The 57,671-nt window shown below is 43.3% G+C and carries 48 protein-coding genes (1 of these 48 running past the window's edge); 18 read left to right on the top strand and 30 right to left on the bottom strand.

The window, feature by feature from the left end; translation table 11 throughout:
• Window positions 1-453: the 3' portion of an alpha/beta hydrolase gene (locus BUB30_RS09320; RefSeq protein ID WP_073133030.1), read on the top strand. Its footprint begins 366 nt before the window's first position; only the last 453 of its 819 coding nucleotides appear in the window; its start codon lies beyond the left edge, outside the window; its stop codon occupies window positions 451-453.
• A gap of 68 nt (window positions 454-521) precedes the next feature.
• On the opposite strand, the gene BUB30_RS09315 is transcribed toward BUB30_RS09320, so the two are convergent.
• Both BUB30_RS09315 and BUB30_RS09310 read right to left on the bottom strand, forming a co-directional pair.
• Complete coding sequence (locus BUB30_RS09315) at window positions 522-1,406, bottom strand: SMP-30/gluconolactonase/LRE family protein (RefSeq protein WP_073133028.1); 885 nt, start codon at window positions 1,404-1,406, stop codon at window positions 522-524.
• Window positions 1,407-1,472: 66 nt separating this feature from the next.
• Window positions 1,473-2,330, bottom strand: a complete 858-nt coding sequence (locus tag BUB30_RS09310) for an AraC family transcriptional regulator (RefSeq protein ID WP_073133026.1) — start codon at window positions 2,328-2,330, stop codon at window positions 1,473-1,475.
• Between the two features lie 224 nt (window positions 2,331-2,554).
• Here BUB30_RS09310 and BUB30_RS09305 point away from each other — a divergent pair, with 224 nt between their 5' ends.
• Entirely contained in the window at window positions 2,555-4,816 is a 2,262-nt protein-coding gene (locus BUB30_RS09305) for an ABC transporter permease (RefSeq protein ID WP_073133024.1), read from the top strand.
• Window positions 4,817-4,869: 53 nt separating this feature from the next.
• Here BUB30_RS09305 and BUB30_RS09300 read toward each other — a convergent pair whose 3' ends face one another.
• Window positions 4,870-5,556, bottom strand: coding sequence for a Type 1 glutamine amidotransferase-like domain-containing protein (locus BUB30_RS09300; RefSeq protein ID WP_073133022.1), 687 nt, complete (start codon window positions 5,554-5,556; stop codon window positions 4,870-4,872).
• Window positions 5,557-5,829: 273 nt separating this feature from the next.
• On the opposite strand from BUB30_RS09300, the gene BUB30_RS09295 reads away from it, so the two are divergent.
• Both BUB30_RS09295 and BUB30_RS09290 read left to right on the top strand, forming a co-directional pair.
• Window positions 5,830-7,617 (top strand): hypothetical protein, encoded by a 1,788-nt coding sequence (locus BUB30_RS09295; RefSeq protein ID WP_143164833.1) that lies wholly within the window; start codon window positions 5,830-5,832, stop codon window positions 7,615-7,617.
• Window positions 7,617-8,324 (top strand): hypothetical protein, encoded by a 708-nt coding sequence (locus tag BUB30_RS09290; protein ID WP_143164832.1) that lies wholly within the window; start codon window positions 7,617-7,619, stop codon window positions 8,322-8,324. Before BUB30_RS09295 ends, BUB30_RS09290 begins: the two co-directional genes overlap by 1 nt.
• Before the next feature lie 33 nt (window positions 8,325-8,357).
• On the opposite strand, the gene BUB30_RS09285 is transcribed toward BUB30_RS09290, so the two are convergent.
• A complete protein-coding gene (locus tag BUB30_RS09285) occupies window positions 8,358-10,106 on the bottom strand; it encodes a serine hydrolase domain-containing protein (protein WP_084137989.1) in 1,749 nt (582 codons plus the stop codon).
• A gap of 2,018 nt (window positions 10,107-12,124) precedes the next feature.
• Between BUB30_RS09285 and BUB30_RS09265 the strand changes: the two genes are divergently transcribed.
• On the top strand, window positions 12,125-13,069 hold the full coding sequence (locus tag BUB30_RS09265) for an HNH endonuclease (protein WP_073133009.1): 945 nt from the start codon (window positions 12,125-12,127) through the stop codon (window positions 13,067-13,069).
• A gap of 492 nt (window positions 13,070-13,561) precedes the next feature.
• Here BUB30_RS09265 and BUB30_RS09260 read toward each other — a convergent pair whose 3' ends face one another.
• The 9 genes from BUB30_RS09260 to BUB30_RS09225 all read right to left on the bottom strand — a co-directional run bounded on the left by BUB30_RS09260 (window position 13,562) and on the right by BUB30_RS09225 (window position 22,688).
• The gene (locus BUB30_RS09260) at window positions 13,562-14,911 is read right to left on the bottom strand and encodes an HsdM family class I SAM-dependent methyltransferase (protein WP_245804054.1); all 1,350 of its coding nucleotides are present in this window, start codon (window positions 14,909-14,911) and stop codon (window positions 13,562-13,564) included.
• 54 nt (window positions 14,912-14,965) lie between these two features.
• Window positions 14,966-15,547, bottom strand: a complete 582-nt coding sequence (locus BUB30_RS09255; protein WP_073133008.1) for an HNH endonuclease signature motif containing protein — start codon at window positions 15,545-15,547, stop codon at window positions 14,966-14,968.
• Window positions 15,548-15,551: 4 nt separating this feature from the next.
• Complete coding sequence (locus BUB30_RS09250; RefSeq protein WP_073133006.1) at window positions 15,552-16,199, bottom strand: hypothetical protein; 648 nt, start codon at window positions 16,197-16,199, stop codon at window positions 15,552-15,554.
• On the bottom strand, window positions 16,192-16,854 hold the full coding sequence (locus tag BUB30_RS34545) for an ATP-binding protein (protein ID WP_143164830.1): 663 nt from the start codon (window positions 16,852-16,854) through the stop codon (window positions 16,192-16,194). Before BUB30_RS34545 ends, BUB30_RS09250 begins: the two co-directional genes overlap by 8 nt.
• Window positions 16,855-16,943: 89 nt before the next feature.
• Entirely contained in the window at window positions 16,944-18,623 is a 1,680-nt protein-coding gene (locus BUB30_RS09245) for an ATP-binding protein (protein ID WP_084137986.1), read from the bottom strand.
• Between the two features lie 279 nt (window positions 18,624-18,902).
• Window positions 18,903-19,148: an RloB domain-containing protein gene (locus tag BUB30_RS35945; RefSeq protein WP_394333999.1), complete on the bottom strand. Its 246-nt coding sequence runs from the start codon at window positions 19,146-19,148 to the stop codon at window positions 18,903-18,905.
• Between the two features lie 500 nt (window positions 19,149-19,648).
• A complete protein-coding gene (locus BUB30_RS09235; RefSeq protein ID WP_143164829.1) occupies window positions 19,649-20,218 on the bottom strand; it encodes a hypothetical protein in 570 nt (189 codons plus the stop codon).
• 193 nt (window positions 20,219-20,411) lie between these two features.
• The gene (locus tag BUB30_RS09230; RefSeq protein ID WP_143164828.1) at window positions 20,412-21,146 is read right to left on the bottom strand and encodes a DUF6088 family protein; all 735 of its coding nucleotides are present in this window, start codon (window positions 21,144-21,146) and stop codon (window positions 20,412-20,414) included.
• 408 nt (window positions 21,147-21,554) lie between these two features.
• Window positions 21,555-22,688, bottom strand: a complete 1,134-nt coding sequence (locus BUB30_RS09225; RefSeq protein WP_073132998.1) for a hypothetical protein — start codon at window positions 22,686-22,688, stop codon at window positions 21,555-21,557.
• Between the two features lie 341 nt (window positions 22,689-23,029).
• Between BUB30_RS09225 and BUB30_RS34825 the strand changes: the two genes are divergently transcribed.
• Window positions 23,030-23,278: a hypothetical protein gene (locus tag BUB30_RS34825; RefSeq protein ID WP_143164827.1), complete on the top strand. Its 249-nt coding sequence runs from the start codon at window positions 23,030-23,032 to the stop codon at window positions 23,276-23,278.
• A 292-nt stretch (window positions 23,279-23,570) separates the two neighbouring features.
• Here BUB30_RS34825 and BUB30_RS09215 read toward each other — a convergent pair whose 3' ends face one another.
• Entirely contained in the window at window positions 23,571-24,986 is a 1,416-nt protein-coding gene (locus BUB30_RS09215) for a DUF1254 domain-containing protein (RefSeq protein WP_178377063.1), read from the bottom strand.
• 68 nt (window positions 24,987-25,054) lie between these two features.
• On the bottom strand, window positions 25,055-26,599 hold the full coding sequence (locus BUB30_RS09210; RefSeq protein WP_073132995.1) for an arylsulfatase: 1,545 nt from the start codon (window positions 26,597-26,599) through the stop codon (window positions 25,055-25,057).
• 1,225 nt (window positions 26,600-27,824) lie between these two features.
• Between BUB30_RS09210 and BUB30_RS09205 the strand changes: the two genes are divergently transcribed.
• From BUB30_RS09205 to BUB30_RS09195, 3 genes are all read left to right on the top strand, one after another.
• Window positions 27,825-28,379: a lipid-binding SYLF domain-containing protein gene (locus BUB30_RS09205; protein ID WP_073132993.1), complete on the top strand. Its 555-nt coding sequence runs from the start codon at window positions 27,825-27,827 to the stop codon at window positions 28,377-28,379.
• A gap of 216 nt (window positions 28,380-28,595) precedes the next feature.
• Window positions 28,596-29,096 carry an SHOCT domain-containing protein gene (locus BUB30_RS09200; RefSeq protein ID WP_073132991.1) on the top strand — a complete coding sequence of 167 codons (501 nt, stop codon included), beginning with the start codon at window positions 28,596-28,598 and terminating at the stop codon, window positions 29,094-29,096.
• A 41-nt stretch (window positions 29,097-29,137) separates the two neighbouring features.
• Complete coding sequence (locus tag BUB30_RS09195) at window positions 29,138-30,292, top strand: aminopeptidase (RefSeq protein ID WP_073132989.1); 1,155 nt, start codon at window positions 29,138-29,140, stop codon at window positions 30,290-30,292.
• Between the two features lie 601 nt (window positions 30,293-30,893).
• On the opposite strand, the gene BUB30_RS09190 is transcribed toward BUB30_RS09195, so the two are convergent.
• Complete coding sequence (locus tag BUB30_RS09190) at window positions 30,894-31,679, bottom strand: bestrophin-like domain (RefSeq protein ID WP_143164826.1); 786 nt, start codon at window positions 31,677-31,679, stop codon at window positions 30,894-30,896.
• Between the two features lie 2,514 nt (window positions 31,680-34,193).
• Between BUB30_RS09190 and BUB30_RS09180 the strand changes: the two genes are divergently transcribed.
• On the top strand, window positions 34,194-34,544 hold the full coding sequence (locus tag BUB30_RS09180; protein ID WP_073132983.1) for a tellurite resistance TerB family protein: 351 nt from the start codon (window positions 34,194-34,196) through the stop codon (window positions 34,542-34,544).
• Window positions 34,545-35,176: 632 nt separating this feature from the next.
• Here BUB30_RS09180 and BUB30_RS35940 read toward each other — a convergent pair.
• The 6 genes from BUB30_RS35940 to BUB30_RS09145 form a co-directional block, all read right to left on the bottom strand.
• Complete coding sequence (locus tag BUB30_RS35940) at window positions 35,177-35,446, bottom strand: response regulator (protein WP_178377062.1); 270 nt, start codon at window positions 35,444-35,446, stop codon at window positions 35,177-35,179.
• A complete protein-coding gene (locus BUB30_RS35115; RefSeq protein ID WP_178377061.1) occupies window positions 35,424-35,576 on the bottom strand; it encodes a response regulator in 153 nt (50 codons plus the stop codon). The genes BUB30_RS35940 and BUB30_RS35115 overlap by 23 nt, the downstream gene beginning before the upstream one ends.
• A 1,176-nt stretch (window positions 35,577-36,752) precedes the next feature.
• Window positions 36,753-36,998 carry a hypothetical protein gene (locus BUB30_RS09170; protein ID WP_073132979.1) on the bottom strand — a complete coding sequence of 82 codons (246 nt, stop codon included), beginning with the start codon at window positions 36,996-36,998 and terminating at the stop codon, window positions 36,753-36,755.
• A 335-nt stretch (window positions 36,999-37,333) separates the two neighbouring features.
• Window positions 37,334-37,732, bottom strand: a complete 399-nt coding sequence (locus BUB30_RS09165) for a cupin domain-containing protein (RefSeq protein ID WP_073132977.1) — start codon at window positions 37,730-37,732, stop codon at window positions 37,334-37,336.
• A 1,122-nt stretch (window positions 37,733-38,854) separates the two neighbouring features.
• Entirely contained in the window at window positions 38,855-39,772 is a 918-nt protein-coding gene (locus tag BUB30_RS09155; protein WP_073132973.1) for a carboxylesterase family protein, read from the bottom strand.
• 450 nt (window positions 39,773-40,222) lie between these two features.
• Window positions 40,223-40,615, bottom strand: a complete 393-nt coding sequence (locus BUB30_RS09145) for a response regulator (protein WP_073132969.1) — start codon at window positions 40,613-40,615, stop codon at window positions 40,223-40,225.
• 435 nt (window positions 40,616-41,050) lie between these two features.
• Between BUB30_RS09145 and BUB30_RS09135 the strand changes: the two genes are divergently transcribed.
• The 3 genes from BUB30_RS09135 (at window position 41,051) to BUB30_RS09125 (ending at window position 43,305) form a co-directional block, all read left to right on the top strand.
• The gene (locus BUB30_RS09135; RefSeq protein ID WP_073132966.1) at window positions 41,051-41,617 is read left to right on the top strand and encodes an RNA polymerase sigma-70 factor; all 567 of its coding nucleotides are present in this window, start codon (window positions 41,051-41,053) and stop codon (window positions 41,615-41,617) included.
• Between the two features lie 267 nt (window positions 41,618-41,884).
• Window positions 41,885-42,973: a FecR family protein gene (locus BUB30_RS09130; RefSeq protein ID WP_073132965.1), complete on the top strand. Its 1,089-nt coding sequence runs from the start codon at window positions 41,885-41,887 to the stop codon at window positions 42,971-42,973.
• 8 nt (window positions 42,974-42,981) lie between these two features.
• Window positions 42,982-43,305 (top strand): hypothetical protein, encoded by a 324-nt coding sequence (locus BUB30_RS09125; protein WP_073132963.1) that lies wholly within the window; start codon window positions 42,982-42,984, stop codon window positions 43,303-43,305.
• 264 nt (window positions 43,306-43,569) lie between these two features.
• Here BUB30_RS09125 and BUB30_RS09120 read toward each other — a convergent pair whose 3' ends face one another.
• A complete protein-coding gene (locus tag BUB30_RS09120; RefSeq protein ID WP_084137983.1) occupies window positions 43,570-43,974 on the bottom strand; it encodes a response regulator in 405 nt (134 codons plus the stop codon).
• A gap of 542 nt (window positions 43,975-44,516) precedes the next feature.
• Here BUB30_RS09120 and BUB30_RS09115 point away from each other — a divergent pair.
• Window positions 44,517-44,873, top strand: coding sequence for a hypothetical protein (locus BUB30_RS09115; RefSeq protein WP_073132962.1), 357 nt, complete (start codon window positions 44,517-44,519; stop codon window positions 44,871-44,873).
• A gap of 463 nt (window positions 44,874-45,336) precedes the next feature.
• Window positions 45,337-45,660 (top strand): hypothetical protein, encoded by a 324-nt coding sequence (locus tag BUB30_RS09110; protein WP_143164825.1) that lies wholly within the window; start codon window positions 45,337-45,339, stop codon window positions 45,658-45,660.
• A 31-nt stretch (window positions 45,661-45,691) separates the two neighbouring features.
• Here the strand turns inward: BUB30_RS09110 and BUB30_RS09105 are convergent, their stop codons facing one another.
• Complete coding sequence (locus tag BUB30_RS09105; protein WP_073132956.1) at window positions 45,692-46,837, bottom strand: sensor histidine kinase; 1,146 nt, start codon at window positions 46,835-46,837, stop codon at window positions 45,692-45,694.
• An 827-nt stretch (window positions 46,838-47,664) separates the two neighbouring features.
• Here BUB30_RS09105 and BUB30_RS09100 point away from each other — a divergent pair.
• Together BUB30_RS09100 and BUB30_RS09095 are read left to right on the top strand one after the other, a co-directional pair.
• Complete coding sequence (locus tag BUB30_RS09100; RefSeq protein WP_084137982.1) at window positions 47,665-49,131, top strand: sensor histidine kinase; 1,467 nt, start codon at window positions 47,665-47,667, stop codon at window positions 49,129-49,131.
• A gap of 687 nt (window positions 49,132-49,818) precedes the next feature.
• Window positions 49,819-52,254 carry an ABC transporter permease gene (locus BUB30_RS09095; protein ID WP_073132954.1) on the top strand — a complete coding sequence of 812 codons (2,436 nt, stop codon included), beginning with the start codon at window positions 49,819-49,821 and terminating at the stop codon, window positions 52,252-52,254.
• A gap of 307 nt (window positions 52,255-52,561) precedes the next feature.
• Here the strand turns inward: BUB30_RS09095 and BUB30_RS09090 are convergent, their stop codons facing one another.
• Window positions 52,562-52,960 carry a response regulator gene (locus BUB30_RS09090; protein WP_073132952.1) on the bottom strand — a complete coding sequence of 133 codons (399 nt, stop codon included), beginning with the start codon at window positions 52,958-52,960 and terminating at the stop codon, window positions 52,562-52,564.
• A 236-nt stretch (window positions 52,961-53,196) separates the two neighbouring features.
• Entirely contained in the window at window positions 53,197-53,625 is a 429-nt protein-coding gene (locus BUB30_RS09085; RefSeq protein ID WP_073132949.1) for a response regulator, read from the bottom strand.
• 377 nt (window positions 53,626-54,002) lie between these two features.
• Between BUB30_RS09085 and BUB30_RS09080 the strand changes: the two genes are divergently transcribed.
• Window positions 54,003-54,425 (top strand): response regulator, encoded by a 423-nt coding sequence (locus tag BUB30_RS09080; RefSeq protein ID WP_073132947.1) that lies wholly within the window; start codon window positions 54,003-54,005, stop codon window positions 54,423-54,425.
• Between the two features lie 179 nt (window positions 54,426-54,604).
• On the opposite strand, the gene BUB30_RS09075 is transcribed toward BUB30_RS09080, so the two are convergent.
• From BUB30_RS09075 to BUB30_RS09060, 4 genes are all read right to left on the bottom strand, one after another.
• On the bottom strand, window positions 54,605-55,045 hold the full coding sequence (locus tag BUB30_RS09075) for an SMI1/KNR4 family protein (RefSeq protein WP_073132945.1): 441 nt from the start codon (window positions 55,043-55,045) through the stop codon (window positions 54,605-54,607).
• A gap of 345 nt (window positions 55,046-55,390) precedes the next feature.
• A complete protein-coding gene (locus BUB30_RS09070; protein WP_073132943.1) occupies window positions 55,391-55,888 on the bottom strand; it encodes a hypothetical protein in 498 nt (165 codons plus the stop codon).
• 50 nt (window positions 55,889-55,938) lie between these two features.
• Complete coding sequence (locus BUB30_RS09065) at window positions 55,939-56,310, bottom strand: IS110 family transposase (RefSeq protein ID WP_073132941.1); 372 nt, start codon at window positions 56,308-56,310, stop codon at window positions 55,939-55,941.
• A complete protein-coding gene (locus tag BUB30_RS09060; RefSeq protein ID WP_084137981.1) occupies window positions 56,307-57,395 on the bottom strand; it encodes a transposase in 1,089 nt (362 codons plus the stop codon). The genes BUB30_RS09065 and BUB30_RS09060 overlap by 4 nt, the downstream gene beginning before the upstream one ends.
• Between the last annotated feature and the right edge of the window lie 276 nt (window positions 57,396-57,671).

Here is a 57,671-nt window from a genome sequence, read left to right as displayed (position 1 = left end):
GCGGACAAATTTTCAAAATTCTTGTCGGAGGAGGTTTTTGAGTTTGTCGAGCAAAGGTATAAAGCCAGCAAGAAAAGATATTTAGCCGGGCACTCTCATGGAGGCGTCTTTGTCGTCTACACGCTGCTGAATAGGCCGGATTTGTTTGAAGGCTACATCGCTATAGATCCGAGTCTAAAACATATTTACGGCGACGGCGACACACTACTGAACAGGGAGTTGAAGGATAAGAGACTGTATTTGGCTTCCAGCGATGTGGCCTATGGCTATTTAGAGGATGTGGCGGCTGACATGCAGGCCGATTTTGCCGTCTTCAAAAACCGTTTATACCAAACGCGTGAAAAGAATAAGCTCAGTTTTAAAATTGATCATATTGATGACGACCACGGCAATTCATACATTCACGGCTTCAGTAGAGGCCTCCGGTATGTGTTCAATTGGCGATTCGAGTAGAAACGGAAACGGTTTAAAAGGCATCAGTCATTGAATAAAATATGACTGATGCCTTTTCTAAAAAGCGATTAATGGATTGTTAAAGTACTGATTGTTCCTTTACATAGGCCGGGAATGATGAATCTCTTTTGCTGCTGATCATAAAGAATATCTGCCGCATCCACATCGTCCAGGAATGGCGTTGCTTTTTTCTGGGCAATGTCCACCTTGATCAACCGGCACTTTTGCTCTTTAAAGTTATACCAGTCACTGACCAGCAAAGTGTTTCGATCAATCATTTGAAGCCCATCATAATTTCCCTTCAGGTCAGACAAATAGGTCATCTTCGGGTGATTATCCTTGTCCCAGTCAATCACGCCAATTCTCCCCTGTAGTAAATCGTTGCGCACCAATTCCACAAAGAACAGTTGATTCGTCGGCTTATTGTAGTACAAACCATTGGGAGATTTTATTTCGGGCACATCCAGCACCTCAATCCTGGCCGGATTTGAAAGGGTGATCACAAAGATCTTACTCACATCAATCGATCCGACAAAAAGTGTGGTCTCATCCTTCACCGCAATGTCATTTAGGAAAGATGTTCCGAAAGAGGCAAGATCAATTTCTTTAACCTGTTCACCGGTTCGGAGATCTACACCTACTACACGATCGATATCAGCAACATAAAGAACCCCGTTTACAATGGCGGTCCCTTTAGGGGCGTTAAGCACGCCTTTATTAAAGCGTTGCTCGATCAGTTTCCCGTCCAACGACAATTTATAGATCGATCCATCTCCGTCCTTCGTCATGGGGGATAAAGCTCCCCCAATGTTGGAAGCGTAGAAAAACTTTCCGTCGGAGATGATGCTTTCCGGATGTTGGAGGCCGGTGGTGATCGTTTTGGTTTGTGCGAATAGCTTGAATACGCTAGAGCATAAAAGAATTAAAAGAATTAAAAGAATGTGTTGCTTCATGGTGTTTAAACTTTTCTTCAAAAGTAGAAGCAACCCTAACGGAAGTGATTATACAAAAAGCTCAAACTATTGCACTTTCACCCGAACCTGACTGGGCGTTACACCAAATTCTTTTTTAAACGAGCGGGTGAAATAAGGAATGTTTTCAAAACCACAGGCATAAGCAACCTCCGATACGTTTTGATTCCCGGTTTGCAATAACATTCTCGCATGGATCAGGCGTTGCTGATGAATCCATTTTTTGGGAGAGGTATGGTAATGGTTCTGAAAGTCGCGTTTGAAGGAAGCTAAGCTTCGGCCGGAAAGTTTCGCAAATTCTTCCAAAGTCAACTGATGAAACAAATGCTTTTTAACGACGTGATCGAGCTCCACGGGTTGTTCAAAAGCAATGGCCTGAAGCCAGGTCTTTACTTCCTCTTTATTTTCTCCTGAAAGCAAGAGCAAAAGCAATTCATAAAGCTTAACCTGGAGGATGGCCTCGAGATTGGGGAACGCTTTATTAAAGTAACTTAAATACTGATCTCTGAAGCTGTCTAGTAATTCGTTGGTTTGAATGGTGAGATAGGAAGATGCTTTGTTTGAGGTGCGTTCCTGGGCGGGAAAGTATTTCAAACAAAATTTTCGCACCACGTCATCAGAGCAATAAATGATAACCGCCTGGTAATCGAGACCTTCGGGGATAAACCCGGACATTAGGTATAATCCACTTTTGATCAGCAGAAGCTTATCCTTATCTACCGTAACCGTTTCATTCGAAAAGTGAAGCTGCTTATAACCATCCAATACATAGATGAGGCAGTTGGTATGAAGGAAAGCCGTGGTTTGATACGCTTCCGTAACGCGCCTGTAGCGCGCAAAGGTGATTCCTCCGGATTGTAAATACTCTCCGTTATTTATAGGAAGATGAGCGGTGCGAACAATCATATTCACAAAATTAAGATCTTTTTACGCTACTTTCCTATAATGCTAAACGAGATGGTCGTCCGATTTCGCACGGGGAAGTTCGTAAATGGATTGTCAGCATTCCAAATCCTTTCGAGATTAATGTTTTTTGCTTCTGGCACGGAATTTCATTGATCCCGATGATGAAACGAATGCAATTGCACGTAAGCAGATTCGCGTCCTTAAAGATCATTTGCATCTAACCCATGATGCGCCTTTATTCTGCTCTGTTTATCCGGATCCTGTCGCGAAGCAGTGATGTATATCTACTCAAGGTCGTCACGCTGGCGGTGGCGTTTTCTGTTAGCATTGTTGTGATGCTTTTTTCAATCCACCAATTTGGATATGATACAGGCCATGAAGATGCCGGCATTGTATTTCGGGTACTTGCCCACAACACCGATAAGGACTACACCGGCAACAGACTGTCCGCGTCCATACCCCGTGCTGCTCTGAAGCGTATTAGCGACCGATTCGATGACTCAGGCACTATTACACGCGTTAAGGCGTTAAAGAAAGTGACCGTGCTGGTTGACCGAAACCCACCAGCCTATGATCAAAAAATCTATGCCGTCGATTCAACGATTAACCAAATCTTCTCTTTTGACATCACCGCTGGAAACATTGACAATTTTGCTAAGTCAACCGAAGTTGTAGCCATAATGTCGAGACGCACGGCTTGGCGTTATTTTGAAAATAAGGATGCCATAGGTAAAGCCATACGACTAACTACGTTCGGCGACACGCTCACGGTTCCAGTGGTTGCTGTATTCGATGACTTTCCAACCAACACCCATGAAGACTTTGATATTTTCATCCGCTATGACTCGTCTGCAATTGCCACACTGAACTTCACCCCGGACCAAAGCAGTGTGTATGGACGTCGTGCGTCCGGGGAAGTCCCACCTCCATTTCTCGCCGCAACCAGCAGTCATTTAGAATATCTATTTCAACCCATCAGAGAAATTTATTTCGGGCCGCGAGTGCTTTCCGAAGAGGCCAGACACGGTGACGTGTATAGTATGACCATTCTTATTTGTATTGTCTCACTGATTTTCCTGCTCGCCATTTGTAGTTTTATCAACTTATCGACTATTACGCTGCCCAATCGGTCAAAAGAGATTGCCGTAAAGAAGCTTGCTGGCAAAACGCAGTTTCAGCTATTGCTTCAGTTTGTTTACGAATGTTTTGCACTCACCAGTGTGTCATTGCTGGCGGCCGTCGTACTCATTCTGGGTACCCGTCATCCCATAAGCGCGGTGTTGGGCATCGATATCGTGGATAGGATGGTGAACTCTAACTTCGTTTTCCCGTCTGCGATTGTCTTAATGGTTTTCGCTGTGGTGATCTCCCCGGTCTTTATGGTCATTCGTTTTATTCGCGCCAGCCCGATACGACTGTTAAGTACCGACACGATTACATTTCCACGATTCAGGCGGATTATCACCGTTGTTCAATTTGGTGTGAGCATTTTTCTGATGGCGTCGTCTCTCTTGATCGGCCGTCAAATCAATTACTCGCTCATTAAAGAGCCCGGACGAAATCACGACCAGGTCGTTTACATGGCATGTCCGCCCAATATTTCCGATAGTGCCGTTCACAAAATAAAGGCGGGGTGGCCCGATAAAAATCCGAACGTACGCGATGCGGTGGCGGTTTCGCAACTTCCGAACCAACTACAAGGCAAAGAGGTTGGGTCCGATCTCTTTGTGCTGGAGGTGGATTATAACTTTAGGGACTTCTTTCAATTCACGATGCTTGAGGGGGATTGGTTTGAGTATACCGATCGGGATTCTGTGGTGGTGATAAACCAAATGGCGTTAAAGAAAATGTCTAAAGTCGACCGGCATGTCATTGGCATCATGCAAGACATCAATAGTCCTTTTAATCAGCCGGAGCAACCCGTCAAGATCAGGCATGCGAGGGAAACTACCCATAATTGGATCTGCTTTCGGGTGGAAGAGGCGGACATTCGTAACACGGTGAAATGGATCGAGGGCCGCATGCACGCAAAGGGTGCAAAGGGCAAAGTGTATTACTCCGATGAACACTTCGAAATATGGTTAGCCTATCAGGATCAGTTGAATGCGTTGTCACGCATCTTGACCATCATTTCCATGTTATTGGCAGGTTGCGCGATCTATGGACTAACCGTAAGCTTGGTGCGCGACAGGGTGAAAGAGATCGCTGTTCACCATCTCTTTGGCGCGCGACTGTCGGATGTAACGCACTTGCTGGCGGGTGGACTATTGAGACAACTGTTTACGGCCCTTGTTATCTTCGGGCCGGTGACTTTCATAGGGTTGAACGAGCTGCTTAGAACGTTTGTATATGCAACAATATTCTCGTGGTTGGATCTTTTATATCCCATGCTCTATTGCCTTGTCGTGATTGTTGGGCTATGTGTCTTTCAAGCGTTCAGGCTGAATCGAAGTGATTTTATTTCGACACTGAAAGGGAGGAGTTAGTCATGCCTAGTATTGCTAATGCTGCGCTGTGTCAACGCCGCTTGCAGTGATACTTATGAGGCGGTTCGTGCTTGGTCAGGGTTAAATAACTTCCACTTTCCCTCAGACACGACTTCTATACGGTTGTCAAAAATTTTAATGGCAGTTTGGTCATCAATCATATAAGACGGTACCTGAAGAGTTCTTGCCAACTTTTCCTGGTTTGCTAAAGAATTATCGGGGAACTGTTCATGGTCAAGATGAGGATGTATGGCAAAATCGACAAATCCAAAAGACTTATCACTATTCGTAGCTAAAGTATGATTGCCATAGGTAGTTCCAAAGCGCGTCATGATCATACTTCCGGCACTCAAACCCACATACACCATTTTGTTTAGCAGCGATGGTAACATTTCGGTCAGTCCGGATTGTTGCATCCAATAACAGAGGTATTGACAGTCGCCACCGCCCACAAGCAGGGCATCTGTCCCTTGAAGCATGGGCACCCAAAGTTCTTTTTTTATGGTGGGTAGTACTGTAAGCTCCAACAGTCCTAAAGATCTCCAACCCGCTTCGCAAAAAGGGTCGCCTGCCGTTCCGCAAATCACTTGTCTTATGATTTCGGCACTACCACGTATGCCATAGATGGCGGTGGGAATGAAGAGCGCTTTTGATTCTTCAATGGGTTTGCCCAACAGGTCAACCAGTGCGTTGCGGATGCTTTTGTTACTTATACCAGCGGAAGTGAGAAGAAGTTTCATATTATCAGGTCGTTATGATTATACAAATCTCGTCCACGGGATATTGTCATCGCAGGCTGAATGCGACAATTCTAAGGCTAAATGCGGCACGCTACTCAAGAATGAAGGCGGACCAGGCCATTTGGTCAACCTAGGATGGATAATAAATGATGCAACGCTTGCGATATATCATTTTTATTGCCGATCTTAGTTTTTGGGTGTAATAACATTTTATCAAAAAAGCGCTCGCCCGCTCGCGTTATCACACCCCGAAAATCTTAAACGTTATCGCTAATGAAGTTTTGTTTTGCAGTTGCCCTGGCGTTGTGCGTCATTATGCTGGCCTGCACGTATGATCCCAAGTCTGAATATATAAACCCGATCGAGCCAGCGTCACTGGAGAACTTCGATATTTCCCTTAACGATATACCGAATGGCGATACCATAGAGTTGTTTGGGAGCGGTACATTCAGCTATACAGCCACTACGGGTAAGGGGGTTATTGATCGTGTACGGATAACGATGGGAGATCAATACGTGACCGAAAGTAACACGGCTACGGGAACCTTCTCCCTTGCGAATTACCTTCGAACGGGCGTGTGGGAGCTTAAGATCGACGTCATTACGTCCTCGGGAAGCGGCAGTCTGGCCGAAAAACTGCAGGCCGAACAAGTGGAGGTTTGGAGGAAATGGATTGTCAAGATCGACGTGGCGCCGCCGCCCCAACCCGACCTACGGCTTTCGGAGGAAAACGGCTACCAGGTATTGCGATGGGATGCCTATCAGAAGAAAAATTTTGTGCGTTATCAACTGCGCGTCACGAGCGCCGGCGACCCGGAAAGGATTATTTATTTTGACGATCCCGCGGTAACCTCCTGGGTCGATAGCAGCTATATGGGGGTGAGCGATATCCAGTATGAATTTTATGTATTCAACGTAGTGTCGTCGGCGGGCGACGTGGCAAGCGCCAAAGGTACATTCGGGTTCAACATGAAGTTCAATCCAGCCGATAGCATGGCAACCCTCACCTTGCGGCCACCAAAATTTTACAGCGCCTTCGACCGATACGAAATAGAAGAGAACCAGGAGAAACGACTCGTGATCACCGACGCCAAGCAGCCTACCGTTGTCATGAAGCTTAACACGGTAGGCTATAAAACGACTTCCGACATCGGACTGAAAATATATTCCAAAGATCCGAAGCAAGCCTACAAATCATACAGTCTACAGGTGGCGGACATGGTGTTGCCAAAGCGTCTGGGAAATCCGTATAGGTTCTACCATTACAACGCCGACAGGAATGTCATGATCGGCATAGGTCACAACGGTTCTCCTGTTTGGCGACTTGTTTTCTTTGATCCGGTGACCCTCGTGGCCAGCGATAGTATCGAAAACGACAGCTATTCTTATGCGGTTCCTTTCCGGGGCGACTACGTGTACTTTACCAGGCCACCCAGTGATCTGGTTCAAGTAAACTTCATCACGCACGCCGAGAAAAGTTTTCCAGGCATTCAAAGCTCGCTGGACTCCGGTCCATTTTCGATTTCGCCCGCGAACAATCAAATTGTAAAGTTTAGCTGGAGCCACATGACACCGTCCAGTCAGCAGTACTACGAAAACAAAATATACGACATCGCCAACGACAAGACCTTGTACTTGAAATCATATTCCAACATTAGCGATATTCTTTCCCCTGACGGCGCTTATTTTCGAAGTGGAAAACTGATGTATAGCCTGGCGTTAAACGACTATGTGGGGTCACTTCCGGATGCAAATACTTTCATAGCATTCCGCGAAGATCGACCCGACGAAGTGCTGTCGTATGTAGGCGCACTAGTCTTTGTTCATGATCGAAGTAATCTGTCGGTGAAACGAACTTTGACCGCACCAGCCGGTTCCCGTTTTGAATATTACGATACGGCGAAAAAGAAAATTTTGTTTACAAATCCCTTCACCAAAATGATCTATGCGGCTGATCTGGACACCGGCGAAGTGATTCCCTACCGCGTAAACCTCGCCGATTTTGTCGTGCTGAATGGCATCTTGTTCACCCCCGAAGGCTATATTCTTAGATTATACTGATGATGCGTACTGGTTTTGTATTACTCGTTGTTTTGTGCTGGCCGTTGGTGGGTCATGGTCAATTCTCGTTAACGTTCCACACCGGCTACGGATCGTACAATCAGACGGAACTTAAAGATTTTCAAAAGGAACTTTTGGACGACTATCCGGTCACGCCCAAAATAACCGAATCCTTTCCGTCGTATTGGAACTATAACGGTGCCGTCCGGTTTACACTGCAACGCGAATATACTTTTGGTCTTTCCGCTGAATATGGATCGAGCGCCGCGCGAACGAGTTACAAAGATTATTCCGGCGAAATAAGAACCGACATGCTCGCACACTACATCGCCGTGGGATTTCCATTCGACCTCTGCTTAAATCCCAGTAACACCGCGTGGCAGTTCAATCTTCAACTCACGCCGGCCATGGTGTACAGTACGATGACCCTGTCCTTTCATAGTCAATTGGGCACACAAAAAGATGACAAGGCTTACGATTTCAAATCCGGAAACATGTCGCTCCAACCGGCCTTTAACGTCACTCGTAGAATAGGCGCGCTTGGCGTGAACGTGCTGGCGGGGTACAACGTGACGGTTATAAAAGGTGACCTGTTACTGAAGCACAGCGATTCTTTTCTTCAGAACGACGCGGGCGATAAAGTGAGGATGGATTGGTCGGGGATGCGGCTGGCGGTTGGGGTGTCCTATACTTTTGGCGGGGACTAAGCTGGAGCAAGCGAATGGGCGACGTTTCTTTTGTCAGTAATTATCCCTGATCCGTTTCGCAACAATATTCCACACGCCATCGAAATAATTAATTTCTACGATTTTTCCGGATTTATCGGCAATGAATTTGTATTTGATCTCAGTGCTGAAGTTGAAAAAAGTATGATCGCCAATATAAGACAGCTCTTTTTTGTCAAGCTCGTCTTCATCGGTTAATACCAGCTTATTATTTTCGACCATTAATTTTTGACGAGTTCCTCCGGGTTGTTGGAAGATGCCGGTATAGGCTTTAAGGCGGGTGCTGTCGATCAATAGGATTGAGGGAGGTGCTGGCCAATCTGAAGCGATTTTTTTTGCGAAACGAGGTGGTCCGGACTGGGTAAATAATCCGGTCGTGATAAATCCTGTAATATTCCCGGACAACGCTTTCCGGAAAATATACCGGCTAAAGGGATCGGATGCGAGGCACCAGGTGCTGTCGTCAAAGGCCAGCAATTCAGCTTTATTTGTTCCTATTCGTTTTATAAAGAGCTTATTGTTCTCGGTAAATATATCTAACTGAACGACTCCCTCCTTCGTGTAATTTTTTTGTAGACGGGTTCCTGTGGCCTCTGTTTGATATATACCTGTCAGCTTTTTCAATTTGTCAAGGCTTGGTTTTTTTGCGGATGGAGTTGGGTCTAATCCAGTAATAAGAGCAGCCACCCTATTGGCAATCAGGGGCGGGGTTCTTGCATTTTTTCGCTGGTTGGAAAGTATCACGAAATAAATATCGTGCTCTGGCATTTGCCATTCATCTGAAAGATAATTTGGCATAACGCCTCCATGTCCCACAAACAGGTTGCCATCGATGCGGTTAATGGTTCGTCCATATCCGTAATGTACGTCCATGCCATTGGGAAGTATATGACTCGTCCATGCCTTTTTCAGTGAAGCCCTTGAAATTAACGTTTCATCCCGAAGGCCTTTGTGCCAACGATAAAGATCATCTACGGTTGACATTATAGATCCTATACCTACAGCAGAATATTGAACATACGTGCCCTCGTCATATCGTTCGTACTCCTTTCTTGCGGCGTTAAATAAATACCCGGTTGTTTTAAGAGGAATGACGCCTTTTTTTCCTGGATAGGTTTGAGTCATTCCCAGTTTGTCAAAAATTTGTTGCTGTAGAAACCCATTGAAAGATTGAACACTTATTTTTTCGACAATCAATGCAAGCAAACCGTATCCCGTAAGACTATAGCTCCAGTTTGTACCGGGATCAAAAAGAAGAGGTTGTTCTTCGGAAAACTGCAACCCTGCATAGCGGCTCTCTTCAAGTTTATCTTTTACACTGTACGCGACGTATTCGCGAAATCCCGGTATGCCGCTTGTATGCGTGAGTAAATTTTCGATAGTTATGGTTTTGCCATGTGTGTCATAGTTGGGAAGATATTTGCGTACATCATCTTTCACATCCAGCCTGCCTTGTTCCTGCAAGATAACGATGGCAACAGCCGTGAAATAAAGTGACAAGGTACCTATGCCGAAAACATGATTCGGACCTGCAGGTATTTGTAACTCCATACTGGCCATACCGTAGCCTTTACGTAATAGTATCTTACCATCCTGCGCCAGCAACACAGCCGCACCCGGTTCATTGTCGGGATAAGCAGCGCCGATCAGGGAGTCAATGACATGAACTTGTTGATCGGTAATTTTGAAACTTTGCGATGTTCCCTGCAGCTGGCAGTAGCAGCAATTAGCATACATCAACGAAATTAAAAGCAACGCCTTCATTCTGTGTGTTTTTTGAACGGTTTTAATAGATCATCAGAACAGGGGATCTTGTTCACTCCTAACGCATAGCACAGAGTATTCAAAATCGTTTGAGTCTCAGCTATGCACCCAAATAGGATCCATATGAATACGATTAGTGAGACAGTAAAGCTAAAGAATCATTCACAGAAAGTGTGGAAACCGGGTAGGTTTATCCGCCAGCTGGCGGATAGTCTATCCATTGAACGTAATTTTTTTTAGACAAGGCCTGGTGGCACTGAACGCCCGTAAATACCGGGTATCAAAACGACGTTATGAAAAATAAAGAAGCCCGCCTATGCTAGAGCTTCGGCGGGCGCGGTAGCCTCGGCAACATAAATGTCGAAGCGGAATTTTATTCGGATTTGAAGAGGTTGTATGAGATTAGCTTAATTATCAGGAGGTTGTGAAGTAAAAACAAAGGGTCACAAAGAGGCCAAATTGTACACTTTGACTTTTTAGTCCAAGAAGTTATGCGGTGGCATACTTAGCCAATTAATGGCGTTTATGAATTGGGGCCTTTAGGTAAAAAGTCAGTGAGGCCCAAAATTTTTACAATTGCTTCTACATAGTTTCTATTGCTTGCCTTTTTCTTTGAATCAAAGTTTCTTTGAAAAAATGACTCCAATGATTCAATAAGGCGAGTGAACTTTTAAGCCTATTAGTCTTCTTTTGAAAACGCTTAAGCGCATTTTCCTGAGCGGCATATTTATCAAGAATTTCTTTCAATGAGGTAGACGAGGACTGAAGAATATCGATATTGTTCATCAAGGATGACAAACTAACAAACGCAAGCGGCCGTACATCTCCGAATACACTGACAAGCTCACTCTGTATTTAGTTTGTTCTTAAACTCATCTATTCAAAATGATGGAAATTAAGTAAAAAGCGAGGTATTTAAGGGAATTTAAGGCAGGAAGAAAAGATTTCGACGTCGTCCTTGGACGAGGCCACCTCTGACGCAATACAGCACTCCCCCACCTGTTTTAAAGTGATCAAAAGTGCGCGAAATAAAATGGTATAGCACCTCGGAATTCTCAACGAGTTCGCTTTAACTTGAGATGGGCTTTGAGATCGGCCAAGGCCACTTTCCAATTGTAAAATCGGCTCTTTTTCGTTTAAGTGATCATCATGAGTTATCCTAAACTTGACTAAATCGTATTGAACATAAATTCAAGATAGTCAAGCGAAGGATGGTTAGTTCTTTGCGAAATGAATTGTCCGGTCGCACGGAAATTTGTGGTCATACGAAACGAAGTGGTCAACCATCGCGGAATCTCCACATTATCGGAAGCAATATGTTTGCAAGCGACTATTCCCGCCTACTCGGGATTCCCTCCCAAGTCACTGGCGCGCCTGAACTGGTGCCTACCCCACCGGCATTAGACTTGGGAAGTAGCTCGGCCCCAAGAAATCTCTCAGATTTCCAGCGACGGACACATCCATTTTTGGTATATTGAAATTGGGGATTCTTAAATGCCAATGAATCGGTGTCTTTTTTGTAAATCATCAGAAAACTCATTCAATAGTGTAGAACACATCATTCCCGAGTCTTTTGGTAGTAAAAAAGTCATACCCCCCAAAGGGGTAGTTTGCGACAAAAGCAAAAACTATTTCTTGGTCAAAATAGAGGGGCCCTTATTATCACATTCCTCATTTAGAAACATCAGAGCCTGGCATCAGATTTCGAGTAAGAAGGGAAACTTACCCACTGTGCGAGGGAAAGCAGAGAAACATTTTTCGCATTTTTATTATATGGAACGGAGTACGTGATCAACGTAGGTGGACCATCCATCAAAGGGTATGAAAACTGGTCACGCAAGCACGCTAACATAAGCTCTCTTATAGAGCGCTTGGGTGCTAAGGTCATTTCAAAACAAGAAGGCAATGTACTCAATCATTTTATCGAAGGTGACTTGGACGCAAAGAAAAGGAGTAATGTTCGATGCAAACGAGATAAAACAGTAAGGGGTATTTAGTTTATAGTAAATGTAAGAGTTGTGAATTTCTATCTAGGAGTAACTGATACCGAATGGTTCAACTATCTGAAAGGAATACATCCTGAAGATGTTAACTTCTGGCAGCCCGGAGGTAAAACCATTTTTAAAGCAATATCTCCTGGAGCACCGTTTCTGTTCAAGCTAAAAAAACCATTCAATGCAATTGGTGGACTTGGATTTTTTTCTTCTCACACTTTCTTACCGATCTCGATGGCTTGGGAAATCTTTGGGGAAAGAAACGGATGTGAATCATTCGAGGTACTTTATAGAAATATCAAGCGACTGCGTTCGCCAGAGAACTCGCTCGAAGCCAATCCCAATATCGGATGTATCGTACTGACAAATCCAATCTTCTTTCAAGAACAAGATTGGATAGAAGTCCCAGAAAGCTGGAGTCAGAACATCGTCCAAGGAAAAGGATATATATCGGAAGACGAAAATGGAAAGTTAATCTGGGACAAAGTCAAGTTCAATTTAGAAAAATACGGTAAGCTACTTATTGAAAACGAGGTGAATCAACTTAACCTGGAAGCGCCTGATACAGAATACTCTAATTCAATACTAAAAAAAATCAGGCTTGGACAAGGAGCTTTTCGGGTATTAATCACCGATGCATACGCAAAAAAATGTGCTGTTACGGGTGAAAAGACGTTGCCTGTTCTCGATGCAGCTCACATCATTCCTTATGGAAAGTCTGGGCCAAGCCTTGTTGCTAATGGAATACTACTGAGGTCCGATCTCCATAAGCTTTTCGATTCAGGATATATCACAATTACTACCGACTATAAGTTGGAGGTAAGTAAAAAAATACGAGAAGAATTCCAAAATGGTAAAGAATACTACAAGCGCCACGGCAATGAACTTGTTATTCTACCAATTGAGCAGATTAACAGGCCTTCAAAGAATTCACTCGATTGGCATAACGAAAATGTATACAAAGGATAGTTTAATTGATATCGACCTCATATTTCCCCTCGATGAAGTTATCTACTCTACTCTGGTTAGGTTCGTTTAGCAAAAACGCGATATCACTTTCACTGAATTTATAGATTCCAAAGTTCTTAATGTAATTCTTACTGAGCGAGTAGAAGGAAGCAGAGTATGGTTTGCTCGAATTCGTTATGTAATACCAAAATAGTCTCGATTGCATTATCCTTTTTATGAGTAAGAGATCCTTAGCAGATGATCCCACAATGGCTATTCCGTTATAGAAGAGTAAATCCTCATCGGAATTAATAACATAGTTGGGAATACAGTCTGTAATATGAGGAAAGAACAACTTATGCTTCATTTTGTCGAGAGACTGATTACGTCCGAACGCAAACCACTTTTCATATTTTCCTTTCCCTTTGTCACGCTTTGACAATATTTCTCTTTTGGATCGTAAATACCTTAACGCATGAGGAAAATTTCGATAGAGATGCACTTCTGAGTATATCATTGGCCTCCTCCAACATATTCATAAGGGAATATTATCTTTTCCTTCAACGATCTGAGATCAGAAATCGATACCAGCTTATTCGGATTTACGATGTCCATACAAAGCTCTTTCTCAATTTTATATTCGTCACTCAGGTGATAATACAATTTGTCTTCTTTGATCGGAGTGAAAATGTAGACATTGTTCTTTAATGTTGCTATCCCGTTTCGGGTTTTGTATAAGGAGCCGAATGGCGTTCCTGTTGATTCAATCTTAGAAATGATGTCATTATTTTGCAGATTCCATCCTGAAGTAAAATTCAATGAGTTGTAATCGACTATATTAAAAATATTTCGCCTTTGAAGCTGAGATTTGCCAATCTGTCTATATTGAATGCCGTTTCCGATCTCATTCTTAATGATGCATATGCAGGTATAAGTATTTCGTGATTCAAAAACCTGTTCCGTTCCGAAATCCAAAATTTTAAACCTTAACGTTTTAGACTGAAAGTATTCCCTTACGGCTCGTCCATTTAGGCTCTTGAAAAAGCTGTTCATTGTAATGAAACCCAGAACGCCCCCCTTGGCCAAATTCTCAATGCCAATTTGGAAAAATGGGATATACAAATCAGGATGCCCGGACTTCGAAACACTCCAATTGACGAGTAATTTTTTTGTCCTCGGTGCGATGTTTCGCGAACAAACATAAGGAGGATTACCGATGACGGCCGAAAAGCCTAAAAATTTTGGAACATGGCCTTCCCATTTAAATTCGAGAGCATCGCCAGTAAAAAGATTAAATTCAAACTCATCAATGTCCTCTCCGTTTGAGACAGCTAACAGTGTTAAAAGAATTTCAGTCCTAGTAACAGAATAATCCTGAATATCTAATCCAAAGATGTTAGTCCTAAATATTTCTGCGAACGAACGACGCCCCAACGTCCGAAATTTCTCAACTGCGGTAAGGAGAAATCCCCCACAACCGCTTGAGATATCTGCAATCCTAATGCTGTTATGGTTGTTCTTGTATACATCAAAAACTTCGTCAAGAATGTATTCTCTGATGTTTTTAGGTGTATAAACTGCTCCACTGATAATTCTATCGGAAGGGGAAAGTACAAATTCGAATAGTTCAATAACATTTTCAAGTTCAAACTTTCCGCCATTGTCTTTTACCAACGATAAGAACTCGACAGATTTTTTGTATTCGCCCTTGTCAGTCTCGGAAATTAAAAAAGTCTGTAGGAATTTATTGTTTTTTACTGTGATGTCATTTGCTCGTAAGAACGTTGTTACAATTAATCGATCGACTTTTAAAGGTTGATTTGATATGTTGCTTGCCAGGTACTTTACCGCATCCTTGTTCATGGTTTTGAAAAAGGATTTTTTATAAAAATATTACTATGCATACTTCATGAAAATCTAAAGAGCCCTTAACTGCGCATAGTAGGCGGTGTATTCATCATACACTTTAAGCAATTTCGCTTTAATCTCTGGCTGGTCATCGAGATTATTTTCCAATTTCTTTAATTCCGTAATCATTTGATTTAGATTCTCCAGATTCCATACAATTTTATGGTGCGGCTTATGCAGCTTCAATGCGAAATACATCCATTTACCCAGGTCGGTTTCATGGTCAATTTCACCGGTGGTTCTTCTTGAAAAATGGCTTTCATATGTTGGCTCACAGGGATCAACAAATCCTTCGTTATTAATGTTCGGTACACTCTGATCATTCGACGGCCACTTTTTTCTCTTGGCATTGTTACAAGAACGACATGAATAGACAAGATTTGAATAATCCGTTTTACTTTTAATTGTCAAAATGTATTCTGGTATGAAATGATCCACTTCATAGTATGTGGACTTCCATTCATCGTGGGCGTTGCAATAGCCGCAGCGAGAAAAGAAATCGATCTTTAGATTTGGTTTGTGATCACGATGTGAATTTACAGTAACGGTAATAGGTCTTCTTACAGGACACTCTGAACGAAAATTTGGCATGACGTTATTTTTTCAACTTACTAAGTTCCTCAATTATTTGTTTTGTGTTCTCTACGAACTCATCCAACTTAGTGATGCTTGCTGGTTGAATGAGATTATCCGGTAGTTCTTTGTTCTTTGAATCAATTTTTTCCAAGAATTGATATTGTTCGGTAAGTTTTTCTTCCTCCTGTAAACTAAGATCAGCAGTCTTCTTTTTTTCAACCAACTGATCAATCAGCTCCTCTGCTGCTTTAATCGAATCATAGTAGTTTTCAATTTTGTTCTTTATCCTTTGGATAAGAATTACTGTTTTGTCAACTAATTCATCTTTGAGACGGACAATTTCATTATCATGAATTAATGGCAGAATGTCTTCTTCTTCCTTAGAAGTAATAATGAAAGCAGGGAAGAAGGGGAATTTCTTTTTATACTCAGCGACAATTTCATCTCCATTGAATTGAACCACTTCGGCTTCTTGTAAATCATAGTCGGCTATGATGCAATCCACTTCTGACTCCTCAATCTGTTTCGCCAATTCCTCTTTTGTTAATTCAGGCGTGAGGGTGAAGACGACCAACTCGAAATCATCTCTTAGCTTTAGTCGAAATTTGTCCACCCAATCCGGTTGCTCTTCAATTATCGCGAGCTTATACTTTTGTGATTTAGCCATCGTTATGCTTTTTTCTTATCGGTATTGTGAGCCTCAATTTAAAGCCATTATGAATTTCTTGAATATCAATTTGACCGTTATAATCATCAATGATTGTCTTTGCCAAGTACATACCAATCCCCGTACCTATTTTATTTCCTTTTTTGTCAACTTTTGACGTTTCAAATGGGAGGAAAATTTCCTCCGGCGAGCGGTGATAATCTGGTGATAGCCCTGCTCCATTATCAGCGAAGTAAATGTTTAACGTCCCATTTTCTTCTTCGAATGATACATCGACTTTTCGAGTGTGATTGTCCTTTCGTCTTTTAAACGAGTCTAACGAATTTATCAATAGATTGTTGAAGACCGTGTCGAAATCAATTGCAAACGATCTTATTTGAACAGGGTCTTTAAGATTGTTAGTAATTGAAAGAGAAACCTTTCTTCGCTTTAATGCATTTTCCCAATTTTCACGGAACGATTGGAAGTAAGAACTAATGTCCAGGTTTGTTCTAGTCCGCTTGTCTTTCTTCAATGCAGACAATGAATAATCAAGCCAGTGCTTTACTTGAATATCCTGATCCCTCATGTAATTCAGTAGGTCATAAGGATTCTCTTCCTGAGGGAGCTCCTTTACTTTCTTTTTATCGAGCGCCTTGTCTAGAATGGTTCTCAAATCGTCTGTGCGAGAGACGAGGAGAGTTCTTATGCCTCTCAGTTCATGTGCAAACGAAGAAACAATTAATCCAATCCCTGATAAACTTCTTAACAAGCGTATTTCATTGTCCTTCTCTTCAATCTCGTCATCCTTTGCCTGAATACCTTTAGCAAGAGTAATTTCAGTTTCAGTTGGCGTAGCGTTTGTTTTTTCTGAACCGTCAGTTGTATTGTTTGCTGTTGAGTCACTTGGTGTCGTTCCGGACTCCTCATTTTTTTTTGCTGTTCTAAAACACGCTTTGCTTCTTCTTCGGCCCTTCTTTTTGTTTCCTCCTCTGCATTTACTTTCTTGAAGCGTTCTGAGAAGGAATACATGATTACATTTCGATCTTTTTCAAATTGCTCAATTATCCCCTTGAGAATAGATTTAAACATTTCAAATTCTTCATTCTCTTGAACTCCTTCCCGTCCTGACTTATCCTGAAATTTTGTATTTGTAATTCTAGATATATTAACTGTTCCAGAAATCTGATTTGGACCAATTCGGTAAGCGCCAATTCTTTGGCCAGCACCTTGTGGACTTTGCGCCTGTCTCTCGCCGAGGTTCAACCAGTCTTGTCCATTTTCACCGTATGGCCTAACCCTGAATTCATCACGAAAAATTTTAACTCCTCCGAATTTCTTTAACCAAGCTCGTCGTGATGCTGTATTAAATTCCCGATATGGATACTTCTTAACATCAGACTCCCCTTTTGCATCGCTCTTTGTTAGTTTAAGAAAATAAAACGTAAACGAAAATTTGCCAATGTTATCAAGTAGACTATTGTCGGTAACTTCTGTAATGCCTTTAAGAATTTCATTCAGGCTTATTTTATATTCAAATTTCGTTGCCTTAAATGTTTCAAAATCATAAGGGAAGGTTTTCATCAGCGGCATAGAGAAAACATCCATGTACTCCTTGATGACCTTATTCAGTTCGAGTTCATTTCTTTCTACAGAGATTGTAACAGTTTTCTTCGAATCATTTGTAAACGACGCGTGTATTTTATAATCAAAATCATCATGGAATACGGTAGAAAGTTTTCCGTAGTCCTTTTGATGGATTCTGGAGAAAAGTGAAATGCCGAATGATGGTTGTTCTTTTGGAGGATTGAGTATTTCCAAATTTGAAAACAGTTTATCTATTTCATCCTTCGACCATTCCTCTCTGAGTTTGGTGATTTTTAAAATAGTCCCGCTTGTAAATTTGATTTCCTCAAGGTGCTTAGAGAGATTGTCGAATCCGTTTGAAAGGGCTGTAACCTGTTGCGTAAAGATATTCGATTTGATCGTTTCAAGACGAGCTTTTACTTGATTGATGGCGACACCTTTTCTTTGAAATGCTGTCCAGTCTACCTTCCAATAATTTCCCACAGACTTGCCAGATGGTATAGTATAGAGTTCTGCAACTTCCCCCAGGCGATCTAATGCAAATCTGCCAATGCCTTTTGCTCCGGTTCTAATACGTCCATCTTTTGATTCAAAATCACTTTCCTTGTTATCTGTGCCAATCATCATCCAATTTTTTCGGATAATGTTTTCAGTCATTCCTGTTCCGTTATCTATGATGTAGAGGATGTTTTTTTTACTGTCCTGCTCATCATTTGCGAAATAGACAACTGAATTTTTGGCATCAGCATCGTAACAGTTTTTTACAAGTTCAACCACTGCCCCTTCTGCAGTTGAAAAATTTTGTTGCCCTATTAGTTGAGCAGTCCTTGCGGAAACGGTAAAAGGAATTTGTGGCATTTTAGAAATTTAGGAGTTTTTATACAAAAGGCATCCCATTTATTCTTCAGTTCGGGCAAATACACCTTAGTTTTAAGTATTACAACATGTCGTCAAATGATGGTTTCATTTGTAATTATTTGATAATCAATAAGTTGATAATTTATAGGCCTAACGAGTGTATTTAGTTATCTCTTCCACTAATCAAAAGACCGTAGTCGATGAAACTCCTTCATAGCGGGGCTTGCGTGATTGTATTTGCATGAATCTTCTTTGCCCTGATTATTGCCAACTCCCGTCTTACGATACCCGTCTTCGGGTTCTAGGTTTCCAGCAATTCAAAAAAATCACGACTAATTTTCTTTTGCTTCCATCTGCCTCGTAAGAAGCACCTAACGGATTTATATATCGGTTTAATTTATTTCCATAGTCTGCCCTGGCCATGGCCCCGCCCTGGTGATCTTCGAAATGGAGTATCAACCAATATTCAAAAGCCTGATTGGAATACGCGATTCCAAATCCATTAGCCGCTGCTACTGATGGCATTGTTAAAATCATTGTCCGTGAAGTCTTTGTCAAATACAAACCAGACCTGTTCGTAGGATCTTAGCTGGCTTAGTCTCATTGCTTCATTGACCGATTGAACTTTAGATGGAGCAATAAAAAGTGTCCACTAATATGTCCGTAATACCTGCAAGTAATGAATCTATATATCGGTATATCAAATATTTACAACAAATCATGAGTAGCCCCGACAGGGCCAGAGCTATTTTCGCGAGTTTTCTTAGATCTTCGCTATTTATCTGATAATCAAGTCAAGAACACGGAAAGCTTTCGTTGGATTTCATGATTTTACGGACACAATTTTGCCATTTTCTTGACAAAATGCAAAGCTAGACACAAACTTGCCAATCATTTTGGAGGGCATCCTGAACGATATCTTGTGCCCGTCTTCGATAGAGTTACGCGACTGAAAAGAATCTCTCCTAATTTAGTTTGTCCCTTTAATTGAGCTGCTTCAAACCTAAGGAAGGAACAAGGAAAATCTAATATAGCAGCTCCCGGATGGTGGTATCGGCATTAAGCCGATGCAACGCCTTCGTTACCTGCTCCAGCCTTTTAACGACATCGGGTTCGGAACTGGCGATGTGCAAAAGCGAATCACATTCGAACTGCAACGCCAGGTACTTCGTTATCCGCTCGCGCGCAACACCGTCGGCATTGAGGTCGAGGCCACGGAGAAGGTAAGGGGCCATGATTATTTCGATGATGTCGCTTACTTGGGTTAAATAACGGTCGATATCATCGTGGTGCATGGATTGGGTACGGGCTATGGAATCTAGATCCTGCGTCGCCACCTGGTTGATGATGTTGCGCGTGCCGAGGCGTTGCAGGTCGGTGAAGCTCTTGGCGGCGCGCAAGGTTAGCTCCATCAGTTTTCTATTTTTAACGATCGTCGATTTCAAAGAATCAAAACGGGCCAGTTGTTGTGCCGACGGGGACTTGTCTTCGACCTGAAGTGCCGGCTTGGCACGGTGACATTGGGTGAAGAGCAAAAATAGTATGGTGAAAAAAGCGCCCGTCAGGAGGGCGTGGTTTTTTTTGAGGAGGTTCATGTTAACGTGATTGCGGCTTTTTATCAGCGAACGACGGCTCAATTTAGCCAGAATATCAATCTCATCCACACCGACGCCGTTACCTAAGCCGGGCACCTTAAAAGATCTCCAGTGTTACGCTAAACTGTCAAAGTTCCAGAAATGCGCCGATTAGCGTCGACAGCTTCCGGAAATCAGGCGCAATATGAAAATGTTATTTGATGTTCCAGGAGCTCTTATTTGGCAACGTGTTAGCCGATACCCCTAACTCAAATGTAGATAGCGTGTTTAATTTTCTTCGCAAAATGCCTGTATCAATTTTATTGAAGTATTGTTCTATGACAGCGCCGAGCAGCGCTCGCGTCCTAGGTTGATATGCTTCCGCCAGGCCGGTCAGCCGTTCTCGATCTCTCATAGGCAGCTCCTCAATCTTTCCTTTCAGAACTTTGACACAGTCGTCTGGTGTCGCATCTGGTATAGTGTTTATGTCCTGCATGGCGTCGAGTATTTGACGCAAGGGAATTTCTTCTTCCAGGAAGTGTCCAATCCTTTTTACATACCTTACCCTGATGCCCTGTAACTCTTTCGCCTCTTTAGGAGTGACGGTCGCAATAATCAACGTGTTGGAAACCTGGCTGGTGAGACCCATCTGGTTGTAAACAGGGAGCCCGGTTGGATATCCAATGCGTTCATTATTCTTGAAAGTAAGTATTGTAATGATTTCTGATTCCTTGGGACGGGTTTTGCCGTAGATTGATTTCTTCGGTTTGTAGTACTTGCCTTTTTCCAATCGCTCGATCACGCCTCTGCGGGATAATCTGCTCAGCGATTGTGCAACGGAAGGAATTTCGGCTGGCGCCATTCCGCTGGTGAACGAACTATAGTCAAAGACCTTCCCCGGAGCCATTTCCTCTACCTTGTCCTTTACAAATTGCGCTACAGTAGTCATAGTTGCCATGTTGCTATTCTACGCGAGGGTGATAATGACCCGAATACTGTTCAAATAGATACTGGAACAGCGGGTGTTGATCAATCACTTCTTCTGACGATAGCGATGATTTAGCAGTAAAGGTAAAGCCTAGGTTTCTGAGATACAAGTTTTGTGGACGGTTAACTTGACAGTAGTAACAAAAAAATCTGAATGGACATGCGATTAATTGGAAATTCCGAGGGCATTGACCACTTTATTTCATGAGGGTGTGATCAGGTTAAGTTAAATGGCGCGGCTGATGCATTTCAAAACGTAACTTCAAGACAACCAACAAGCCGCCAACCAACGCGAACATCACAATTTCCTTAACACAACATCTCGGCCGACCACCTAAAGAAAAGGAGTAGTGAAGTGAAGTTTCCAGCGTTACCAAAATGATTCCCTTTTCAATGTCAAGGTTTCTTTGTCCACTTCACTTAACAATTCATCGTCCGCATTTATTTGCGGATCATACCAGTCAGCTTTTTTTCTTGCCCATGTGACCCAGGTTTGTATTTCTTCGGTAAAAATGTTACGCTCTAAGCTGGTAGTTTCAAGTTCATCGACATAACCTCGAATCAGATTTAGTTGTTGCCAACGCTTTACCTTGCTCAGAAGTAATTTGAAATCATCCAGTTCCCTTTCTTGGCGTTGTCGATACTCTTTTCTTTGTCGAGCCAATTCTTCTTCCTTCTTGTGTCTGATTTCCCTCAATCTCCTTTCTTCACGACGTTCCTCACCTTTGATCTCCAGGTAAGCTACAATATTTGAAAGCTGCTGCTCAATGGTCCGGGGACCATCAATCCATACCTTATCAATAGTAAAAGATGGCTTGGCTCCAAAATATAAGACTCCTGTAGGATCACGACGGGTCTGAGGCCATTTGCCGTCCATCTCTCTAGTCAACTTGTCCTTTTCCCTTAAACGTATTTTTATCTCTTCACCAAAAAGTATTGCTACAGTTTCTCGATTTTCTGCCGTGACAGCATGACCACGAAGCTTCAAAACTTTAATAAAAGAATCAAAAAATCTAAGTGACCTTGGTAAGAGAGCATCTGTTCCAGAAATATTCAATTCATTTGGATATATACTAAACACCTTTGATGACCAGTCTCGTTTTGAACTCGCGGCTGCACGTTCCTTGGTAGCTGTAACGAGGTCCTCAGGCTTACTAAGTCTTTCTGGCACTTTGAGCTTTTCGCCCAATGCCAACTCTATTTCCATTTGCCGTTCTTTCACCTTGTCAACGATGGTTGTTCTGCGGATAGTTTCTTCTGTTACCACCTCCAAGACTATCTCATCTTTATCTGGGTATTCAGCCTTAAACTCAATTTTACGCGGCTGTTTGCCAAATTTGATCTTTTGCCAATATCCATTCTTCGGCAAAGGGATTTCAAGCTTCTTGCACATTTGGCGCAATCCATTGTCAGAAATGTTGTAGGTCTTTGCTAGTGAAGAAAGAGGAGTTGACCAGACCAGGACGTATAGCTGTTTACGATTGAGCTTTATAGGGTTTTCCATAGACGGAGAAATTGATAATTGATAGACGGCCGATTGCGGTTAACAAAAAAATAACTATGCTTTCGCATCGGTTATTTTTCGGGCTCCACTCAATTTTTCAGGGCAAGATAGTGTTTTTTGAACCCGCTTCAATTGGCTTCAACCAACGTCAAAAACGGGTCATTTTAATCGTCATCATCATCAAGATTAGCATACTTTCCCATTTTTGTAATGGCAAAAATTTCGCCCGATGATCTTTCAGGCTGTTCATCTATTGCCTTGTCGATGACTTTGTTAAATCGTGACATTGCAGAAGTTATTGAATCTACCTTGTCTCGATGGCCAGCGAAAACCTCCAGGCCATGCGTAGAGCTCTTGGAAGCAGCATTTCGTTTATCGAAAATGGCATATACCATGAAGATCGGCTAGTTGAAGCCTGTGCGTTGCGGCGCGAGTGCATCGACCGGTTCATGTTGCCGTTCTTCCAAAATTTCAGCACGCTCCGGGCTGTAAATGATCAGCTCATCGATACTATACCCTGGGTGGAGAATCGAAACCTTGACCGCTTCATTCCACGGGGGCATGATCACCCAAAGTTATCGCAAGAGTAAATACCGCGCTAACTAAAGAAATCCATTGATTGTCAAGACTGTGAGTGATCAAATGTATCCAAAATCTGGTGGTCAAACATCTGCGGAACTAATGGTCAATGCAAAATGAAATGAGATGGTAAGCCGTCTCGGAATTTTCAGTTTATCGCCCCCGAGTTGTAAGGATTGAGTTTAGAAAATTAAGAGGAAGAGGGAGTTGTCAGAAATTTTCAAATTGCTGTGATTCAAGTGTTTTACCGGCATTATTATATTCAGTGCACCGATTTTCCTCCTGCCATACAGTGCGTTTGCTTTAGTTTACTTTTACTATCGGCGGGGGAAGCCAAATCCCTTTCACTACAGATTCCTTAGGAACGTATAAACGCAGGGCAACTTTGAACCCGCCTTTCTCTGGCGCTGGTAGCCAATTGCGTTCTTTTTGTTTTCCAGGGCTCTCGTGTTGCAAATATAAAATTAGGGAACCATCCCTTTCGAATTTCAGATTACTGCGGTCACCAAGTGCATAACGATTCAATTTGTTAGGAACAAGATAGGCGTCTGCGTCATACATCGTTAACGACCAAAAAGCATTTGCCGGTGGAATCTGATCTTTGGTAAATGTTAGGATGTACTTGTTCGCGGCGTCGAACGGATTACCTGCTTTGTCTACTTGTGCCAAAGGATAAAACGCGTCTTCCAACAGATTTCCGCCGATACCAAAAAAAGTCCATGCTGCCCGATAGCTATACCGTGTTCCATACTTTCCCATGTCATAGGTTAATGACCAGCCATCGACAATTTTCCCTAACTTCTTGGACTCCGCCATCATAGCTTGAAACCCTTCGGCATATCCTTCCTCTATTGCTTTTACTACCGCTGGACCAAATGAACTCAATGAAAAATCAGCACCCGGTTTGATGCCGATCTTTTCAATTTGTTTTAGCACACCCGAGTCGGCCGGATAAGGCGGGTTAGTGACCATTAGGCGACTTAAGTTCTTATAAAACTGTTCCGCACTCAATGCCTTGAATTGTTGGTTAACAAGCACCGAGTCATTCACCCCTTCCTTTAATGGTACATCTGTCGGCGGTACATAATCTTTGCTCCACTGCGACAAGGGGATTAGTCTGTATTGATCTTGTATTTTGTTGACGGCCGCATAATCAAAAGGGCCTGCGCAATACGTGCGACCTCCAATAATAACAAGATTTGTAGGGCACTTTAGTTCTTCCATGCCTGTGGGGACTTGCCCCGTCCACGCAGGGCCAGTAATGACAAAGACGCCACCCTTTTCGCCGTGCGTTCTGGATCCCGGTGCCGCTGGTACACCATTCCAGGCATCAATTAGTTGCATGATCCAAAAACGCTTGCCCATATTTGGTACCGACAGAACGATGGGCTCTTTTGAAAGATCAAGATTAGCAAAGGAATAGAGATTGTCAACATTAAAGCCTACCACGGTCCTGTCGGACGCATCGACAAAAGCCCGATAATGTACAAACTGGTTAACGGGGGCTTTGGTCTTTTCTACCCTTGTCACGTGTGACTGATAATCAAACTGTAATTCGAAAAAAACTGGAGGCAGGCCAAACAAATATGCCTCTGTTGCCAATGCTTTAGCTTCCGTTGGGTTGAGACCTCCTTGATCATTGCGTTCTGGCTTCTTACTACAGTAAAACACCACAGAACACACGATAAAAAGCACAACTGGATTCTTAACTAATTTCATGGTGTTCATTCTTTTGTTGATTGCACAGGTCCGAACTTGAACGCTACCCAATCTCCTGCAAAGTAATCTCAATTACCTCCGTTTTTTTCGGTAAGTTTTCGCGTCACTTCGTCCAGATTGAAGCTGGCTGGTTTTTGCCGGGGCGGGAATTCCCTAAAGGTCATGAGCCACTTGGCAACAAGGTCCTGCGATCCGTAAAGGAAGGGTGCGTGCTGAACCTGCCAGAGATCCCAGTAGATGGAGGTGTTGCCTCTTTCAAAGGGATCGCCAAGCATGTCGTAGGTTGTGGGGAGTCTCAGTTTTTCAAATCCCTTCGCCCAGACATCTATCCCTTCGTGGTTTTGTTCGATGAAGACAATTTTCCAGCGATTATACCGAAGTGCAAAAAGGTCGCCGTCATCGCTCCAGTAGATGAATTCTTTCCGTGGATCTTCCTTCACTTCCCCTTTAAAGAAAGGCAAAAGGTTGTAGCCGTCAAGGTGAACCTTAACGGTCTTGTTAGGCAGCTTGAAGCCTGTCAATGTTTTGGCCACAACGTGGGGATCGCCCGCCGCGGCACACAGCGTGGGGAGGAAATCTTCGTGGGCAAAAATCTCATTGAAGGTAGTTCCAGGCTTGATCACACCCGGCCACCGGATAAGGGTCGGAACACGATAGCCACCTTCCCAATTGGTGGCTTTCTCGCCGCGGAATGGCGTGATGCCTCCGTCTGGCCAGGTCATTACTTCGGCGCCGTTGTCGGTGGTGTAAATGACAATGGTATTGTCGGCGATACCCAATTTGTCGAGCTCGTTCAAGAGCACGCCGACATTGTCATCATGCTGTGTCATACCGTCGGCCTGCAAACCCAGGCCCGTCTTGCCATCGTATTTGGTACTCAGGTGGGTGAAGACGTGCATGCGGGTCGAATTGTAATAGCAGAAGAATGGTTTGTTTGCTTTGACCTGCCTGTTCATGTAGTCGACAGCGGCAGCCGTAAATTCTTCATCCACCGTCTCCATGCGTTTTTTGGTAAGCGGTCCCGTGTCTTCGATTTTGCCGTCGGCGGATGTTTTTAACACTCCTCTTGGACCGAATTGCTTCCGGAACGCCGGATCCTTGGGATAGTCGGGATATTCGGGCTCTTCTTCTGCATTGAGATGGTATAGGTTGCCGAAGAATTCGTCGAAGCCGTGCTTCGTGGGAAGAAATTCATCTTTGTCGCCCAGATGGTTTTTGCCAAACTGCCCTGTGGAATAGCCAAGGGCTTTCAGATATTCTGCAAGGGTAGGATCTTCGGCGCGAATTCCGACGCCGGCGCCGGGCATACCAACTTTGGTGAGGCCGGTGCGAATTGGTGATTGCCCTGTGATAAACGCTGCACGTCCCGCAGTGCAACTTTGCTGACCATACCAGGTCGTAAACATGCCGCCATCTTTTGCAATGCGATCAATGTTGGGCGTTTGGAATCCTAACATGCCGCGATTATAACAACTGGGATTGAACCACCCAATATCATCGCCCATGATGACAAGAATATTAGGTTTCTTTTGCTGAGCGCATAGCCATTGGGAGGTGAGCGAAAACGATATGAGCAAAAGAAAAAATAAAATTTGAGGCGAAGATTTTTTCATAGGTCGGATGTTATTTAAGGAAGTCATTGATGATTTCCACTGCGTGATTTATTAACTCACGACAGTCTCCTTTAGGCTTGCGACTAGACTAGTTGACTGTTTGAAGCAGGGTTGTCGAACCAATTGGCTACTACTAGTTACTAGCGGCTGCTAAGAAATAACAGTTGTTTACCGTGAATTACGGTGAAATAGGCGCGAAAATATGCCCTATTTGTCTACTCGTTAAGCCGTAAAAGGGGCTGAACGACATCAAAGGATATTCATCCATTCATGCGAGATGGGCAGAATTGCAGGTACCGAGGGGGGCTGACCGTTTTTGTTTCGCGTGGCCTCTGATCATTGTCTTCCGCATTTACGCGGACAATCCGTCAAGAGGGTATCAGTTTACGAAGCGAAATGAATGGAAATTTTGTTTTGGAGCTTAAAAGGCAATGATGAGGGTAACTATTGGACTAAAGAAAAGATGGAGAAGGAGTCGTCCCAAATTTTTTATTCTTTGATTTTCAATTCATTGTGCTACTTGGAAATTTCAGTACACCGATTCTCCACCTTCGCATGAAGTTAAAATTCATACATGAAAGTGTGGCCTCGAGGCTATTCACATCGGAGAGGAAGCACTCAAAATACTCAACCGTGCATGCAGTCGTGTAACGTGTATTCCCGCCATTGTGTTGCTGAATCTGCACATGCCTGTGATGACGAATTTCAGTTCTTTAACAAGGTGATGAAGCTCCAGTGTGTAAGAAAGCAAGGTTCTTAGGATCATGTTTTCTTCGAATGAGAACTGGCTGAGATCGGCCTGGCGCATTCACTAGGAATCAACTACTACTTTTCTAAGCCGCCTTGCTGAAGAAGATTGAGTCAGTGTTTAAGTAGGAGTTTCGGTAAGGATAAAGCATGGAGAGCTTTCTCATGCTTTTATAATTCGTGGGGCAATTTCAATGGGCCGACCACTCTAATAAGGAGCTTAACTTCAAGGGGAGCCAAAGTGTAGAATGGTTTGTTGCCATAGAGTGGATATGCGGATGAGCGTCACCAATCGTGCAACGGCGTAGGCATGCTGAGCCATGCCACGCGCCAACCCCAAGTTTTGTAGACGACACCGTTCAGGACTGCCTTGGCAAGGCATCATTTTCATGTCCCCATGGCCAGAGAGTGTTGGAAGTTTTTTATATTAGGCTACTGTCGAAATGATCTTCCTTTTTCGCACTTAAAATACCCTCTTATGACAAAAAAAAGACTGACTTTCTATTTACAGGGAACACTACTGCTGGTAGCTGTTTTTGTAGCGACGACAAATGGATTGGGCCAATCCGATTCCAAAAAAGAAAAAATCGCCAAGGACTCCAAAGAGGCAAAAGCCGAATTCATCAAGTCCGACCCGAAGATGGCCGACCTGTTTTCGAAGGCCTATGGATATGCGATCTTTCCTAACGTGGGCAAAGGCGCCGTAGGAATAGGCGGGGCCTCTGGCAACGGGGTTGCCTATGAAAATGGCACTGCGATTGGCACTGCGAAACTGACTCAGGTGAGCATTGGATTTCAATGGGGAGGACAAGCCTATCGGGAGGTGATCTTTTTCGAGTCAAAAGAGCACATGGACCGGTTTAAGGAAAGCCGGGTTGAACTTTCCGCCCAGGTGTCTGCCGTTGCTGCTAAGTCAGGTGCTTCCGCAAATGCCAAGTATGTTGATGGGGTGATGGTCTTTACCATGCAAAAAGGCGGCCTCATGTATGAAGCGGCGGTTGGTGGTCAAAAGTTTAAATTTGAAAAGAAATAAATCATATGGCAGAAAATAAATTAATGCCTAAGCCTCGTTGCCAGGGATATCCATTACGTCACAACTTTGCAGCAGCCTTCCACACGATGATTGGGTTGCCTTTGCAAAAAGTAAAATACATATAAATATATAGTTTATGGTAGACGCAGTCGTCTACTAATATTGCTCCTAACAGGTGATCTTCCGTGGTCAACGGTGCAATACCTCATAAGCCCTATGAAAAATTATATATTAATGGTGCTGCTGCTACTGGCTGTCTTTCAAGGATTCAGCCAAAAGAAGAAAAAGCAAGATCCAAAGGACATAAAAATTGACTCCCTGACCAAGGCCACGAGCATGCTCACACGAAAAGCAGACTCCCTTGGCAAAAGCCAAACGGTCTACTACGGGCTTTACACCACGATCAAAGAGAAAGTGCTGCTTCACGATTTTAATCCCGCAAAGCTGTCCCAGATCATCGATTCGATTCGTGTAAGCAGGGATTCCACAACATCTTTGCTGGCCGCCCCGATTGCTCCCTTAAATGATTCCTTGTCCAGACTACGGAAGGAGAATGTGATGCTCAAGGCGAAGGTGGACAGCCTCACTGTCGATAAAGTGGATAAGGCCACAGTGGTAGCAGATCTAAAGGAGTTAAAAGTACTTCTTGACTCCAAAATTTTAACACAGGCGGAATATGATGCTAAAAAGAAGAAGTTGTTGGAGAAGTGGCCATGAATAAGCTCTATTTCATTTTACGAACTTAAACCCTCTTCCATATGAAACCGAAAAAGCTAATCCCGGTGGTGTTGTTCACATGTTTATCGCTCCATGTGTTCGCTCAACAAGATTGGACACCCTTGGCCAAGGAAATCGTGGAAAACGCCGGCATACAGACTGGAGAAGTGGTCGTGGTCAACGCCGGTCAACACAACATCCCGCTCCTGGAGGCTATCGTGAAGGAGAGCAATGAAAAAGGCGCGTTCACAAATGTCTTTTTTACTACCGACGAAATAGAACGTGCCCAGGCCCACGACATACACTATCAACACTTGCTGGCCACGCCCACCTATTTTGCCGAGTGGGTAAAAAATATCGACGTATGGATAGGCCTGTCGACGGTTGAAAATCCCCAGGTCATCTTCAAAGACGCCCTGGAGGTGCGCATGATGGCGCTGCGCAAAGGCGGACAGAAGCTATACGACAGCTTCAATAGATCGAAGTGCCGCGTCTATTCGGTAAACTACCCGACGGAGCAGGAAGCCACGCTGGCAAAAATGGAATTCCCCGTCTATGAGAAAATGATCTTGGACGCCATGCAGACCAACTACACGCCCATCGTCACCCAAGCGGAAGCCTTGAAGAATCTGATCAAAACATCCAAAAGCATCAAAGTGACTTCTCCCGACGGCACAAACCTCACCCTTTCAGTCGCCGGCAGACCGATCTACGTCGGCGACGGAGTTACTACCAAAGCGGACGTTGCAAACAAAACACTGTTCGAACGAATGGCATCCTTACCCGATGGGAGAGTTGCCGTTACCGCCGTTGAAACCTCCGCGAACGGAAAAGTAGTCGTGCCTCGCGACAAGTGCCGGTATGAACCGATAACGAATATCCGTTTCGATGTGACCGGCGGAAAGATGCTCAACGTGACCGCGGGCGAGGGCAAAGAATGCCTTGAAACTTCGCTCAAGGAAAACGCAGGCGATAAAATGTTTTCAGGAATCTCTATTGGATTGAATCCTGTGTTGATCGCCAACGACGACTACTGGCCTGAAAGTGGTGCGGGAATTGTTTATCTCTCCTTCGGAAACAATCAACTGGCTGGCGGAAAAAACACGAGTACGTTTTCATGGTCTTTTCCCATAACCAACGCCACCGTGGAGATTGATGGAAAAGTGGTGGTCAAGAATGGAAAGATCGTCCAGTGAACAGGTGTCTACAACAGAGAAGAAAGTTGATCACCGAATGATGAGATTTGTATATCAAAATTGCATGGTGAATGCAAAGTCTTCCTTGGTAAAAGTGAACAAGGCATTTTAACTGTAAAACCTGACCGCGATGTTAGGAGAAGAAGTCTATAGTCGTCCCTGATCAAATGCTCTCTGCTTTTTTCTTTTGCAGCATTGACAATTCCATTTGGCAACTTCTCTTAACGCGTGCAATTGTAAGTCTGGTTTGCGTTTTCTTTGCGAGCGGAAGTCCTCGTGAGATTTAAGTGCATCCAATTTGTGTCCATACGCCGATCAACGAAATCGTTGAATGCTTGTGTACTTTCTTAGCCCTAGGATCAAGTATGTATCTTTTCGCTGGGTGCATACCGGGTTATCCTGCAGCTGGCTAGCCGGGCGCATCAGCTTTTGAATTTCCGGGCATATCTCGGGTGTGACATCGTTATTCCGGAGATTGGCTAATACAATCTCCAGCGTCCCTTTGATCAGTCTCACATCCGAAACGTAATCTTGTGTGAAGGCCTTACGAAAGTATCACCCCAGTGGAGAGGAACGCTTGCCCCTGGTGGGACCGGACAGTCTAAAAAAGCTTCCGCAAATTAACAATGGTTTCCTGTCCGACATCTGGTTTGATGAAGCCCTGCATCGGCCGGGCAAGGTCGATGGTTATGTACAGGATCGTTGATGCGAGTAAGGCAAACATCGTAAGGACTATCCATTCCTTCCGTTTGATGGCTGGTGTTGTAAAGCCTCCGATTAAACAAATGGACAAAGCGAGAACAAGCAACATGATGTTGATGGGGGTAGGTACTCCTGCGCTTAGCAACGCTTCCCTTTTGATCCCGATGTCAAATAAATTTGTCAGAGCAGGTGCCATGCCACCGGCAAGACCGGTCAGAGTTGGCTTTTTGGATAGCTCAACCGTTCTTGTCCAGAGCAACGTTGCTGTTTTTGATAACGCTTCTCTGTTCTTGTTAAATTTTGCTTCGTCATTGTAATCTTCATAATACGAGATCCGCTCCTCCAGATACGATCGCAAGTCCGCTCGGTAGGCGTCCCGAATGCTATCAGGAAAAAAATCAGCTTTGAGTATAGCCGTTCTTAACATGTTCCCCTCATCAACAATGATGGCCCGCACATTGTCAAAACGTGTGCCGGACTGGCTAAACGTAAAGGCCAGTATAAAACTCCACAAACCAAACAGTGCAGCCAGCAATGAATTTACACCTCCCTGGTGGTCACCCTCTTCGGCACTCCAGAATTTCTTCCGCATTTTGTTGCCCAGCGCAAGGGAAAACAACATGAGCACAAAGAGCGCAATGCAAATCACCGAGGCATCAATCTGCGATAGTGGAGGTCTGGTCATTTTATTTTTTTGTAAGGTGATGTAGTTTGACGAGTCACAAAGGATTCAAAAAATCCCTCACCCCCAACAGCCCGCAACTTAATAATACTAGGAATTTTTATCGATAACAGCAAACAAAACTCGACAGCGACTCTCATTTCATCGCCTTCTTGGCGTGCAAATCCCTGAACAAGAAATAGCCCATCAATATCTCGACTCCATTGGACATTTCGCTACCTTGACCACATTATTTCGCGAGGGTGTCATCACCAAAATTTGTCGCATAAAGATTATTCGGACTACAATATAATTCGCTCAATTTTATAGTTCGAGATGGTCAATTTGCCGCGAAATCCATTGACCCGCACCACGAAAAAAGGTAATCACGGAGCGAAGTGGCCAACCATCACGGAATTTCCATTAGTGGCCAGCTTGGAGACGAAAAGCCGGCAATGCGGCATACCCATCTGACAATGATTGATGATCTGACACCATGCACCTGTCCGACCAAATCTTGCCCTTTGGCAAATGCAGATAGATTTTGATTAGAACCTGTTAAGGGTAAAATGTTGGCCCAGGCGCCAGCTGCCTGTCCTAATCAAAATCAGAATCCACATTTGGAACATGAAGTGCGAGCTTCGTCATAGTTAACCGAAAAAGAGATGTTCAGAGTATAGATGGATTCAGAGGATCCACGTTAATTCGATAGACAGGTTCGCAATGTCATTCAACGAGTCGCCCATGAGAAGGTATCTAACGGAAAATCACCCAAGCGGTGATCTGGATATTCTATGTGTTGATGATCTTTATATCAGGGAAAGTCGGTATTTATTCAACAGGGAGATATCATTGATGTGAGCAGTTCCGGTGCTTCGGCCATCCATCAGCGGAAAAATAGAAACAACGGTGACGTCTCGCGGAAAGTAATATAGCTCTATAGTATACTCATTAAAGTCCTGGGTGCCGTAATTTTTTTTGAGTAAACATAAAAAACGTTGGTGCCTTGCGCGTCAAAGCCTATTCGAAATCCAATCCCGTGCCCGTAACATCTTTTGTCATCACCTTCACGGTAAGCGTGAACGCTGAACCGATCGTGACATTACCTGGACTCAGATCGTATCGCCAGAAGGAAATTCCAGATCCGGCAGCATTTGCCTGTATTGAAAGCGAATGCCCGGCCGAAACAAATACCTCATGGCTAATAACACCTGCGTGATCGCAGCGACAGAATCTCTCAAAATGTCCACACGGCTTGGTCTATCGATGTGAGCCCATTGGGGTTCGGGCGTGGTCATGTCAAATAACTCGTCCAGATAGTAGGCTTTTTTATCCAATGTGCTTTCATTGTAAACCAAATGGATTCATATACATGATGCCTTGATGATCGCCGTTTGATAATTGTGTGTTGGAATGAACACGACCCAAAACGGCGTGTCCCAGTTCGTGAAACGTTAATAATTCCTTATCTATGTCGGTCCTTGAATTCCAGCAATCATCCGAATGCTTGATCTGAATATATTCGGGCCTGACGGTGCCATAACCACAATAATTTGGAGGGTCGGTTTCCGATACATATGCCATCGTAAGATTGCTGACAGCAAGCCTAATTCCTCGCGCCTGGCCTCGGCTACAAAACGATCAACATAAACAGACAAGTCGGGCTGAGGCCCATCATCTGGGAAAAGGCAACGATAAAAACAGGAATAGAGTTAGTTTATTTATACGCATCGCTCAACGGGTTCAGCATTTCAAAGTGGCATTCTTTCTTCATGGGGCACCTCGCCGGCAAGGAATACGTGCCCAGGCCTTTCCAATGGAGTAGCAATCGCTGACGGTTTTGTTTAATTTAAAGGATACTTCACATATCTACAAATGAATTAGCCGCGGAGGCGCTGTTAAGAGATAGAAAATGGATAGAGGGAAGAGGAGGAAGAGGGAGTTGTCGATAATTTTTAAAATGCTGTAATGCAGTGCGTTTGCCATCATTGCCATTTTCGGTGCACCGATTCTCCACCTGCCAGATAGTGCGATTGGAGATTCCGAGGTGGCAGACCACTTCGTTTCGTACGCCTGTGACCACGACAGTCCGTAATGCCGGACAATTCACTTCGCGAAGAACTGACCATCCTTCCTTTTGATTGTCTTGAACTTATGTCTAGCTTAAATAACTCAATCGTGATCACGCCCCGACGGAATAAGGCGGTCACCTGGGCCGGAATCTCCATTATAAGAACAGAGGTTATAAAAACGGAGAGGAGAGGAGTCGATTTGAATTTTTTAAGTCCTTTGCAGTCGACTCAATCCGTTGACCTGACGAGTTCGGTGCACCGGTTCTCCAGCTCAAAAGCGAGGGCTTGATTTAAGGGGTTGAATTCACATTCCTATGAACACTGATCTAAGGCGACGAATTGGAATCGGTGAAAGGATTACCTCCTTGTCTGGAGATTTTAATTTGGAAGTTGTCGGGATTTCATTTGGAGTTTTTGGCGGAGAATAAGTATATTTAAAACACTTCCATCCGATATCCATACTACTATGTTAGATCCCATTAAGTTAGCTCATTTCCGGAATCTCATTTCACTCAGTGCGGCAGACGGTAAGATAGAAGAGTTGGAGCGTGTTGCTCTATCAAAGATCGCCTATGAGAACGGTATTCCCCTGGATCGTGTTAACCTCATGCTCGACCGGGCGAACGAATACCAATACCTCATTCCACAGGACAATTCAGAAAAAGAGAAACAGCTCGACGACATGATCCGGCTCGCGCTAGTAGACGGAGATTTCTCTCCCGCCGAACGGGAGCTGATCAATACAGTCAGCGAGAGGCTCGGATTTTCCAAACCAGCGCTCGAAAAACTGATCGACGTCGTGTTGGCTGAAAACTAATTGCAAGGCTGGGGTATATGACGTGAAGCTGACGAGAGCTATTAGTCCATTGAGACGAGGTGGAAGTTGAAAGCGAGCTGGATGCGGGCACTACGTTCCATGTATTTTTTAAGAACTAGAGGGAGGGCACTGACCTCCGGTATAAGGTGGCTGGCCATATCTTCGTAGTATAATTCTACTACGAAATATAGTACAATTGTACTAGCTCCAAAATGTAGTAAAAGCCAAAAAGGGGCGTTCGTTCCGCCTGAACTATTCGCCCCCCCGTCTATCCGAACGTCGGTTACTTACGTTCGTGAAATTTCCTAATGTTTAATTTGTGTTTTCAAAGAATAAAATAACAAAGCGATACCAAATATCAGGCAACCGAAAAAAGCAAGACCAGTGACCAGAACGAAGCTTTTGACAAATTTCATGAGGCAGTTGGATTAGGGAGACGTTTTTAAAAAGGGCTTTCTTTCCGTCCGAATTACTCACCCCTTTTTCTCGATTACCTCGTCATACCTCTTGGATAAACGGCTTGACAAGTATGATAAGTTACAAAATTAATTCTTGATTAAATTTTCTGTGCGGTCCCCTATCTTTATTCATTGCCGGCAAGATTTGAATAAAGGGTTTCAGAAAGTGAAGTTCTAAGCCGGTTCTTCACACATCTCCAGAGCCCGTCGTAAGCTTTGCTCAGTCACAGGTTTTGAGAGGTAGTGACTCGAACCAGAACGCTTTGCTCTGTCCATGTCCCTAGGGTTCACGGAAGAGGATACAATTATAATTTTCACAAGGTCTTTACCAGGTATGTTGAGGCTTCTGAAGGCGTCCAGAAAACCAAACCCGTCCATAATGGGCATATTCAAATCCAACAGGATGATATCGGGCAACGGCCTAGCACCAAATATAGTATTCATTGAAAAGGTCGATGGCTTGTTTGCCATTCAGCGCGGTGTGAATGTCATTAACAAATCCCATGCGCTCAAGCGTCTTTGTATTTAGAAAATTGCTGATACTGTCATCGTCTACCAATAGTATACTTTTCATTCGGCTTAGTGTTTTGTTCTTAGTGGTGAAATCGAAAGGTCGAAGTCCCTTTATTTTTTCGAGAAAAAGCTCACGTTAGTCGTTAAACCTTCTTGGTTCAAACATACATCTATGAATGATCCATGTTCGCATTCTGTCGTTTAGTAGAATTTCCTTTGTAAGGAAATTGGCAAAAAATGCCCGTTTTGACAACGGCATCCCCCTTTTTTCGTATCCCTGATGAATTTTTAACTTACCCTTTTCCGCCTCGTCTCATAGTTACGGATGTTAATCAGATAAGCCTCGGTAATTAACATGATATCAGATTTCATCGAAACAAAATCCGTGTGCTTCTTCATAAATTGTGCATCCACTTTCGGAAGAATTCCATATCAGATTCGGTTGCGAAAGTTGAGTACATTATAACGGGTACGTCTCTTGATCTACTATTGCACGTATTTCAACAAGACATTCCTTGCCACCTATACCAAGCATATTACAATCAAGAAATATTACTCTGGGCAATTGATCCAATGACCACAATAATTTCAATCCATCTCTGGCGTTGTTGGCCATCAAGCATGTTATATCTAGGCTATCGCTCTTTTTGTGCTGTGATCAGCAATTCCGGATGATCTGGATCATCGTCAATTGCCAATATTATATTGCCAGTTTGAGTTTGCATACAATTTCAGGTTGACTCGATCCGAAGGTCATAAACAGGACCGACTTTTGGAATAGAACGTTTAAGGTCAGGGTTGCATCATTTAAGAGGTGGGGATCGGCTTACTTGTACGCACTAGTGCATACTTAATAATCGGAATGTGGAGAAAAATCCACACTTTAAATAGTCGAGATATGCATTAATAGTTCGTGAGCCTTCTGTATTGCCTTTTGCTTTGCCCGGTCGGGGAATTAGCGCACCGATTTCGCACCCCATTCGTAATCTCAAGAAGCAGTTACTATCGCGACAACTTTAAGGACAAATCTTTGTCTTCGATTTTGGAAATGTAGTTCCCGATAGGTGAAGCGTTCATTCAACTAGCAGTTCCATATTCGTTTTGTGGACGTAAAGCATTAGTTGCTACGTATAGCCAAATGAAATAATTTTCGGTTACAAGTCATGTAGCGCATGGCATTGATGTTATAAACAACATGTTGCAGATAACCAACACCTGCACCCGTTCCCAAACAGACTTACAAGGAACGGAAAGAAACTATATGGTAGGGGTGAAAAACCTCTTCAAGGACAAGACCCATTTGCTTTATCTCTAGGTCTACCCTACCTCTATCAGTTTCGTCAAACTCGTAAATGATGCGGTTGCGCCGTCTGTTTGTTTCGGTCGGTACGGGTTCTTTGCTTTTGGCGATCATTTCAAAATATGCCTTCGTCCCCCCACGAAGGTCCATTTCAAAAAAGCGATACTTGAATGTGTTCACCATGATCGGTTCGTTTTTACAAAGGTATGAACATTCCAAAGTGAAAAACAAAACAGCCTATCCTGCTTGAATTGGCTGTTTTTTCTATACGAACAGTACAAACTTTGATAAGGTTTTGAGTAAAAAAATAACCACCCCCAGAAAATAAAAGGTGGTGGAGTCCATTCGGAGTATCTAATGAAAACTTGAATCTAAAGAGTCGATCACTTTCATAATGATTGAACAGTTAAGGCTATATGCGTTCCGTAATTGGGTCCGTTTGAATTTCCGAGTTTTTTGACAACCGGATATCTTGTAGTACGGCTAATCTCGCTATTCATGCGATCGCACTCGAAAAACTACTCGGCTACATTCTCGTCAAATGGATTTCGAAAATCTTCGCATCCACTTTTGATAACAGTTGCTGTCATCTTAAATCGATCTATCGCTCCTATTGTGATTTTATGATGCGCCGGTATAACAATAAACTCTCCCGCTGTAGGTAAATGAGATATTCCATTAATGACTATTTGTGCCTTACCATCAATTATCTGGATAAAGATATCAAACGGGGGAGTTAATTTTGTGATAGCTTCTCCCGAATAGGAAATCGCGCTTATAAATCCGGTTGCCTTTCGAATAATCGTCTTGATCTGCACTGAATTAGGAATGTATTCAACAGTTTCAGCGATATTGAATACCGTCGATTTTTCAATTTCTGATTTTATACTTGAAAATAAGTCGAGCGCGAAGTCCATTTGTTATTGTGAAACGTCCCAGTAAAACGGTGCGATGTCTTGTAGATGGGAGACCAATTTCTTCCTGCGTAAGTCCGTGCAGAAATTTTGGCAAGCAGCAACCCCAGTTGTCACGGTTATAAGTTCGCCAAAATTTCTCGCTTTTCCGAAGCACCGGCTGAGTTATTCCTAGGAGATTTTCTTAGACCTATAAATCATAGCCGAGTGAGGCTAGCACCTAAAAATTGAAGATTCCATTTGACCTGATTTAAGGGCTCTTCATCACCTTTTCCTCATTTTTTCAGATTGGGAACTACCCCGATTTGTGACAGATCATTTTGCCCCACCTTTAGATCACTACCCCAGACACTGTTCAACGTTGTCGTGAGGATGACCTAAAAAACGAAGTGAAGCTGGTCAACACTTTCGGATCTTTATGCGTAGCCGGGCGCGAGGCACAGCAAGATCAGGAGACTGAAACGAATAGCGACAAAACGGCCAGTAGATTGGAAACTCTGTGATGGTTGACCACTTCGTTCCGTTAGTCCGTGATCACCTTTCTTCGCGATGCGGGTCAACTGGTTTCGCGACAAATTGACCATCTCCCAAGTTGAAATTGTGGAGTAATTTTAATGTTGAATAATCACCATGAAATAACTTTTGATGATCATCCCGCCGGGAAATAAGGTGGTCAAGGGGGATGGAAATTTCCAGGCAGGGGATAGTTTATGGCTAATGCATGAAGCAGGTATTTCAGACAAAAAAAAATTGCTTATTTATAACTAGTAGAAGAACGGAAAATGAGACAGAGCGAGAAGGAGTTGTTCTTCTTTTCTAAGATTTTAAGCACTAATTGGTTCCGGGGCCGACCAGGAATTGGTGCACCGATTCTCCACCTTACTTCCAATGCGAAAGTCCCTAATGATCAAACCAAAGTCGCTAACTTTATCCGCCAACTACGACCCATCAAAGCAAAGATGAAGATCACGACTTGACAAAATGATCGGCAGCCGGTTGTTGGGCCGTTAAATGCGACCAGTCGGTAAATGAGAAACCCAAGGAGGCCACGCCGTGACGTCACTTAGGGTTCCATTCAATAATTCTCTCATTAAGGTTTACAATGCCTTTGGTTTTTTCATCACGCTAATGTTTTCCCTTGGCGTATTGATACATCCAGGTATAGATGTCCATCGAGAAAGGATCGACAGCGGGATCTTCATGGCCCATGCCTGTACCCGTATAGGTCATTTCTGCGCAGAAATGTCCCATACCAGGGTATAAGGTCAGCTTCGCGCGAACCGACGGGTTCAATGCGTTAATGGCGGACACCAGTTCCTTCGGAAATTCCGGGGAAGCGACATCGTCTATCTCGCCATGGAATAGCCACAGCGGAACTTTGGCTGTGCGTTGGGTAAATAATTCGTTCATTACACCGGTTGCACCAATTGGCACGGCGGCGGCAATCTGATTGTCGTCGAACGAGTTCAATTGATCGAGCGTAGCGTTGCCACCCATGCTGATACCGGTGAGGTAAATGCGCGTGGTATCGACGCGATACGTTGTGCTAGCAAAACGAATGAACGCACGAACATGTTCGCGATCCCACCATCCTTCGTGACACTGTGGCGAAATTACAACCATGGGATGCGAAGGCGCCCAGTGTTTTTCGGCAATCATTTTTGGCGGACCGTACGTCAATACATAATCGAGTTCGAATGGCGACGACTGGCTGTTACCGCCTTCACCGGAGCCATGTAAGTAGATCAGCAGCGGGTATTTCACCGTATCGGTTGCATAAGCTTCTGGTGTGTACACCCAGTATCCGAACGGTGCGGCATCAGTACCAAGCGGCATCGGCGTTTGTGTGCCCTTATCGTTGGTTACCGGAAGTTGCGTGGTGTCTCCGGGCGTCTTCGTAGTATCGCCCGGGGTGTTTGGATTGGACGGATCTGGGTTGGGATTTACTGGCTGCACTGAATCCTTAGAGCATCCCAAAGCGATCAGCCCAATCGCCAACAAAATGAAGAATTTTTTTTCATAGTGAAGGTCAATTATGGTCATTAATCCAACGGGGAGCCACAAACAACATACCGCCAAATGCACCCGCAGTGGCGGTATAGGTGACCTCTAAAATTTGGCTAAAAAAGGATCTTTTTTCAGGTAGCTGGGTAAAAAACTATACGGTCTCGCAAGACGCAGTGCGTAAAAAAGCCCAAATGGAACTAAATATTTCCACAGATTCCCAACCCCTTGCGATGGTTATTTCATGTATTTTTTCATACAAGACAACCGTCTTCTGGCACGCACAAATCAGCCACTTGCCTCGCACATTCCTAAGATTTGCGTTGGAAAGCAGAAGATTAATAGGAACACGTTTTGATAGTTTGAGCGATATGCCCATAAGCCCAAGGTTACCGCTAAAAGCCATGCAAGAAGTGTAATCAATAATCGGCATCTGGTTGCAACTCTAGATTATTTCTTCAAATCCCTGACACACTAAGGCATGACATCCTATTTATTGTCCTGAAATAGTGACTTTGCTAATGGTATGGTTAGAGGTTTTTCAACATAACCATTAATTCCTAATTTTATGGCGCGCTCGCGGTCACGATAGTCAATAGATGACGAAAGAATAATGATTTTCATTAACAGGTGATCAATTGAGGGATGAGCCTTAATTTCATCAACGAATTGAAAACCATCCATTATAGGCATATTGATGTCAAGGAGTATTAAATCCGGTAGTGGCTGTTTGGCACTTATGAGATTTTCCAAAAAATGAATCGCCTCTAAACCGTTGGATACCGAATATATATTTCCATGGAAGCCGGTTTTCTCAAGAATCTTGCTGTTCAGCATATTGAAGACATCGTCGTCATCAACCAGTAACACATTCCTCTTCATTAAAGACTTCTTGTTAAAAATGGTAAAGCGTGTTCTTCTATTTCGAATGCCGTGAACCAATGATAATGGAAATTACCCATCCCAATTCCTGGAAAGTTTCTTTATTCACCACGGTCTTTTTTGCGGGCAAGCCCCCAAGGGTTTTGAAGCTGCAGGTCACAAAAAAATGGGACACCAAACTTATTGTGGAAGCACCGGTTAAGAACCCCGCGAAATTTCCTGTGAGCTGTTCGAATATGTATTTAAGAGTCGTTTTTATGCTAATATTTTTCATGTAAAGGAGTCGCTCACTGATCTGTCGGAAAATCAGAAGTCAGCTGTAGAGCACACCAAAAGGGTCCTACCCCTAATCCCGTACAAAAAAACTTTTAAACTATTTCTTGCGAAACGACTTTTACTGATAAATGCTATCTTTTGGACGCTTTCAGAACCTCTATGGAAGATCAGTTTAAGCCAAAATTTGATGCCCTTTTTATGAAGCACCATAAAGAGCTCATAAGGCTATCCAATAACATTGTCAGGGATCGGGACGCCGCAGAAGATATTGTGCAGGAAGTATTTGTGAAGCTGTGGAGAAACAAGGATTCTGTACATTTTGGTGAGCAGATCAAGCACTATCTCTCAAAGGCTACCGCCCATACATCCCTTAACCATATACGGTCCCACCGCAAGTACTACCGGCTGGATGACTTTGAGCAAGTAAAAAACCTAACTTCCCAATCTGGGACGGAATCAGTTGATTATACCGAACTTGAGCTAAGATCACGCCAGGCAATAGACCGGCTACCTCCTCAGTGTAAGACTATTTTTGTTTTAAGCCGACACGAAGGCCTTAAATACCAGGAAATAGCGGATAACCTTGGACTGTCTGTTAAAACGGTTGAAAGCCAAATGGGTATTGCTCTTGAAAAACTAAGAAATGACCTTAAACCATTCCTGTCACCTGAATTTATTCTTATCCTCCTTGCCCTTGCTGCATTATTGGCGAAGTTTTTTCTCTAAAAACTAACGGACAGTTAGGGGTAAGTCCTGCCCAGTGGTGCTATACTGCTATAACAATACCAATGTGGTACCTCACATTTTATGCTTATGAAAAAACTATTATGCATCCTTGTGGTTTTGATTTCATTTCTAGCATCGTCATGTTCACAATACACTTGCCCCGCCTATGCGAAGCTTAGCCCGCATAAGGAAGTAAAAATGGCGAATCACGACCAGCGAAACTCAACTAAATTATAGATGAGTATAGTTGTTTAATAACTCGTGTGAATGGCAATAGATAAGAAATCGTATTCGCTGTTAGCTTCCTATCTTAGTGGAAACATTTCGACCGCTGAAAGGGCCATTGTTGAAAAATGGATCGATGAGTCCCTAGAAAATAAGCAGGTATTCGAGGAGGCTCAAAAAATTTGGCTCAGCACCAGTGTTGTGTTACCGTATAAGGACATTGACAGCGCACAGTTGTTGCGTAACCTTCACAGCCGTATCGTTGAAAAACAACGCCTCCTTGAGAAAGTTGTCTACATGATACGTCCCCACAAATTATACTGGCGAATTGCAGCCGGTGTGAGTTTACTCATGATTTCCTATTTTGTAATCCGGTGGGCTACACGTGAAAATTTTATCATTGAATCAGGAAACCAGGTAGCCACTATCTATCTTCCAGACAGCACCAAAGTTTGGCTAAATGTAGACAGCCGCCTCACCTATCCTAGAAAATTCGATGTCCGAAAAGTGGAACTTCAGGGAGAGGCATTTTTTTCCGTCCGAAAAAATACTTCCGACTTTACAATATCAACTACCAATACACTCACCAAAGTATTGGGCACATCATTCAACGTAAAGGAACAAGGGGATTCTTTAGTAACGCTGACGGTAGCGAAGGGTACAGTAAAGTTTTCCACTAAGCATTCCGAAAGCGACGAATCCATGTTTGTGAAGGCGAACCAGATGGCGGTATTTGAACCTCAATCAAAGCTTCAAAAAAAACAAAATAATGACCCATCCTTTGCTGAATGGAGAGAACAGAATAATCCTGCCTTTCTAGGAGAGAAAAGTAAACCGGCACTTTTCTTAAGCAATGCCTATACATGGCGAAAAAACCGAATAAATCAATCTGTAATTGATGGAACACTAACGAATAAAGCGAGCCTGGCGGCCTATAAAAACGTTGTATTTGAAGTCAATTATATCAAGCATGATGGGACTGCTGTAACTGTCAATATTACCATAACCGATACCATCTATCCTGGTAATCGATTGTCATATAGACGAAGGCTGCTGGATATATTTTCAGAGACTCAATCTGTTGTTGTCACACTAAAATCCGCAGAAGTAACAAGTACAAATTCCTATTAAATCAAACTATGATGCCGGGCAAAAATGATATTTTACAAACCGATATTGAAACTATTCTATCAATCGGAGAAAAAATTATTCAATACCATACTTTGCTTGGCGTCAAGAGTCCTTTAGATAACGTTGTTATAGCCGATCTCAATGCAAAACTTTCAATTGCTAAACATAAGCATGAGGAAGGTGCTAAGTACAAGAAACTAATGGAAGAAGCCTGGCGGGAGCGTGACTATTATTATCTGGGTATTCAAGACAAGAGCATTAGGAATACTTTGATGGCTATAAGCAGCATTCTTAAAAAAGATAGTTGGAATACTGCGGAGTGGGGACTTTAAAGAAAACAAAACCTGAGACGCTCGCTTAAATATTTGTTGCCACCTCTGCGCAAGGAAAAACGTTAAGAGACTTTGATTGACGAAGTCCTGAGATTCTTCAATCCTGTAGCCGGGAATCGGAGCAGAACCACGAAAATCCCTTGACCTTTAAAAGACTGAGTAATAGAGAAGGGTGTTTCTATAAGTGGTCTTATATTAAATGGCCTTAACTGATGGGGGCGCAAGGATTGAAATGCACGAAGCTTTTTAGAATAAGCTCTCAACTTACAAAAACCTTTCCCTGCTTCTTATTTCTGACAGGATGTTACTTAGCTCCTGTATCATATTGGCATAGCCAACTTGTTTAATAAAAATTTTCGCACCAAGAGCTTTACAGAATGCCATGTCCTCTTCAGGAAAAGTCGTTGAATGCATCACTACCGGGACGTCCCTAAGCAACGGGTCTTCTTTTAACGCCGTAAGACACAGCTTTCCATCCATGAAAGGCATGTTGAAATCCAAAAAAATTATGTCCGGACCTATGCCATTGTCTGTCAACTGCTGCAATGCGTCCCTTCCATCATTTGCTACGACTAATCGGCAACTATCATCCACTTCGAACAAAGCATCTTTGAACAGATCAATGTCGTCCGGATCGTCGTCTACCACCATGATTGTCAACTGCTTCATAGCTTAAAAATGGAAAGTGAATCTAAAAAAGGTTTCTAATTGAAAGTTGGGTGCCAGTAAAATATCGGTAAAACCTCGGAAATAGGGCAATTGTATAAAGACGGGTTAGTGGCAATCTGATTCCTTTCGCGACGCTAAAGCAGAAACCTTGGAGCTGGGTGTCCAAGGTTTCTGAAAAAGATTAATGCTCAACTTAGACAATTGTCAAAGACCAAAACATTGCCGTTTCTCCGATCGTGGATCTCGGGCACTTGCAAATATTGAGGTCTCGGACTTGTCAGTCAAATTGCGTGCCTCACCGATGAATATTTAAGAAATTTTATGCCGTGTTTTACGGGCAGTTTGAGTTCGCTCCAATCTCCCCAGAACACTTCCTGTCACAAATGTGAAGCCCCACAACATCACGACTTCACTAGTATCGTGTAACGCATTTTTTTAATTTTTTTTTTTGACTATACAGGTTAAACCAATATAATTGGTACGTTTTTTAACCACGAGTAATAGGGAGCCCTTTTAACCTATTACTTTCTTTAGTTTCAATCATGGACAAAAGCCTCGAATTTTGTGAAGAGCCTGCCCAGGTGTTTTCATATCTTTTTGCCAGCAAGGTGAATAACTCTATGATTGGCGTCAACTCCGAGAAGCTCGACCCCCCAACCTGCATAGCAGTTGTCAAGGAGATTGTACTGGACGGTCACAACTTATTTGTTTTACTGAGTCCCTTTGACACGAGCGGGCAAATACTTAACTGCACCCTACTAAGATTGTCCGACATACAGGGCGTACTACCCTTTACTTCGAAATTTATAAATCCATTTCTTAAAAAAATTGAAGGCACGGATTCTTGGCTGCAGCAGCTTTACTTTTCCATGTTCCCGGATGAATCAAATCCAACTTAATACATAGCGTATTCTCCACATTTAAAGGAACCACCATTAGGTGTGTATTTTTTTCCACGCCATGTGGATTTCTGTTCCTAAATCCACAATCTAGCAATTGATTTTATGATCGATTATCTTAAAAGATAAGGTAAATTATTGTTATGAAAGCGAATGCGGGGTTGGCTATCATTTCGTTAGTCACAGCGAGTGTATTTACCTTATGTTCTTTAGAATCATTCTCAATAAGTCTCGCCATTTTATCGTCGGGGATGACGTCCAATAATAACTAATGCCCTACCGTCCGGCGGGGCAGTGCTTTACTACCCGGATTTATTATTAACTTTTATTTTGAGAAAGATTGGGGGAACTCATCAGGTTATGTGCTATTAGGTAAACTACAATTCGCAAAATGGTCCTGGATAAAATCAAATCGGTAGTATTGGTGTCATTTCTTATAGCGATTTGCAACCAGGGAATGACAATGAGTATCAAGGTTCATCCTTCCGGCAAAACAACAGACATTTTATACCTACCTCCCCTGAGGAAATTTATAGGTAAGGAATTGAAGTCCTTACTAGTAGAAATAAACCCGGATAACTATGATAAATTTTATATAGATGTATCGCAGGGAATTCGTGCAGGAATAATTATTCAATTTAAAGATAGCGGAGCTGCTTTGCGTATCTATTTTGTTAATGATGACAATGGAGCAGACCAGGATTGGGAAAAAGCAAATAACAGGTGGATCTCTCGTATCGAAATATATAGGGATAACGAATTCGTTACGCTATTTACAGAGGACTAGCGGAGTCGCTTTAAGGCAGTTTCCAGCCTGTCTAGGCATTGAGTGTAAAATAGAAATTAGAGCCGTTTCCAGGATTTGATTCGGCCCATATCTTTCCATTGTGTTTATTGACAATTCTTTTCACTATCGCTAAACCAATGCCCGTTCCGTTAAAATCTTTCTCGCTGTGCAGGCGTTGGAATATCTCGAACAACTTGTTATAGTTCTTCATGTCAAAACCGGCGCCGTTGTCCCTAATAAAATACACAAATTTGCCTTGCTCTTGTCTCGCGCCTATCTCAACCCTCGGGTTCTCTTTTTTCTGGGAATATTTTATTGCATTTGAGATCAGGTTTGTCCAGACTTGTTTGAGCATATTGTTGTCGCCCTCAACTGTGGGCATATCGTGAATGATAACCTCCGTCTTATCAAGGGGAATGCTAAGGGCAATATCCTGAACCACTTCATTCACAAGGTCCCTCATGCTGAACTCCGTCGAGGAAATTTCTTCGCGGGCTTGCCTTGAAAAGTGCAGAAGATCCCGAATCAGTTTTGTCATCCGGTCAGAGGAGGTCATGATAAGATTGACTAACTTAAGCGCCTCATCATCGATTGGCATGTCCTTAAGTAAGTTGGTGAGGGCGATGATACTGGTTAATGGGTTTACCAGGTCGTGTGAAACGGAATAATTGAATGAATCAAGAGATTCAACCTGCTCAAGCCTTCTCTGAAGAACTTCATTCAGCGATTCCAGTTTCTCGTTTGCTATGCGGAGTTCCTTTTCTTGCCTGACTAACTCTCTGGTCTTCTCGCTTAGCTCAACGAAGGCTTTTACCTTTACCTTCAACAAATCGGGGATAATAGGTTTACTAATATAATCTATCGCTCCGGCCTGATATCCTTTGTAAATATTACCTTCAATATCCATTGCTGTAAGAAATATGATCGGAATATTGACGAGCTTTTCGCGGCTGTATATTAATTCAGCGGTTTCAAAGCCATTCATAACGGGCATGACCACATCAAGTAGAATGAGATGGAAATCCACGTCGTTCAGCAAAATCGAGAGTGCCTCCTTGCCGGAATTCGCTTTGACTAAAGTGTAATTTTCATTCTGTAGTATAGTTTCCAAGGCAAGCAAATTCTCGTCACGGTCATCGACCACAAGAATTTTGAATTTGGAGATATTATTAAGCATTGTGATTGGATTGAAGAAACAAATGGGAAAATTTCCCGCATTCAGGCTGCGCAGCCAAATTGTGTGCCAATCTTAATACTTAGTGCGCCGCTGGAGACTTACTACCGTTGGAGAGAATTTGCGGCGAACAATTGGTGGCTGTATTTCAAAAATATGGGACTTCCGCGGAACTACCATTATGGTTTCAACGACCGCTATTTTGCCACCGTTGGAGATTCCACTGCCCATGAACACCTAATTCCGTGCAAGTGTGAGCAGTGATAGTTAACTTAGGATTCCAGATTGCACAGAGATTGTAACTGATTAGTAATTTTGATTATCTTGAACTTATGTCAATTAAGAGTTAGTCTGTGCCTGCTTAAGTCGTGGTGATCACACCCTCACGGAATAAAGTGGTCAAGGGGGCCGGAATCTCCACGTTGCGTCTGTACGAAGCGGACACTATGGCTACCGTGCGGTCCAGAGCATACGCCATCCTCAAGCTTGCTGCGGGCGGCGGGCGTGAGCAGGGCCTCCGGTAGGAGGGTGTGCGTCGGTTGATACAGGCTTGCAAAGATGGTCATCCCCGATGCTGAGTTCCTATCGGGAAATTGTCGCAGCTGTAGAGAAAAGTGCCCATCCATATAGTAACTCCAAACAAACTAGCCCATTTCAAGCCCTGGGCCAGTTCAATATACTGGCATCATTATCGACACAGCACTTGCGTCTTCCACGACCATTTTTGACGCCCAGGCCTTCCTCGATATACTTGCCATGCTAACGTTATCCCTATTTCACGCCTCCGCTTCATCCATAGGAAATGAAAAAAATAAACGGAATCTTGTACCATGAAGGCGAATACCGCAATATCCGATGAATTAACACTGGCGAAAAGAGATCTTGCTTTTGAAATCAATGAGAAGGGAAAACGAGTAGCAGAACTAGCAATTGCCAACATAGAACTTACGTTTCAAAACGAAGAAAAGGAAAAGCGGGCAGCAGAGCTAACTATTGCCAACCAGAAACTCGCCCTTCAAATAACAGAAAGGGAGAAGTTGGCCGCAGAACTCATCATCGCTAACGATGCGCTTGCTTTTCAGAACGAAGAGAAAAAAAAGCGGGCGGCAGAATTAATCCTTGCCAACCTGGAACTTGTTTATGAAAACAGAGAAAAGGAGAAACGAGCAGCAGAATTAGTCGTAGCGAATCATGAACTTACTTTTCAAAACAACGAAAAGGAAAAGCGTGCAGCGGAATTAATCGTTGCCAACAGGGAACTGACATTTCAAAACGAAGAAAAGGAAAAAAGAGCGCTAGAACTGGTCCTTGCAAACAAGGAACTTCTTTTTCAAAATGGAGAGAAAGAAAAGCGGGCGGCAGAATTGGTGATTGCCAACAAGGAGCTTGCTTTTCAAAACGAAGAAAGGGAAAAAAGAGCGCTAGAACTGGTCATTGCTAACCAAGAACTTCTTTTTCAAAATGGAGAGAAAGAAAGGAGGGCAGCAGAATTGGTGATTGCCAACAAGGAGCTTGCCTTTCAAAACGAAGAAAAGGAAAAGCGAGCGGCGGAACTCATCACGCTCAACGCTGAACTTAAGGCGTTCAGCTATGTATCCAGCCACGATTTGCAAGAGCCCTTGCGTAAAATACAACTCTTATCCGACCGGATTTTAGGAATGGAGGATCAATCCTTATCCGAGAAAGGAAAGGACCACATGCACAGGATTCTTTCAGCAGCCACCCGGATGCGCACGCTTATTGATGACTTACTGGCCTTTTCCAGCCTGAACATTGCAGAGAGGAAATTTGAGGCCGTTGATCTCAACATTATTATTGACGAAGTAAAAGACGAGCTCAAGGAAACCATAGACGAGAAGCACTTGACAATCGTAGCATCAAAGCTCTACAAAGTCAGGATGATCCCGTTTCAGTTTCGTCAAATCATACATAACCTTATCAACAACTCGCTCAGGTTTTCAAAGCCATGCATTGCGCCTCATATTATAATTGAGAGCAGAATTGCAAAAGGCCGCGCACTGGGTGAAGAAAAGCTCCTGCCCGAAGCAAGTTACTGCCACATCTCATTTTCCGACAACGGCATCGGCTTCGATCCGGAACACAAGGATCGGATCTTTGAGGTATTTAAAAGACTTCATGGCAGAGAGGCTTATGCAGGCTCGGGCATCGGCCTTGCCATTGTAAAAAAGATCATGGACAATCACAACGGCATCATCACCGCAACAGGTTCACCGGATAGGGGCGCAACGTTCAATATTTATCTCCCTCATGAAAGCGATGACGAATCGGTAAGATAGCTGGCATCTTATAGGAGGCTCCTGGCCTTTAGTGGAGATTTCAACTAACGTGAACAACTCTTTTCAATGTAAAGTGAACAATCCGTTTCACGTCAAAGTGAACAGCTTTTTTCGGGGCAAAGTGAACACCTAAAATCAAGTAGGATAAGTATTAGGATCGGTTGACCTAAAGTTGATTGTAACGGGTTATTTGTGCTCCTGAACACAACAACTAAAAATGGCTAACAAACCGATCACTATGAGCAAACTGAGACAAGTTTTAAAATTTCATTGTCAGGGACAGAGCAAACTCAAAATCAGCTCCATTACAGGCCTTTCCCGGAATACAGTAATAAAGTATGTCAATACCTTTTCCGCTTTAAAAACAACCTGGGAAGAAGTTAATCCAACTCCCAGAGAATCTGCGAAAATTTAAAGATTTATCGGTTCGATAGTTTTACTTTACGCCTTCACGCTTCTATTATACTTTTTTCTGACAGACGAGTGGTTTTCTGCTCAGTATTGTACTGGGCGAGAAGACCTCGATTTGCCTTTAAGGTGATCGTTGCCGGACAGTATTTTTTCACGTCTGTACAAGCAATTCGGGAAACAAATCAATTTCAACACTTTTTTTGATGGCTCCATCTTTGCATTACGCAGGACTGCAATAGATCTCATGTTTAAGTTTAGTCAAATTTGCCCCTAACCATGATACGAAATTATTTCCTCATCGCGGTCCGAAATATCATCCGCGATAAAGTGTTCTCCGCCATAAACATCGTTGGCCTTGCGGTCGGAATCGCTTGTTTTCTCGCCTTATTTCTTTTCGTTCAGGATGAATTGACTTTCGACCAGTCGGCCTTCGATTCCAGTCAGATATATCGCGTCTATGTCAAGATTGCCGTGAATGGATCGGAAGAGACCAGTTCAAAGACTGCCCAGGTCCTTGGGCCAATACTCCAACAGAATTACCCGGAGGTCAAGAGTTATATGAGGATCGGATCCTTCGGGCCACGTGCCTTCAAATACAACGATAAACTATTTCGCAGTGGCAGCATTAACGCTGTCGACTCTACCTTTTTCAAAATTTTCGCGGTGCAATTTATCGAAGGTGACCCCGCAAGTGCTCTTGTTGAACCTAACTCAATTGTACTCACTGAAACAGCCGCTAAAAGAATATTCGGAAATGAAAGTCCCGTGGGCAAATTGTTACCGACGGAATCAGGGCAAAATTTCAAAGTCACAGCATTGGTCAAAGATTTTTCACGGAAGTCTCACTTCCATTGTGATTATCTCGAGTCTCTATCCACGTATAAAGTCAACGAAAACTGGCTGGACAATTTATTCACTACGTATTTGGTGCTTCAACCCGGAACCGATGTCGCTGACTTTGAAAAAAAATTACAAAGGGTTGTTGTGGATGACGTTGGTCCGGAGATTCAAAAGTTGTTAGGTGTGTCGATAGATCAATTCTTCGGGAACGGAGCCGCATATTCATTTCACCTGCAGCCGTTCTCCTCCATCTATCTGTATTCCCAGCGCGACTACGGAATAGATCTTAATACCGAATCGGGAGCCATACGCACCAGTGATATTACCTACACGTATATGTTTTCCGCTATTGCCATATTCATCCTGATCCTGGCGGTGATCAATTTTATGAACCTGTCAACTGCAAAATCTGCCAGAAGGGCCAGAGAAGTCGGTGTCCGGAAAACATTCGGTTCCGCGCGATCGCTCCTGATATTCCAATTCATCGGCGAGGCTATTCTTACAAGTTCCATCGCCATGCTACTGGCTGTTTCTTTTCTGACACTGCTATTACCTTTTTTCAACATCCTTTTGGAGAAAGACCTGAGCCTCCTGATAATAAACCAATATTGGACGGCTCCGATACTGATCGGCTTTACGATAGTGGTCGGTGTTCTCGCAGGCAGCTACCCCGCGTTTTATCTCTCCTCATTTGTTCCTGCCAAAGTACTTAAGGGCGACAGTCATGCGTCGCGCAAAAGCATGTTGCGAAATGGTCTCGTTATCCTCCAGTTTGGCATCTCCATTTGCTTACTTATTGGAACCTTCGTTATCAAGCAACAGCTTGACTTTATTCAGAACAAAAACCTTGGATTTAACAAGGAGCATCTCCTCTCCATCAATAATATAAATCTATTGGGCGATCATATCGAAACCTTTAGAGAAAAGTTGCTAAATAATGCCAACATTGTCTCAGTTACCCATGCGTCGCATATGTTCACTGCGGGTATACCAGGAGCTGGCTATTTGTTCAATAAGAAGACTGGCACTGATCCCTTTCTCTGTCAATTTATTGTTGTGGACTACGATTTTCTTAAAACGTTCCAGGTTGATTTGAAGCAGGGTCGGTTTTTTTCCAAAGAGTTCCCTGCTGACGTGGATGCTGTAGTTGTGAACGAGGCAGCGGCTGCCGCCTTTGCAACAGACGATGTGATTGGAAAAGAGCTCGTTTCCCTTGACGCCCGTAGCAATGGCCACGGCTACAAGATCATCGGGGTCATCAGCGATTTCAACTATGAGTCCCTCCACACAAAAGTAAGGCCGCTGGTGCTTCACCTACAAATGGAGGATCATCCTGCCAATAATTTCATGGTGCGCATCGCTTCAGATGACATGAGCAATACTATTCGTTATATCTCCGATAAGTGGAAAGAAATAGCACCCGGTGAGGCGATGAATTACAATTTTATTGACATCACGTTAGCCCGTCTTTACGTTGCTGAGCAAAAGACAAATATGGTGTCAGTTATTTTCTCTTCAGTCGCGATTTTTATCGCTTGTATCGGTCTGTTCGGTTTGGCTGCATTTGTGGCAGAGCAACGAACAAAGGAAATTGGCATCCGGAAAGTGCTGGGTGCCACATCAAGGCAGGTCGTGTTGTTGCTCTTAAAGGAGTTTGCAGCGTGGGTCTTGATTTCCAATATCATTGCATGGCCAGTGGCTTGGTATGTAATGAATGGTTGGCTCGAAAACTTTGCGTTTCACACTGAAATGTCTGTGAGCTATTTTTTAATAGCAGGCATTGTCACATTCTTGATTGCGTCAATCACAGTGGGATTTCATGCTGTAAAAGCGGCCCAGACAAATCCCGTAGCAAGTATGAAGTTTGATTAGTTGGATGCGAGCATAAGTCCGAAATTCAGGGACCGGACTTTCAGTCAGCACTGATCTTTCAGGGTGACCGACTCAAAGTTTCGAGCCTTGAGAGAGTATTTGGAAATTTCGATCCCCTTGACCACCTTATTTCGCGACGGTGTGATCATCAAAAGTTATTTCATGATGATTATTCAACATTAAAATTAACTCCCTCAATTTCAACGTGGGAGGTGGTCAATTTGTCGCGAAACCCTTTGACCCGTATCGCGAAAAAAGGTGATCACGGACTAACGAAATGAAGTGGTTAACCATCACGGAATTTCCACTAAGCCGCTTCTTCACACATCTCCAGAGCCCTACGCAAGGTTTGCTCATTTACAGGTTTTGAGAGGTATTGACTGGCACCCGAGTGTTTTGCCCTGGCAATGTCCTGGGGGCTTACGGAGGAAGATACAATAATAATTTTCACATGATCTTTCCCTGGTAGGTCAAGGCTTCTGAAGGCGTCCAGAAAACCAAAGCCGTCCATAATGGGCATATTCAAATCCAGCAGAATGATATCCGGCAATGCCTTTGCACCAATATAATACTCATTGAAAAGGTCGATTGCTTGTTTGCCATTCAATGCGGTGTGAATGTCATTGACAAAGCCCATGCGCTCAAGCGTCTTCCTATTTAGGAAATTGCTGATAGTGTCGTCGTCTACCAATAGTATGCTTTTCATAGCCTGCTTGTCGTTTGTTCTTAAAAGGTGAAACCGAAGGTTGAAGTCCCGTATAATTTGCGAGAAAAACTCACGTTAACGTTCTTGGTTCAATTATATGCAATGCAATGATCTATGAATGAATCCATGTTGGGAATTCTAGGTGCTTACTAGAATCCCTTTGTAAGGAAATTAATAAAAAAATGTCAGTATTGACGACAACATCCCATTTTTTCTTGTCACTGATGAAGTTTGACTTACCTTTTACCACTTCTTTCATGGTAGTTACGGATGTTCATCAGATAGGCCTCAATAGTTAACATGATATCGGATTTCATCGAAGCAAAATCCGTGTGCTTCTTCATAAATGATGCATTCCACTTTCGGAAGAATTCCATGTCAGATTCGGTGGCGAAAGTTGAATACATTACCACCGGTACGTCTCTTGATCTAATATCATTTCGTATTTCAATGAGGCATTCCTTACCACTTATACCAGGCATGTTACAATCCAGAAATATTATTTTTGGCAATCGGTCTAGTGACCACAGTAACTTCAACCCATCTTTTGCGTTTTTGGCTGTCATGCATGTTATATCGACGTTGTCGTTCTCTAGTGCTGACACGAGCAACTCCAGGTCATCGGGATCATCATCAATAGCCAATATTATATTGCCAGCTTGCATACGTTGTGGGTTGACTTGATCTGAAGGTCATAAAGAGGACCAATTTTTTGGCATGGAATGCTTAAGGCCGGGATAGCATAATTTGAAAGGTGGTGATCGTTATTTTTACCTAATCAATGCCTATTTAATAACCGGAATGTGGAAAAAAATCCACACTTCAATAGGAAGCCATACAGCAGCAAACAGCGCCCCCCTCGCCGGGTTTCTATGGGTATCAAACAAAGTGATAATTGGAGGAAATCTAGCGGAAGGCGCTAAATTTTGAGCCCAAAAACCTTGAAATGATGGCACTTCCGGGGTTTATCCGTTATTTTGCTCCCCAACTGACTAGCAATTAAAAAAACTTTTTTTTAGCTTCACTTGCTCTTTTTTAGGCTATGAAGCAGTTGACAATCATGGTGGTTGACGACGATCCGGACGACATCGATCTGTTCAAAGATGCTTTGTCCGAGGTTGATAATAGCTGCCGGCTGATCGTAGCAAATGATGGGAGGGACGCTTTGCAGCAGTTAAGAGGTAGTAGCCTAGATCCAAACATAATTTTCTTGGATTACAACATGCCTTTCATGAACGGCGTGCGTTGTCTTGCTACGCTAAAAGAGGACCCGTTGTTTAAGAACATTCCGGTGGTCATGCATTCAACGACTCTTCCTGAGGAAGACATCGCCTTCTGTAAAGGGCTTGGCGCGAAAATTCTGGTTAAACAAGTTGTGTTTGCGAGCATGATCCGCGAGCTGACTAAGATCCTGTCAGAGGTAAGAAGCAGGGAAAGCGTGTTTCAGCCCGTGAACATCCGGTGAAGTGACCGGTCCATTTCACATAAGACCACTTATATAAACACCATTCCGGTCATTCGTCATGAATAATTTCGTAAGGCTTTAATATTCAATTCAGCCGCCTGATGAATAACCCGTGAATTTAGTCTTGATATTCTATTCTTCGAACAATAAATTTCAAATTCAAAGCAGGGTAGCTAAGATCATTCTTCTTCAGACAAACCATCGACCAGTTCTTCCAGGCTGTTACAAACAAATTCCCAGGGATTATCTTCTCCATTATCGAATTGATCAACCCATATCTGCCCATACGTTTCCGGTTTGATGGAAACATTATAATCCCAACCGCCTGAATCGACTCCAAATGGGACAAATCCCTCCTCTTTATAGTAGCGATGTCCCTTAAGAATAGCTTCAACGGAAGCCCCGCCCAAATCTGATTCTCTCAGGTAAAGCACTTTATGTATCTCATGCAGTATGTCTCCTCTACGAAAGTACTTTTCCTTCAATTGTGATCCCTCATACGCTACAATAAATTCCCTCAAATTTTGAGGAAAAGTAATGCGGGCTTCCTTCTCGAACGCAATCACTTCATCAAGACTTTTAATTCGCCGGTTGTCCTTTCTTAGGGTCAATTTATTCATGTATAAAAGTAGTTTTTTCCAGTCTGACAGAGTAATCGGCGGTCTTCTTGTTTTTCAACATGCAAGTATCTGTATGACCAATCCTTTTCATTGACGATCTCGCCGCGCGGAGTGGCCCCTCGTTGACGCGAAATGCAATGGTCAAGGGTACGACAAAGTGATCAACCACCTCGAAATCTCCACATTAGGTTAAGAGGGAAGAGGAGTTGTGCCTAATTTTTAATCTGTTGGAATGCAATCTGCTGGCGTCTTTGTCAAATGCGGTGCACCGATTCGCCACCTTGTCATCACCCCTTTTTTTTGTCCAATCTTACCACCCCGATAGGGCTCCCGATGTCTAAATCATCAAAGTTTTTTCTTTGGATTTTCCTTTCTTCCACCCAAAGTTCTAATCGTAGTGATATGCGTTTTGGCAATTTTAGGACTGGCGGCTACCCCAAGCAGCAACCAGTTTCGGTTTAGCCCCATCCTGAGCAACGTCAGATTGTGATCGTACATTTTACGCAACGTCCTAGTGGCAATTTCATTCCGGGTTGGCTCACCTTCAATTACTCGCAAACTGTCATCGACAATCACATTTCCCGAGAACTCTTTTTTTCCATTGTCGATCAATTCATTTTTCATCCGCCATAACTCATTTTTATCTTCTGAAATGCCAATGGTAACAAACGGATTGACGACGCCGGTAGAGAAGTCAATAAATGCTTCTTGATAAACCTCTTCAATCGGCTTAACCCGGAAGAACTTAAACTCCACATCGCCTTGAAGGCAAAAACATCCACCCGGTAACGCATAGCTGGATTCTTTCTCGATTTTATTTAAAAGCTTCTCAATATCGTCCATACCTGAAAAGTAAAGAAAAAGGCAACAAGAATTAAAAGGTATAGTGGATTTTATCCTAATCTGACGATAATACGTTCGGCATCCAGTTTACCGCTCTTACCCCTGACCATGCCCATCGAACGTCTTATTTTCAGGGCGTGCTCCAAACAAAGCAGCGACTTTCTCTTGGAAAGAAAATCAACCAGTTTATCATCATACTGCCCCGCATCTTCCATGATGATCAACGTGCGGTTCGTAAATGGAACTTGAGCATTTTTCAGGATCTTTTCAAATTCTATAAAACCAATAGGGTGGTTTTCTACCTGTCCGCTCAAAATTTTTCCAGCTTTTGTCAGCACTGCAAAATCAAACCAGTACTTGGATATATCTATTCCGATGAAATAGGTGAATTTTCTCTTCTCGAAGGCACGCGTTGGTTTCATGACATGCCAGTAAGCTGAAGCATGTCAACTCTCTTCCGTAATACTTCAACAGGCACGTATCGACTGTTACGTTTAATTACGGCCATGGCTCGGAGAACTAGCTTATGTCCCACATTATTGAGCGCCAGCCGTTTTGGTTTGCCTTCGCTTACCTTCCGCTCGTAATAGTCCTTCAATTCGTTACTGCTGTTAATCAGTGCCAGCGCAGCAAGATGCAGATGACCTTTCAGGACTTTATTTGACATCTTATGAATGTGACTTTGTGGAGCTTTGAGTCCGGAGGAATACGAAAAGGGAGCGCAGCCGCAGTACGAGGCCAACTGACCTGAATTGGAACAGGTGGTGAAGTAGTTGGTATAGCAAACCAACGCCAGGGCAGTATGAAGCCCAATTCCGGGGATTCCGATCAAAAGATGAACTTGATTTTTCATCCTTTCATCTTCGTTCAAAATGCGTTTGATCTCTGACATTATCCGGTCACACGCTTCATCGACGGATTTGTAAAACCGCCCATTTATGGAATGGAAAAATTTGTTCTCTGTCTCAAACGAAAAGTTTTGCAGTTCCTTGAATGGCGTTTCAACGATTGCCTTGGCTTTTAGCAAACGTGATCTATTCTTTAGGAGTGTTTTAACTGTTTCCAGCGATCTTGGTTTTCTTTCGTGCAGGATTAATTTATCCAGATGTCTGATTGAATATTCAGTTATCCTTTTTGCGTCGATGTCATCACTCTTTCCCTTTGCCGTACCGAGCGATCTTTTGATACGCACTCCCATTTCTACGCACAAAAGAACGCCATGGGTTGAAAAGAAATTGATTAATAGTTTTGAATACGGACCGGTATGCTCAATGGTTACAATGGTCAGTTTCGATAGGCTAACTCTGGAAGACTTGAGGTGCTTGTTCAACTCGATAATGCCCTCAGGAGTGTTCGCGCATTGGAAATGTGTGTGTCGTGAGGCGACTTTTTGGACAATGTAGACGTTAAACCATTTCTTAGAAACGTCTATACCCACGAAATTCTGTACCAATTTCGGTCTCATATCTCTGCGATGATGAATGAACAAACAGCGGGCAAAAATCATATCGTCCGAGGTCGTTAACCTTTATATCGTCATTTTTCTTTCCCGCTGTTTTGTTGGGTGAATTTACTGCGCAAATCGTGGAAAGTAAATCGCAGAAAATGGGTAATTCATTTGCGCCTTTTGTTCTGGCCTTGACAATTAAAGCGCTCTTTAGGTAGCTCAGCATTTGTTCCGGTGATAACTCTGAGTGATCATACCCAACCGGAACGCCCGTTTATTCAAGTGTCTTGTTGAATCTATATTCTGATCGCGAGATCCCGTAGAAGTAATTGATTG

The organism is Chryseolinea serpens (assembly GCF_900129725.1).
Classification (GTDB): domain Bacteria; phylum Bacteroidota; class Bacteroidia; order Cytophagales; family Cyclobacteriaceae; genus Chryseolinea; species Chryseolinea serpens.
The sequence above is the reverse complement of the archived record's forward strand: the minus strand, read 5'-3'. Positions and strand labels throughout refer to the sequence as shown.

Coding starts and splice junctions, on each gene's coding strand:
- BUB30_RS09315 (WP_073133028.1), bottom strand. CDS start 1,406: ATGAAGCAACACATTCTTTTAATTCTTTTAATTCTTTTATGCTCTAGC.
- BUB30_RS09310 (WP_073133026.1), bottom strand. CDS start 2,330: ATGATTGTTCGCACCGCTCATCTTCCTATAAATAACGGAGAGTATTTA.
- BUB30_RS09305 (WP_073133024.1), top strand. CDS start 2,555: ATGATGCGCCTTTATTCTGCTCTGTTTATCCGGATCCTGTCGCGAAGC.
- BUB30_RS09300 (WP_073133022.1), bottom strand. CDS start 5,556: ATGAAACTTCTTCTCACTTCCGCTGGTATAAGTAACAAAAGCATCCGC.
- BUB30_RS09295 (WP_143164833.1), top strand. CDS start 5,830: ATGAAGTTTTGTTTTGCAGTTGCCCTGGCGTTGTGCGTCATTATGCTG.
- BUB30_RS09290 (WP_143164832.1), top strand. CDS start 7,617: ATGATGCGTACTGGTTTTGTATTACTCGTTGTTTTGTGCTGGCCGTTG.
- BUB30_RS09285 (WP_084137989.1), bottom strand. CDS start 10,106: ATGAAGGCGTTGCTTTTAATTTCGTTGATGTATGCTAATTGCTGCTAC.
- BUB30_RS09260 (WP_245804054.1), bottom strand. CDS start 14,911: ATGAACAAGGATGCGGTAAAGTACCTGGCAAGCAACATATCAAATCAA.
- BUB30_RS09255 (WP_073133008.1), bottom strand. CDS start 15,547: ATGCCAAATTTTCGTTCAGAGTGTCCTGTAAGAAGACCTATTACCGTT.
- BUB30_RS09250 (WP_073133006.1), bottom strand. CDS start 16,199: ATGGCTAAATCACAAAAGTATAAGCTCGCGATAATTGAAGAGCAACCG.
- BUB30_RS09245 (WP_084137986.1), bottom strand. CDS start 18,623: ATGCCACAAATTCCTTTTACCGTTTCCGCAAGGACTGCTCAACTAATA.
- BUB30_RS35945 (WP_394333999.1), bottom strand. CDS start 19,148: ATGCCATCAGTAGCAGCGGCTAATGGATTTGGAATCGCGTATTCCAAT.
- BUB30_RS09235 (WP_143164829.1), bottom strand. CDS start 20,218: ATGAACCTCCTCAAAAAAAACCACGCCCTCCTGACGGGCGCTTTTTTC.
- BUB30_RS09230 (WP_143164828.1), bottom strand. CDS start 21,146: ATGACTACTGTAGCGCAATTTGTAAAGGACAAGGTAGAGGAAATGGCT.
- BUB30_RS09225 (WP_073132998.1), bottom strand. CDS start 22,688: ATGGAAAACCCTATAAAGCTCAATCGTAAACAGCTATACGTCCTGGTC.
- BUB30_RS34825 (WP_143164827.1), top strand. CDS start 23,030: ATGCGTAGAGCTCTTGGAAGCAGCATTTCGTTTATCGAAAATGGCATA.
- BUB30_RS09215 (WP_178377063.1), bottom strand. CDS start 24,986: ATGAAATTAGTTAAGAATCCAGTTGTGCTTTTTATCGTGTGTTCTGTG.
- BUB30_RS09210 (WP_073132995.1), bottom strand. CDS start 26,599: ATGAAAAAATCTTCGCCTCAAATTTTATTTTTTCTTTTGCTCATATCG.
- BUB30_RS09205 (WP_073132993.1), top strand. CDS start 27,825: ATGACAAAAAAAAGACTGACTTTCTATTTACAGGGAACACTACTGCTG.
- BUB30_RS09200 (WP_073132991.1), top strand. CDS start 28,596: ATGAAAAATTATATATTAATGGTGCTGCTGCTACTGGCTGTCTTTCAA.
- BUB30_RS09195 (WP_073132989.1), top strand. CDS start 29,138: ATGAAACCGAAAAAGCTAATCCCGGTGGTGTTGTTCACATGTTTATCG.
- BUB30_RS09190 (WP_143164826.1), bottom strand. CDS start 31,679: ATGACCAGACCTCCACTATCGCAGATTGATGCCTCGGTGATTTGCATT.
- BUB30_RS09180 (WP_073132983.1), top strand. CDS start 34,194: ATGTTAGATCCCATTAAGTTAGCTCATTTCCGGAATCTCATTTCACTC.
- BUB30_RS35940 (WP_178377062.1), bottom strand. CDS start 35,446: ATGAATACTATATTTGGTGCTAGGCCGTTGCCCGATATCATCCTGTTG.
- BUB30_RS35115 (WP_178377061.1), bottom strand. CDS start 35,576: ATGAAAAGTATACTATTGGTAGACGATGACAGTATCAGCAATTTTCTA.
- BUB30_RS09170 (WP_073132979.1), bottom strand. CDS start 36,998: ATGGTGAACACATTCAAGTATCGCTTTTTTGAAATGGACCTTCGTGGG.
- BUB30_RS09165 (WP_073132977.1), bottom strand. CDS start 37,732: ATGGACTTCGCGCTCGACTTATTTTCAAGTATAAAATCAGAAATTGAA.
- BUB30_RS09155 (WP_073132973.1), bottom strand. CDS start 39,772: ATGACCATAATTGACCTTCACTATGAAAAAAAATTCTTCATTTTGTTG.
- BUB30_RS09145 (WP_073132969.1), bottom strand. CDS start 40,615: ATGAAGAGGAATGTGTTACTGGTTGATGACGACGATGTCTTCAATATG.
- BUB30_RS09135 (WP_073132966.1), top strand. CDS start 41,051: ATGGAAGATCAGTTTAAGCCAAAATTTGATGCCCTTTTTATGAAGCAC.
- BUB30_RS09130 (WP_073132965.1), top strand. CDS start 41,885: ATGGCAATAGATAAGAAATCGTATTCGCTGTTAGCTTCCTATCTTAGT.
- BUB30_RS09125 (WP_073132963.1), top strand. CDS start 42,982: ATGATGCCGGGCAAAAATGATATTTTACAAACCGATATTGAAACTATT.
- BUB30_RS09120 (WP_084137983.1), bottom strand. CDS start 43,974: ATGAAGCAGTTGACAATCATGGTGGTAGACGACGATCCGGACGACATT.
- BUB30_RS09115 (WP_073132962.1), top strand. CDS start 44,517: ATGGACAAAAGCCTCGAATTTTGTGAAGAGCCTGCCCAGGTGTTTTCA.
- BUB30_RS09110 (WP_143164825.1), top strand. CDS start 45,337: ATGAGTATCAAGGTTCATCCTTCCGGCAAAACAACAGACATTTTATAC.
- BUB30_RS09105 (WP_073132956.1), bottom strand. CDS start 46,837: ATGCTTAATAATATCTCCAAATTCAAAATTCTTGTGGTCGATGACCGT.
- BUB30_RS09100 (WP_084137982.1), top strand. CDS start 47,665: ATGAAGGCGAATACCGCAATATCCGATGAATTAACACTGGCGAAAAGA.
- BUB30_RS09095 (WP_073132954.1), top strand. CDS start 49,819: ATGATACGAAATTATTTCCTCATCGCGGTCCGAAATATCATCCGCGAT.
- BUB30_RS09090 (WP_073132952.1), bottom strand. CDS start 52,960: ATGAAAAGCATACTATTGGTAGACGACGACACTATCAGCAATTTCCTA.
- BUB30_RS09085 (WP_073132949.1), bottom strand. CDS start 53,625: ATGCAAGCTGGCAATATAATATTGGCTATTGATGATGATCCCGATGAC.
- BUB30_RS09080 (WP_073132947.1), top strand. CDS start 54,003: ATGAAGCAGTTGACAATCATGGTGGTTGACGACGATCCGGACGACATC.
- BUB30_RS09075 (WP_073132945.1), bottom strand. CDS start 55,045: ATGAATAAATTGACCCTAAGAAAGGACAACCGGCGAATTAAAAGTCTT.
- BUB30_RS09070 (WP_073132943.1), bottom strand. CDS start 55,888: ATGGACGATATTGAGAAGCTTTTAAATAAAATCGAGAAAGAATCCAGC.
- BUB30_RS09065 (WP_073132941.1), bottom strand. CDS start 56,310: ATGAAACCAACGCGTGCCTTCGAGAAGAGAAAATTCACCTATTTCATC.
- BUB30_RS09060 (WP_084137981.1), bottom strand. CDS start 57,395: ATGATTTTTGCCCGCTGTTTGTTCATTCATCATCGCAGAGATATGAGA.